The 57,671-nt window shown below is 71.0% G+C and carries 39 protein-coding genes and 1 riboswitch (2 of these 40 only partly in view); of the genes, 24 read left to right on the top strand and 15 right to left on the bottom strand.

Features of this window, described 5'->3' with window-relative positions; translation table 11 throughout:
- From LXT21_RS37110 to LXT21_RS37135, 6 genes are all read left to right on the top strand, one after another.
- A protein-coding gene (locus tag LXT21_RS37110; protein ID WP_254043004.1) for a PrkA family serine protein kinase crosses the window boundary here: on the top strand, nt 1–1,854 show its 3' portion. The gene continues 396 nt to the left of window position 1, outside the view; the window shows 1,854 of its 2,250 coding nt (coding positions 397–2,250); its start codon lies beyond the left edge, outside the window; its stop codon occupies nt 1,852–1,854.
- A gap of 124 nt (nt 1,855–1,978) precedes the next feature.
- Nucleotides 1,979–2,854, top strand: coding sequence for a S1 family peptidase (locus LXT21_RS37115; protein WP_254042965.1), 876 nt, complete (start codon nt 1,979–1,981; stop codon nt 2,852–2,854).
- Nucleotides 2,855–2,931: 77 nt separating this feature from the next.
- The gene (locus tag LXT21_RS37120; RefSeq protein WP_046713582.1) at nt 2,932–3,384 is read left to right on the top strand and encodes a deoxycytidylate deaminase; all 453 of its coding nucleotides are present in this window, start codon (nt 2,932–2,934) and stop codon (nt 3,382–3,384) included.
- Between the two features lie 246 nt (nt 3,385–3,630).
- On the top strand, nt 3,631–4,281 hold the full coding sequence (locus LXT21_RS37125) for a sensor histidine kinase (RefSeq protein WP_254042966.1): 651 nt from the start codon (nt 3,631–3,633) through the stop codon (nt 4,279–4,281).
- Between the two features lie 78 nt (nt 4,282–4,359).
- Nucleotides 4,360–5,796 carry an enhancer binding protein Nla6 gene (gene nla6 / locus LXT21_RS37130; RefSeq protein WP_254042967.1) on the top strand — a complete coding sequence of 479 codons (1,437 nt, stop codon included), beginning with the start codon at nt 4,360–4,362 and terminating at the stop codon, nt 5,794–5,796.
- 288 nt (nt 5,797–6,084) lie between these two features.
- Complete coding sequence (locus LXT21_RS37135; RefSeq protein ID WP_254042968.1) at nt 6,085–8,052, top strand: ArsA family ATPase; 1,968 nt, start codon at nt 6,085–6,087, stop codon at nt 8,050–8,052.
- 27 nt (nt 8,053–8,079) lie between these two features.
- Here LXT21_RS37135 and LXT21_RS37140 read toward each other — a convergent pair whose 3' ends face one another.
- Complete coding sequence (locus LXT21_RS37140) at nt 8,080–8,766, bottom strand: hypothetical protein (protein WP_407667085.1); 687 nt, start codon at nt 8,764–8,766, stop codon at nt 8,080–8,082.
- 100 nt (nt 8,767–8,866) lie between these two features.
- On the opposite strand from LXT21_RS37140, the gene LXT21_RS37145 reads away from it, so the two are divergent.
- Genes LXT21_RS37145 through cmk form a run of 3 tightly spaced genes read left to right on the top strand, consistent with a single transcriptional unit; the run spans nt 8,867 to nt 11,661 of the window.
- Nucleotides 8,867–9,835: an acetyl-CoA carboxylase carboxyltransferase subunit alpha gene (locus tag LXT21_RS37145; RefSeq protein ID WP_254042969.1), complete on the top strand. Its 969-nt coding sequence runs from the start codon at nt 8,867–8,869 to the stop codon at nt 9,833–9,835.
- A gap of 42 nt (nt 9,836–9,877) precedes the next feature.
- Nucleotides 9,878–10,969, top strand: coding sequence for a histidinol-phosphate transaminase (gene hisC / locus LXT21_RS37150; RefSeq protein ID WP_254042970.1), 1,092 nt, complete (start codon nt 9,878–9,880; stop codon nt 10,967–10,969).
- Nucleotides 10,966–11,661, top strand: a complete 696-nt coding sequence (gene cmk / locus LXT21_RS37155; protein ID WP_254042971.1) for a (d)CMP kinase — start codon at nt 10,966–10,968, stop codon at nt 11,659–11,661. The genes hisC and cmk overlap by 4 nt, the downstream gene beginning before the upstream one ends.
- A gap of 42 nt (nt 11,662–11,703) precedes the next feature.
- On the opposite strand, the gene LXT21_RS37160 is transcribed toward cmk, so the two are convergent.
- Complete coding sequence (locus LXT21_RS37160) at nt 11,704–13,842, bottom strand: lytic transglycosylase domain-containing protein (RefSeq protein WP_254042972.1); 2,139 nt, start codon at nt 13,840–13,842, stop codon at nt 11,704–11,706.
- Nucleotides 13,843–14,195: 353 nt separating this feature from the next.
- Between LXT21_RS37160 and LXT21_RS37165 the strand changes: the two genes are divergently transcribed.
- Complete coding sequence (locus LXT21_RS37165) at nt 14,196–14,429, top strand: hypothetical protein (protein ID WP_046713590.1); 234 nt, start codon at nt 14,196–14,198, stop codon at nt 14,427–14,429.
- Nucleotides 14,430–14,510: 81 nt separating this feature from the next.
- On the opposite strand, the gene LXT21_RS37170 is transcribed toward LXT21_RS37165, so the two are convergent.
- On the bottom strand, nt 14,511–16,094 hold the full coding sequence (locus tag LXT21_RS37170; protein ID WP_254042973.1) for a CAP domain-containing protein: 1,584 nt from the start codon (nt 16,092–16,094) through the stop codon (nt 14,511–14,513).
- Nucleotides 16,091–16,435, bottom strand: coding sequence for a DUF721 domain-containing protein (locus tag LXT21_RS37175; protein WP_323395492.1), 345 nt, complete (start codon nt 16,433–16,435; stop codon nt 16,091–16,093). Before LXT21_RS37175 ends, LXT21_RS37170 begins: the two co-directional genes overlap by 4 nt.
- 134 nt (nt 16,436–16,569) lie before the next feature.
- Between LXT21_RS37175 and LXT21_RS37180 the strand changes: the two genes are divergently transcribed.
- Nucleotides 16,570–19,188, top strand: a complete 2,619-nt coding sequence (locus LXT21_RS37180; protein ID WP_254042975.1) for a carboxypeptidase regulatory-like domain-containing protein — start codon at nt 16,570–16,572, stop codon at nt 19,186–19,188.
- Between the two features lie 96 nt (nt 19,189–19,284).
- Nucleotides 19,285–20,160, top strand: coding sequence for a diguanylate cyclase (locus LXT21_RS37185; RefSeq protein WP_254042976.1), 876 nt, complete (start codon nt 19,285–19,287; stop codon nt 20,158–20,160).
- Between the two features lie 54 nt (nt 20,161–20,214).
- Here LXT21_RS37185 and LXT21_RS37190 read toward each other — a convergent pair whose 3' ends face one another.
- Both LXT21_RS37190 and LXT21_RS37195 read right to left on the bottom strand, forming a co-directional pair.
- A complete protein-coding gene (locus tag LXT21_RS37190) occupies nt 20,215–21,846 on the bottom strand; it encodes a lysophospholipid acyltransferase family protein (RefSeq protein WP_254042977.1) in 1,632 nt (543 codons plus the stop codon).
- A gap of 1,076 nt (nt 21,847–22,922) precedes the next feature.
- The gene (locus tag LXT21_RS37195; RefSeq protein WP_254042978.1) at nt 22,923–23,888 is read right to left on the bottom strand and encodes an SDR family oxidoreductase; all 966 of its coding nucleotides are present in this window, start codon (nt 23,886–23,888) and stop codon (nt 22,923–22,925) included.
- A 101-nt stretch (nt 23,889–23,989) separates the two neighbouring features.
- Between LXT21_RS37195 and mutL the strand changes: the two genes are divergently transcribed.
- The 5 genes from mutL to LXT21_RS37220 all read left to right on the top strand — a co-directional run bounded on the left by mutL (nt 23,990) and on the right by LXT21_RS37220 (nt 28,616).
- Nucleotides 23,990–25,855, top strand: coding sequence for a DNA mismatch repair endonuclease MutL (mutL, locus tag LXT21_RS37200; RefSeq protein WP_254042979.1), 1,866 nt, complete (start codon nt 23,990–23,992; stop codon nt 25,853–25,855).
- A 129-nt stretch (nt 25,856–25,984) separates the two neighbouring features.
- Nucleotides 25,985–26,143: a hypothetical protein gene (locus LXT21_RS37205; protein ID WP_170300476.1), complete on the top strand. Its 159-nt coding sequence runs from the start codon at nt 25,985–25,987 to the stop codon at nt 26,141–26,143.
- Between the two features lie 18 nt (nt 26,144–26,161).
- Nucleotides 26,162–26,890 carry an outer membrane protein gene (locus LXT21_RS37210; protein ID WP_254042980.1) on the top strand — a complete coding sequence of 243 codons (729 nt, stop codon included), beginning with the start codon at nt 26,162–26,164 and terminating at the stop codon, nt 26,888–26,890.
- A gap of 109 nt (nt 26,891–26,999) precedes the next feature.
- Nucleotides 27,000–28,013 (top strand): tetratricopeptide repeat protein, encoded by a 1,014-nt coding sequence (locus LXT21_RS37215; RefSeq protein WP_254042981.1) that lies wholly within the window; start codon nt 27,000–27,002, stop codon nt 28,011–28,013.
- An 87-nt stretch (nt 28,014–28,100) separates the two neighbouring features.
- Complete coding sequence (locus LXT21_RS37220) at nt 28,101–28,616, top strand: hypothetical protein (RefSeq protein ID WP_174816760.1); 516 nt, start codon at nt 28,101–28,103, stop codon at nt 28,614–28,616.
- A 5-nt stretch (nt 28,617–28,621) separates the two neighbouring features.
- Here the strand turns inward: LXT21_RS37220 and LXT21_RS37225 are convergent, their stop codons facing one another.
- The 7 genes from LXT21_RS37225 to LXT21_RS37255 form a co-directional block, all read right to left on the bottom strand.
- A complete protein-coding gene (locus LXT21_RS37225) occupies nt 28,622–30,253 on the bottom strand; it encodes a carboxypeptidase regulatory-like domain-containing protein (RefSeq protein WP_254042982.1) in 1,632 nt (543 codons plus the stop codon).
- The gene (locus LXT21_RS37230) at nt 30,250–30,783 is read right to left on the bottom strand and encodes a hypothetical protein (RefSeq protein ID WP_254043005.1); all 534 of its coding nucleotides are present in this window, start codon (nt 30,781–30,783) and stop codon (nt 30,250–30,252) included. The genes LXT21_RS37225 and LXT21_RS37230 overlap by 4 nt, the downstream gene beginning before the upstream one ends.
- Before the next feature lie 79 nt (nt 30,784–30,862).
- Nucleotides 30,863–32,761, bottom strand: a complete 1,899-nt coding sequence (locus LXT21_RS37235) for a sigma 54-interacting transcriptional regulator (RefSeq protein ID WP_254042983.1) — start codon at nt 32,759–32,761, stop codon at nt 30,863–30,865.
- 30 nt (nt 32,762–32,791) lie between these two features.
- Nucleotides 32,792–33,805, bottom strand: coding sequence for a tetratricopeptide repeat protein (locus tag LXT21_RS37240; RefSeq protein ID WP_254042984.1), 1,014 nt, complete (start codon nt 33,803–33,805; stop codon nt 32,792–32,794).
- A complete protein-coding gene (locus tag LXT21_RS37245; protein WP_254042985.1) occupies nt 33,802–35,832 on the bottom strand; it encodes a serine/threonine-protein kinase in 2,031 nt (676 codons plus the stop codon). Before LXT21_RS37245 ends, LXT21_RS37240 begins: the two co-directional genes overlap by 4 nt.
- 33 nt (nt 35,833–35,865) lie before the next feature.
- Nucleotides 35,866–36,963: a 6-phosphofructokinase gene (locus LXT21_RS37250; protein WP_254042986.1), complete on the bottom strand. Its 1,098-nt coding sequence runs from the start codon at nt 36,961–36,963 to the stop codon at nt 35,866–35,868.
- Nucleotides 36,964–37,104: 141 nt separating this feature from the next.
- Nucleotides 37,105–37,587 carry a hypothetical protein gene (locus LXT21_RS37255; protein ID WP_254042987.1) on the bottom strand — a complete coding sequence of 161 codons (483 nt, stop codon included), beginning with the start codon at nt 37,585–37,587 and terminating at the stop codon, nt 37,105–37,107.
- 172 nt (nt 37,588–37,759) lie between these two features.
- Here LXT21_RS37255 and LXT21_RS37260 point away from each other — a divergent pair, with 172 nt between their 5' ends.
- Nucleotides 37,760–38,446 (top strand): hypothetical protein, encoded by a 687-nt coding sequence (locus tag LXT21_RS37260; RefSeq protein WP_256572300.1) that lies wholly within the window; start codon nt 37,760–37,762, stop codon nt 38,444–38,446.
- Between the two features lie 177 nt (nt 38,447–38,623).
- Here the strand turns inward: LXT21_RS37260 and LXT21_RS37265 are convergent, their stop codons facing one another.
- A complete protein-coding gene (locus LXT21_RS37265) occupies nt 38,624–39,043 on the bottom strand; it encodes an acyl-CoA thioesterase (RefSeq protein WP_254042989.1) in 420 nt (139 codons plus the stop codon).
- A 126-nt stretch (nt 39,044–39,169) separates the two neighbouring features.
- Nucleotides 39,170–39,409: riboswitch (cobalamin riboswitch) on the bottom strand.
- 119 nt (nt 39,410–39,528) lie between these two features.
- On the opposite strand from LXT21_RS37265, the gene LXT21_RS37270 reads away from it, so the two are divergent.
- The 4 genes from LXT21_RS37270 (at nt 39,529) to LXT21_RS37285 (ending at nt 43,987) form a co-directional block, all read left to right on the top strand.
- Entirely contained in the window at nt 39,529–40,869 is a 1,341-nt protein-coding gene (locus tag LXT21_RS37270; protein ID WP_254042990.1) for a S1C family serine protease, read from the top strand.
- Complete coding sequence (locus LXT21_RS37275; RefSeq protein WP_254042991.1) at nt 40,857–41,825, top strand: FHA domain-containing protein; 969 nt, start codon at nt 40,857–40,859, stop codon at nt 41,823–41,825. Before LXT21_RS37270 ends, LXT21_RS37275 begins: the two co-directional genes overlap by 13 nt.
- Nucleotides 41,826–41,913: 88 nt before the next feature.
- Nucleotides 41,914–43,017, top strand: a complete 1,104-nt coding sequence (locus LXT21_RS37280; protein ID WP_254042992.1) for a DUF4130 domain-containing protein — start codon at nt 41,914–41,916, stop codon at nt 43,015–43,017.
- 163 nt (nt 43,018–43,180) lie between these two features.
- On the top strand, nt 43,181–43,987 hold the full coding sequence (locus LXT21_RS37285) for a hypothetical protein (RefSeq protein ID WP_254042993.1): 807 nt from the start codon (nt 43,181–43,183) through the stop codon (nt 43,985–43,987).
- A 13-nt stretch (nt 43,988–44,000) separates the two neighbouring features.
- Here the strand turns inward: LXT21_RS37285 and LXT21_RS37290 are convergent, their stop codons facing one another.
- Nucleotides 44,001–44,981 carry an aldo/keto reductase gene (locus tag LXT21_RS37290; RefSeq protein WP_254042994.1) on the bottom strand — a complete coding sequence of 327 codons (981 nt, stop codon included), beginning with the start codon at nt 44,979–44,981 and terminating at the stop codon, nt 44,001–44,003.
- A gap of 317 nt (nt 44,982–45,298) precedes the next feature.
- Between LXT21_RS37290 and LXT21_RS37295 the strand changes: the two genes are divergently transcribed.
- Nucleotides 45,299–50,566, top strand: coding sequence for a non-ribosomal peptide synthetase (locus LXT21_RS37295; RefSeq protein WP_254042995.1), 5,268 nt, complete (start codon nt 45,299–45,301; stop codon nt 50,564–50,566).
- Nucleotides 50,559–57,671, top strand: the 5' portion of a protein-coding gene (locus LXT21_RS37300; RefSeq protein WP_254042996.1) for a type I polyketide synthase. The gene runs 4,245 nt beyond the window's last position; only the first 7,113 of its 11,358 coding nucleotides appear in the window; it begins with the start codon at nt 50,559–50,561; its stop codon lies beyond the right edge, outside the window. Before LXT21_RS37295 ends, LXT21_RS37300 begins: the two co-directional genes overlap by 8 nt.

The raw sequence follows: 57,671 nt of genomic DNA on the forward strand, positions 1-57,671 counted from the left end.
ATGGAGACGTACTCGCGCCTGCCGCAGGGGGCGCTGTACCGCATCGCCTGGGTGTTCCCCTCGGAGAAGCTCATCAAGGGCTCCATCGGCTTCGGGGAGCGGGCCACCACGGGGGAGGGGGAGCTGACGACCTTCGCGCACCTGGACGCGGAGTCCATCGACCTGCGCATGCCCTGCGAGCTCAGGGACCACCCGCTCTTCGCCATGCCCGCGGTGGACCGGCGCAAGGTGCTGGAGACGGCGCTCAAGAAGAAGGGGCTGGGCAACGGTGACGGGGAGACGGGGGACTTCATCCTCTCCGACTACGTGCGCGACGGGGAGCTGTGCTCCAAGTGCCGGCGCATCTACACGGCGCTGCTCAACTCGTACAACGGCGACTGGCTGAAGGTGATGCGCCACGTCCAGGTGGAGCGCTTCTACGTGTCGCGGCGCTACCAGGTGGCCACGGTGACGGTGGAGCCGCAGATGAGCGTGGACGCGGTCGTGCAGCAGCTCACCGCGGACCGCACCCAGCTCAACGTCCCCGCGCCCCTGCACAGCACCGTCCTCTTCGAGCCCCACGGGCCCCTGGTGCACGCCAACCGCGGGCTCATCGAGTACGCGGACCTGCTCAAGCGGCCGCTCGAGGCCTTCAAGTACCTGCTGGGCTTCAGCGAGACGAGCGAGGTGCCGCTCGAGCCGTTCGTGCTCCAGCTGGACGAGGTGCTCATCGCGTCCTCCAACGAGAAGCACCTGGGCGCGTTCAAGGAGCTGCCGGACTTCGCGTCGTTCAAGGGGAGAATCGAGCTGGTGCGCGTGCCATACCTGCGCCGCTACCGCACCGAGCAGCAGATCTACGACATGCAGGTGTCCGCGACGACGGTGGGCAAGCACGTGGCGCCGCACGCGACGGCGGTGGCCGCGATGTGGGCGGTGCTCACGCGCCTCAAGAAGCCGATTCCGGACCGCTACCCCAGCGACGTGAAGGAGCTCATCGACCACGTCACGCCGGTGGAGAAGCTGCACCTGTACGAGGAGGGCGCGCCGCCGGACCGGCTCAGCCTGGCCAACACCAAGGAGCTGCGCAAGCTGCGCGAGGAGCTCTTCACCGAGTCGGACGCGTACCCCAACTACGAGGGGCGCATGGGCGCGAGCGCGCGGGAGATCAAGACGGCGCTGTTCAACGCCGCGCAGAACCCCGACTACAAGTGCCTCAACGCGCTCGCGGTGCTGGAGGAGCTGGAGGCCATCTGCAAGGACAAGAGCGTCTACGAGTTCCTGCTGCAGGAGGTGGTGGACGGCTACCATGACCACGAGGCCTTCGTGCGCGTGGCGGAGACCGAGTACCTGGACCGCGTGGACACCGAGGTGCGCGAGTCCATGGGCCTGGTGTCCGAGGGCCAGTACCGCGAGCTGGTGGAGCGCTACATCCAGAGCGTGAGCCACTGGGTGCGCGGCGAGAAGATGCGCAACCGCGTCACCGGCGAGATGGAGAAGCCGGACGAGCAGCGCATGCAGGAGGTGGAGGCCATCGTCATGCCCCGGGGCGAGGAGGCGGCGGACTTCCGTCGGGGGCTCATCGCCTCCATCGGCGCCCACCGGCTGGACAACCCGGACGTGGTGATGGACTACGCGCGCGTCTTCCCGGACATGTTCAAGCGCTTGAGGGACCACTACTTCGAGGAGCGCAAGCGCGTGCTGCGCAAGAACAAGGAGAACGTCCTCAAGTACCTCTCCGAGGACCGGGCGCAGCTGACGTCGCGCGAGCAGACGCAGGTGCAGAGCACGCTCAAGGCGATGGCGGAGCGCTACGGCTACTGCGAGCACTGCGCGAAGGACGCCATCCTGTTCCTGATGAAGAAGCGCTACGCATGAGGAGCGGGCGAGCGGGCTGACGGGCCTGCTCGGGCGCCTGCTTTCCATTGGTAAGCAGGCTCGGGAAGATGAGGGCGTCGAGCGAGTTCGCAGTTCTACGCGCATCCATCATCCCGGAGAGTCGATGACCCGCTTCCTCCTGGGCGCCCCCGTCGCCCTGCTCGCCCTCGCGTCGTGTGTCGGCGCCTCGTCCCCCCACGCGAGCGCTCCCGCGCCCAAGCCCGCCGCCGAGGTGGTGCGCGTGGTGGCGATGCCCGAGCCCGCGAGGCCGACCCGCAAGGAGATGGTGCGCCGCATCCTCCCGCACAACGTGCGGCTGCAGATCGCCGAGGGGGAGAGCGTGCGTCGCACGGCGTCCGGCGTGGTGGTGGGCTCGGAGCGCGGCGAGGACGGCGTGGTGGCGTGGGTGGTGACCAACGCGCACGCGGTGGTGATGGAGGACTTGAACGCCCCGGAGTTGCGCGTGCTGGTGGACCGGCGCGGGGACGTGGAGACACACGTGGGGCAGGTGGTGGCGCGCGGCAAGGTGCCGGAGATGGACCTGGCGCTGGTGCGCGTGCCGGGGCTCGGGCTGCCCGCGGTGGAGCTGGCGGAGGAGGCGGAGCTGGAGCCAGGCGAGGACGTCGTCGTGGCGGCGTCTCCGTTCGGCCGCGCGTTGTCGTTGTCCGGCGGCATGCTGTCCCAGGTGGAGTGGGACCGGGAGTCGCGGCGGCCGAAGCTGGTGAAGACGGACGCGCCCATCGGCTACGGCGCGTCGGGTGGCGGCATCTTCAGCCTGGAGACGGGCCGGCTGCTCGCCATCGTCGAGGGTTATCGCACCGCGCAGGTGGACTTCGCCGTGCAGCAGGAGAGCTTCAGCTTCGATGTGCCCATGCCTGGCGAGACGTTCGCCGCGCCCAGCACCAAGGTGCGCCAGTTCCTCAAGGCCCAGGGCTTCGGCCGGCTGCTCGAGCGCAGCCTGCCCGGTGAGGGAGGCGTCGCCCACGCCGCGGGTCGCTGACCCGCCTTTTTGTCGACAGGCGCCCCGTCCGCGCTACATCCGTCCCGCTCTTTTTCGTGTCACCCAGAGGCGAGCGCATGTCCGGACGGGTTTCGTGGGATCAGTACTTCATGGACATCGCGAAGCAGGTGGCCACCCGCGCCACGTGTGATCGCAAGCACGTGGGCGCCGTCATCGTCCGCGGCCGCACCATCCTGTCCACCGGCTACAACGGCTCCATCCGCGGGCTGCCCCACTGCGACGACGTGGGCCACATGATGGAGAACGGACACTGCGTGGCCACGGTGCACGCGGAGGCCAACGCCATCATCCAGGCGGCCACCAACGGCGTGGGCATCGACGGGGCGACCATCTACACCACCGCCAGTCCCTGCTGGCCGTGCTTCAAGTTGATCGCCAACGCGGGGCTGGTGCGCATCGTCTTCGGGGAGTTCTACCGGGATCCGCGCATCTTCGAGGTCGCCACCCGGCTCAACCTGGAACTGGTGGGCCTGGGCGAGGCCTCGCGCCCGCCCGCGTCATCGACCTGAGCGGGAAGCCCCCGGGCACACGCTCCGGAAGCGCCACGGGAAACGTCACCCGGACAACACTCGGGAGCCTGCGCAAGTAGGCGTCCCTGCTCGGGAATTTGCCGGTTCCGGCAAGAATTACCGACCCAGGGTTGACGTTGTGGAACGCGCTCCCTAACTCTTGGCCGCGGTGGGGTGGCGGCGGGGGAGGGAGACGAAAAACCCGAGGAGTTTCCGTTGGTTAGCTCGACGGCTGTGTCCAGCAGCATGGTGCGTGTCCAGGAGTCGACGGATCCGGTGGTGGGCGCTGCCCGCTACGGCGCCGTGCAGACGCTGATGGACAGCCTGCTGCACGACGTCCGCAACCCGCTCAACGCGATGGCCATCCATCTGGAGGTGCTGTCGGAGAAGCTGAAGGCAGAGACGGGGCAGGTGCCCCCGTCGCAGGAGAAGAACCTCAAGGCGCTGCGCGAGCAGATCCAGCGCGTGGACGGCATCCTGCGGCAGTTCTCCGACTTCATCGTGGCCAAGGGCGGCCCGGCGGGTGAGGTGGACCTGTCGGACGCGACGACGCGGGCGCTGGGCGTGGTGGCGCACGAGGGCCGCAAGCGTCGCGCCACGATGCAAGTGGCCGTGGAGGCGGGGGTGCGGGTGTGCCTCTCGGATACCTCGGAGCTCGGCTTCTTCGTCATCCAGGCGCTGCTGCGGGGAGTCCGGCGGGCGGAAGGTGGGGGTTCGGTGCGCGTGATGGTGCGCGCGGACGGCCCGGTGGCGGTGCTGGAGGTCGAGGACACGGGAGGGGACGGCGCGCCGGAGCTGGCGGACGCCGTGGCCGCGCTGGGGCTGCGCTGCTCGCAGCTGGGTGTGGACCTCCATGTCCGCGGTGGTTCCTGCCGTCTCATCTTTCCTCGCGCTTGAGGGCTGTACCGAGCAGCGGGCTTCTCCTTCAGAGTCATCCCCAATCCGCGTCACGACGCAGTACCGGAGGTCTTCATCTTGGGTAGCGCACGAATCCTGGCCGTGGACGACGAACGCGACACGTGCGAGGCGCTGGCAGAGATGCTCAGCACCTGGGGGCACAAGGTCGAGACGGCCTTCGACGGGCACGATGCCCTGCGCAAGGCCGGCGAGTTCCGCCCGGACGTCGTCCTGTCGGACCTGGCGATGCCCGAGACGGATGGACTGTGGTTGCTGCGCAACCTCAAGGAGGAGCTGCCGGACTGCCCGGTGGTGTTCCTCACGGGGCGCGGCACCATCGACGCGGCGGTGGAGGCCATCCGCGAGGGCGCGTATGACTTCATCGTCAAGCCGCTCGACACCGCCCGCCTGAAGGTCTGCATCGACCGGGCGCTGGAGAAGAAGGAGACCCTGCGCGAGGTGCAGACGCTGCGCCGGCGGCTCAAGCAGCTGGGCTCCTCGGACCTCATCGCCCAGTCGGCGGGCATGCGCAAGGTCATCGAGCTGGTGGAGAAGGTGGCCCCGTCCAAGGCCAGCGTGTCCATCAGCGGCGAGTCCGGCACGGGCAAGGAGGTGGTGGCGCGCGCCGTCCACAACCTGTCCCTGCGCCGCGACAAGCCCTTCATCGCCATCAACTGCGCGTCGATCCCGGCCACGCTGATCGAATCGGAGATCTTCGGCCACGAGCGCGGCGCCTTCACCGGCGCGGATCAGCGCCGTCCGGGCGTGTTCGAGCTGGCCCACGGCGGCACGCTGTTCCTGGACGAACTGGGAGAGATCCCCATCGACCTGCAGGCCAAGCTCCTGCGCGTGCTGGAGGAGGGCCGCCTGCGCCGGCTGGGTGGCAAGGTGGAGATCGAAGTGGACGTGCGCGTGCTGTGCGCCACGAACCGCGACCTGAAGCAGGAGATCAAGAACCAGCGCTTCCGCGAGGACCTCTACTTCCGCCTCAACGTGTTCCAGATCCACCTGCCGCCCCTGCGCGAGCGGCGCGAGGACGTGCCCATCCTGGTCCAGCACTTCGTGGACAAGTTCCGGGGGGACTCGGCCAAGCGCGTGTCCGGCGTGCACCCGGAGGCCATGGAGGTCCTGAAGAACTACGAATGGCCGGGCAACATCCGCGAGCTGCGCAACGCCGTGGAGCGCGCGGTGATCCTCTGCGACGGGGAACTCATCACCCGCGAGCACCTGCCGCCGGACATGGCGGGCAAGGGCCCGGAGCGGCATACCTTCCGGTTGCCATTCGGGTTGAGCCTGGACGCGGTGGAGCGTGAGTACATCCTGGGAAGCCTCCAGCGCAATGGCAACAACAAGGCGCGCACGGCGGAGGTGCTCGGGGTGAGCGAGAAGACGCTCTACAACAAGCTCAACCGCTACGCGGCGGAGGCGCGCACCCAGCAGTCCGGTCCCGGGGGACCGATGGGCGGGCAGGGAAGCGATGGTCCGCTGAGCGCCAGCAACCTGCTGGCTCGCTGACCTGATGGGTAGGAAATCCCCTCCGGATTCCGCGCTGTTGGAGCGGCTCGGAGACGGTGCGACAGGGGCCTCGGCAGGAGGGGTCGGCAGGGGCCGACCCTCCGCGAAACCCCGCGTCAATTCTTGACTTTTGACCTCTGGACAAGGGATTCTGCGGTCGCCTCCCACCCACAGGGAGGGCCCGGCCGTACAGGTCGACGCTCCGGGCGACTCCGAAGCCTTCAACTCGGCAAATCAGGAGTGTGCATCAGGGTGCCGCCGGGGGGGCACAAGGAAGGCCACAACGCAATGAGCGACGCGCGAGTTCTTCACTTCTTCGGCGGCAAGGGCGGGGTCGGCAAGACCACGCTCGCGGCGGCGTACGCGTTGCGGTTGTCGGAGGAGGCCCCGAAGGAACGGGTGTTGCTCGTCTCGCTGGACCCCGTGCGCTCCCTGTCGGATCTGCTCAAGAAGAAGCTCGGCGCGAAGCCGACGAAGCTCGTCGCCGGCAAGGGCGAGGGCGGCGTCTGGGGCCTGGAGCTGGAGCCGGCCGCGCTGCTCAAGCCCTTCCTCGCGGACTACCTGCCCGCGCTGAAGAAGGCCGCGGTCAAGGGCACGCACTTCACCGAGGAGGAGCTGGGCTCGCTGTACCAGCAGGCCATCCCGGGGCTGGAGGAGCTGGTGGCGCTCTTCCACGTGGTGGCGCTGCTCGACGGTGAGGATTTCGACCGGATCATCGTGGACGCCTCGCCCACCAGCCACACCCTGCGGCTGTTCGATCTGCCGGTGGGGCTGCGCAAGTTCCTGGGCCTGGTGCGCGCCGGTGAGAAGCCCACCGCGGCGACGGGCAAGGGCAAGAAGGCGCAGGAGGCGGCGGCCGCGGAGCCGGGCTTCCTGGAGGCGCTGGGACAGAAGGCGGAGAAGCTGCTGGCGCTGCTGAAGGATCCCGCGCGCACGGCCTTCCACCTGACGGCGCTGGCGGAGCCGGTCCCCGAGGCGCAGACGCGCATGCTCTTCCTGCAGCTGCGCGAGCGCGGGCTGCCGGTGACGGAGATCGTCGTCAACCAGGTGGAGGACCGCGAGGGTTGCCCCGCGTGTCAGGGGCGCCGGGGCCTGCAGGCGCCGCACGTGCGCAAGTTCCAGGCGCTGGACAAGACGGTGCCGGTCCACCTGCTGGGTCGCCGCGAGGTGGCGCCGCGCGGGCTGGACGGCGTGGGCCTGTTCGCCAAGGCGTGGGCGGGTGGCAAGGAGACGAAGGCGCTGGAGTTCGCCGCCGCGGAGGGCCCTCCGGCCCTGGTGCGCGCGCCGTCCATGCCGCCCATCGCCGCGCCGCCGCTGCCGCCCACGCGGCTCATCTTCTTCGTGGGGCAGGGGGGCGTGGGCAAGAGCTCCTGCGCGGCCGCCGCCGCCGTCACGCTGACGGAGAAGGAGGGGCCGGTGCTCCTCATCTCCACGGACCCCGCGCACTCGCTGTCGGACGTGCTGCAGAGCCGGCTGACGGACACCGAGACGCAGGTGAAGGGCACCAAGGGCCTGTACGCCCGCGAGCTGGACATGGCGGGTTGGTTCAACGCCCTGCGCAAGCGGCTCAAGGAGAAGGCGGAGAAGGCCTTCGAGGGCGCTCCCAAGGCGGGCAGCGAGGTGCCTGCGGATCTGCTGTACCTGCGCAACCTCCTGGAGTGCGCGCCGCCGGGCATCGACGAGCTGGCGGCGATGAGCGTGCTGACGGACGCGCTGGTGCAGGAGCGGTTCAAGCGCATCGTGGTGGACTCGTCGCCGGTGGTGAACTCGGTGCGGGTGGTGGAGCTGGCGGAGACGGCCAAGACGTGGCTGGGCGCGCTGCACACCGTGCTCAACAAGCACCGCGCCAAGGGCCTGGGCGAGCTGGCGGACGACATCGCCGGGATGATCAAGCACGCCAAGCGCTTCGAGGAGGCCCTGGCGTCTCCGACGGAGGCGCGCTTCGTGGTGGTGACGCGCGGCGAGGACCTGGCCGCGGCGCGCACCGAGCGCGTGGTGGAGTACCTGAAGGAGAAGAAGCTCCCGGTGGAGCGCATCCTCGTCAACCGCGTGGGCCCCAAGTCCACGTGTGAGAAGTGCGAGAACCGCCGCAAGCTGGAGCTCAACGCCGCCAAGGCCATCGAGAAGAAGCTGGGCCTGCCCGTCACCATGGCGCCGGCGCTCGGTCGTCACCCGGCCGGACTGCGCGAGCTGAAGGCGTTCCGCACCGCGTGGTACGCGCTGTCGCCGCCGGCCGCGAAGATCAAGGCTGCCTGAAGTCCCGCCAGGGCGGCCGGGTCCGCCTCAGGCGTCGCACTCGGACGGCGCGTCGGTGAAGGTTCCCCAGACGGGGAACGCCAGCGCGCCGGCCTCGGACAGCGTGCCCGTCACGGGCGCCTCTCCGCGCAGCCGCAGCTCCACCTGACGCCCCTTCACCGAGTAGGTGCCGGAGAGCTCGGAGCGGTGGGGCTTGCCCTCCGCGTCCACGTCGCGATTCCAGAGCGTCACGCGGCCCCGGGTGAGGAAGCGCAGGCCCCGGGTGGTGCCGTAGACGCCCACGCCCGGGCCGTACCAGCTCACATGGCGCAGGAGGAAGGGGACGTCGGCCTCCTTCTCCGGGACGCGGCCCTGCAGGCGCTGCCAGCCCAGCGTGTCCCGGATGCCGTCGAAGTCCGCGTCCTGTCGGGCGCGCGTCAGCCGGCGGGCGTCCAGCTTCACGGCCTGGGTGAGGTGCTCGACGATGACGTCCCGGTGGGCGCCGTACTCGCACACCTGGCCCTGCTTGCGGAGCACGCCCAGGGTGGCGGCGGCGTTGTAGCGGGGCAGGGCGAAGGCCGGGTCCTCCCGGACGGCGGCCTGGAACTTCTCCAGGGCCTCTGGATACTGGCCGGCCTGGTACAGGCGGAAGCCCTCGGTGTTGAGGGTCCGTGCGGGGGCCGGGGTGGGGGCGGCGCTCAGCGCGAGGACGAGCAGCGGCAGGGCATGAAGCATGGCGTCCGGAGGGGCGTGGGGTGTCCTGCACCGTGACACGGTGCGGTGCGTAAGTGCTTGCGCGTTGAAAGGTGCCATACCCTGGTGCTAGTTCCGCGCCATGGCAACCGGCATCAGTTACGCGCTCGACTTCGAGCGCCCGCTCATCGAGCTGGAGAAGAAGATCGATGAGCTCAAGGCGTTGTCCACGGGTGGATCCGCGGACTTCACCTCGGAGATTTCGAAGCTCGAGAAGAAGGCGAAGAAGCTCCAGACGGAGATCTTCAGTGACCTGACGCGGTGGCAGGTGGTGCAGATGTCCCGCCACCCCGCGCGGCCCTACTTCCTGGATTACGTCCGCTTCCTCTTCACGGACTTCGTGGAGCTGTGCGGAGACCGGCACTTCGGAGAGGACCCGTCCATCGTCGGCGGCTTCGCGCGCTTCGACGGCAAGCCGGTGATGGTGATGGGGCACCAGAAGGGCCGCAACACCAAGGAGAACATGGCGCGCAACTTCGGCATGCCGCGCCCGGAGGGCTACCGCAAGGCGCGCCGGCTGATGGAGCTGGCGGAGCGCTTCGAGAAGCCCATCCTCACCTTCGTCGACACGCCGGGCGCCTACCCGGGCATCGGCGCGGAGGAGCGCGGACAGGCCGAGGCCATCGCGGTGAACCTGGAGGTGATGAGCCGGCTGCGCGTGCCCATCATCTCCACGGTGGTGGGGGAGGGCGGCTCGGGTGGCGCGCTGGCCGTCGGCGTGGGCAACCGCGTGCTGATGCTCCAGAACAGCGTGTACTCGGTCATCTCGCCGGAGGGCTGCGCCTCCATCCTCTTCCGCGACGCCAGCAAGGCGGACAAGGCGGCGGACGCGATGAAGCTGACGGCGAGCGACCTGCTCCAGATGAAGATTGTCGACGAGGTGGTGCCCGAGCCCGCGGGCGGCGCGCACCGTGACCCGGCGAAGATGGCGGAGGCGCTGGGCAAGACGCTGCGCAAGCACCTGACCCAGCTGGCCGAGCTGTCGCCGGACGGCCTGGTCAAGGACCGCTACGCGAAGTTCCGCGCGCTCGGTGTGTTCTCCGGGCGTTGACCCACCGCTCGTTCGAGCCACCACTTCCAGGGCCTGTCTCCCATGCGACCCCTCGTTCCTTCCTACGTCGAGACGCTCAAGCCGTACGTCCCGGGCAAGCCCATCGAGGAGACCGAGCGCGAGTTCGGGCTCTCGGGCGTCATCAAGCTGGCCTCCAACGAGAACCCGCTGGGGCCCTCTCCGCGGGCGCTCGAGGCGATGCGGCACGCGTCGTCCCAGGTGCACCTGTATCCGGATGCCACGTCCTTCCACCTGGTGCGCCGGCTGGCCGCGTCCCTGGGCGTGCAGCCTCAAGAGGTCGTGCTGGGCAGCGGCTCCAACGAACTCATCGAGCTGCTCATCCGCACCTTCACCACGCCGGAGGATGAGATCCTCCTGTGCAAGAACTCGTTCTCCGCGTACCGCATCTCCGCGCAGGCCCATGGGCGGCCCTTCGTGGAGGTGCCGATGCGCGAGGGCTACCAGTACGACTTGGAGGCCATGGCGCGCGCGGTGACGCCGCGCACGCGGCTCATCTTCCTGGCCAACCCGGACAACCCCACGGGCACGGCGTTCGGCCGCGAGGCGCTGGAGAAGTTCCTGGCGGCGGTGCCTCCCGAGGTGCTGGTGGCGTACGACGAGGCCTACTTCGAGTTCGTCGACTGGCCCGAGTACGTGAGCGGGGTGGAGATGTTCCGCCGCCATCCGAACCTCGTCGCGCTGCGCACGTTCAGCAAGATTCACGGGCTGGCGGGCATCCGGCTGGGCTACGGGGTGATGGACGCGAAGCTCGCGACGTACGTGCAGCGCACGCGCATGCCCTTCAACCTCACGGTGGTGGCGCAGGCGGCGGGGCTCGCGGCGCTCGAGGACACCGAGCACGTGAAGCGGACGCGCGAGAACAACCGCGAGGGATTGCGCTACTTCGAGGCGGAGCTGCCCAAGCTCGGAATCACGCTCACCCGGAGCCACGCCAACTTCGTGTTCGCGGACTTCCGCCGCTCGTCCACGGAGCTGTACGAGCTGCTCCTGCGCAAGGGCATCATCGTCCGGCCGTTCGCGAACGGAGGCTTCCCCACCTGTCTGCGCATCTCGGTGGGCACGGCGTCGGAGAACGAGCGCTGTGTGCGCGCGCTGAAGGAGGTGCTCGCGTGACGAGCGCTCGCTGCTTCATCGTCGCCATCGACGGCCCCGCGGGCGCGGGCAAGTCCAGCGTGTCCAAGCTGCTGGCGCGAAGGCTCGGCTTCAGCCTGGTGGACACCGGCGCCATCTATCGCTGTGTGGCATTGCTCGCGCGGCGTGAGCGCATCGCCTACGACGACGACGCGAGCCTGGGGGAGCTGCTGGGCCGCGTGCACATCCACTTCCAGGTGGTGGGCGAGGAGAACCGCGTGTTCCTCGGCGGCGAGGATGTGTCTGGCGAGATTCGCTCGCCGGAGATCTCCATGGCCGCCTCGCAGGTGTCGGGCCGTCCGGTGGTGCGCGCGGGGCTCCTGCAGCTCCAGCGGCGGCTGGCGCTCGAGTCGACCAAGGGCTCCATCCTCGAGGGACGTGACATCGGCACGGTGGTGTTCCCGGACGCGGACGCCAAGTTCTTCCTGGAGGCCAGCCCCGAGGTGCGCGCGCGTCGCCGCTTCGAGGAGCTGTTCCAGAAGGGCGTGGAGAGCAGCATCGACGACGTGCTCGCGGACCAGACCAAGCGAGACAAGGATGACTCCGCGCGCGCGGTGGCCCCGTTGAAGGCCGCGGATGACGCCGTCCGCGTGGACTCCAGCAGCCTCCCGTTGTCGGAGGTGGTCCACAACATGGAGGCGGAGATCCTCCGCCGCATGGCCGCGCGAGGGTAGGGGACGGGCGGGCCGCTGAAGCAGGCCCGCCGCCGCCCACCCTCAGAAGGTGACGCCCTCCTTCGAGGGGGCGGGCACCACGAGCGACAGCCGGGGCTGCTGGGTGCCCTGGGCGTCGTAGAAGCCGTGGTAGAGGAACAGGTCCGCGACCACCTGCTTCACGTAGCCGCGCGTCTCGCGGAACGGGATGGACTCCACGAAGAGGTCCAACGGCAGATCGCCGCGCTCCTGGGCCCACTTCGCCGCGGCGGTGGGCCCCGCGTTGTAGGCGGCGGCCGCGAGCACCGGATGCGCGAAGCGCTCCATCAGCCGTGACAGGTACCAGGCGCCGTAGCGGATGTTCCGCTCGGGCGAGAAGAGGTCCGCCGGCGCGGGGGCGGGCTCGGCGAGCTTCAGCGCAATCTCCGTCGCCGTCTTCGGGATGATCTGCATCAACCCGCGCGCGTCCGCGGCGCTCATCACCTCGGGCTTGAAGGCGCTCTCGCGGCGCATGATGGCCCAGACGAGGAACGGGTCCACCTTGTGCGCGGTCGCCGCCTGCTCCACCGCATTGGAGAAGGCGCGCGGGTAGAAGGCCGCCAGCGCATCCGGCTCGCGAGAGCCGAAGGCCCGGCCCCACAGGTGCCGCGCCGCCACGGTGTGCGCGTGGCCGAACTCACCCAGGCTCAGGAGCGCGTGCGCGAACGGCAACGCCTGGTCCGCCGAGCGCAGCCTCGCCACGTGGGACTCCACTTCATCCGCCGCGTCCCGGAAGAGTCCCGCGCGCGTCAGCTCCACCGCGAGCGCGAGCTCGGGAGGACGCGGCAGCTCCAGCGCCAGGGGCGGCTTGGGGAATCGCGCCGGCGCAGGTCGTCCCAACTCCTGAAGCCGCTCGGCGGCGAGCAGCGCGTAGAACGACGCCGGTGACGAGGCGATGAGCCGCTCGTACTCGGGCCCCACCACCTCCGCGGTGGCGCCGCCCAACTCGCGGCTGCGCGCAATCCAGTAGCGCGCCTGGGGAGCGAGGCTGCCCCGGGGATATGCCGTCACCAGCGCGTCGAGCGCCTCGCGCGCCTGGGTGTAGTCCGCGAGCCGCAGGTACGCGAGCGCGCGGAACCACATGCCCTCGTCCCGACGACGCGAGCGCGTGTAGCGGTCCGCGTGCGCGGTGAAGGACTTCGCGGCCTCCTCGAAGCGGCCCGCCTGCAAATCCAACCAGCCCGCGAAGAAGGCGCCTTCCTCGCCCGCCGACTGCGCCGCGTACTTCTTGGCCAGGCCCGCCATCAGCTCGCGAGCCTTCTCGTTGTCATCCGCCCGTAGGGCCCGCCGCGCGACGACGAGCTCCGCCTCCGCGGCCGTCTCCGCCGAGCCCTTTCGCGCGAGCTCCAGCTCCTTGTGCGCCTCCGCGTCGCGCTTCTGCGCGAACAGGCCCTTGGCCCTCAGGAGCGACACCTTCGCGGACTGTTCCTTGCCGAGCTTCTCACCCGTGAGCGCGTCCAGCTCCGTCAGCGCGCGCTGCGAGGCACCGCCCCCGAGGAAGCCCTCGGCCCGTCGCGTGCGCTCGGCGAACCCCAGGCGCACCGCGGGGCGACGCTCGGCGAGCGCCTTCAGTGCGTCATCGGCATAGGGATGCGTGGGGAAGCGCAGCGCGACCTCCAGCAGGTCCGCCTGCTGTCCCGCGCGGTTGCCCGCCTCGCCCCGCGCCTGCGCCCGCTGGAACAGCAGCTCCGGCGTGGGCGTGGCCTTCACCGCCGACTCGAGCACTCCCACCGCCTGCTTCGCCTTGCCGGCCTTGAGCAGGGATTCGCCCAGCCGGGCTCGCGCCCGCGTCACCAGGTCCAGCGGGGCCCCCGGGAACTCCAGCACGCGGGCGAAGTCGAGCGCGGCGCCCGGCGCGTCCCCGGCGTAGAAGCGCGCCTGGCCCAGGTAGAAGGCGCGGTAGGGCTCCAGCAGGGCGGGGGCGGGGTTGGCCGCCAGCATGTCGCGGGCCTCGGCCGCGCGTCCCTCGGAGAGGGCCAGTGTGCCCGCCAGGAGGCCCAGCCGTCCGGCGTCGGCGCAGCGCTTCGCCGCGCACTCCGTCCACTCCCGCTCCGCCAGGGACGTCGCGTCCGCCTGGTGCAGCCGCACGGCCTCCAGGGTTGTCGGGGATTGTCCGAGGGAAACCCCCAGTGCACACCCCGCGACCATCCCCATCCAGCTCATGTGGTTCTTCCTTTCACGACGCGGCTTTGCGACCTGCCAACGAGATGCATCCGTCAAGCATTCCCCTCTCACACCCGGGGGGTGGTTTGACAGCCGGCCCGACAAGTCCTAAATCCGCGCGCCATCGGGCTGGTCCGAACTGTTCTTCATCCGCAGCATTCGCTGAAAGCGTTCAGGCGATTACGTGCTCTTGGGTCCGTCGAGTGGACCCGTTGCGTCACCCGGGGTGCATCACTACGTTGCGCGGCCGTCGCACGCTACCCCGGTCCGTCCGAAGCCAGGCGGGACCTGTCGTCCGGTAACACAGCTCGTTCACAGCGCTCGGGGGGGAAACAGCACAGAGGGAGGGCTCCATGAAGCCGTGTCCAGCCGATCTGCCGCAAACCATCAATCCCGAGGCCGGGCCGAAGCGTGCCGGCGTCGAGACGCATCGCAATCTGAATTGCCATCAGTACGACAACTGCCTGGATGAGGCGGTACGTCGTGGATGGCAGTCCTTCACCTGCATGAAGTGCCCGATGTACCAGCACGTCGCGCCCCCTCAAATGGGGCTCGAGGCGTACGCCACCCAGCGTCGCCCCGTCTGATGCCGCACCGGAGTCGCTTCACCGTGTGAGGGGATGCCCCGTTACGGAGAGGGGCGCCCCACACGGAGGTGCCGCCCGTCGTCACTGGACGGCGGCGTAGATGACGGCCACCCAGTATTGCTTCGCGCCGAAGCGCTTCGAATCCCCGCGCACCACCCCGACGCCCACCCGATTGTTGGTGGCCTCGGCGACGCTGCGGGACTCGGGCAGCGCGGCCGGGTCCGACACCACGAAGAAGTCCACCGACGCCGTGCCCGCGTCGGGCAGCACCTGGAACACACGCTCGTGCAACGGCGCCTCGCCCGGCTGCGCGGCGGGTTGATCCGTCTCCAGCGCGTGCCGGGCGTGTGCCTGCGCGAGCGACTCCAGCACCTCGCTACGAGCCATGGGGGGCAGCTTCTTCGCCGTGCGGTGGCGGGCCAGCGCGTCGTAGGCGTCCTGTCTCGGATTCTCGGGGTCCGCGGACGCGGGTGACGCGGCGGTGAAGACCTCGGTGACGATGGCCTCGTTGCGTCCGCCGACCTTCTGGAAGGTGACACCCACGCCCATGAACCGGAAGCCCGGGTCCAACAGGTTGCGGCGGTGGCCGGGGCTGTGCTCGATGCCGAAGTGCGCCGCGAGCGGCCCGGCGGCCTGGCCCAGGTTCTCACCCGCCCGCACGTAGCGCGTCCCCGGCGGAAGTCGACGGGTGAGGGTGCTGCCGTCCGGGGCGACGTGCGCGAAGAAGCCCTCGGTGGACATGCGCTGGCTGTACGCCTGCGCCACGCGCTCGAGCAGCGGATCCGGTGTCAGCTCCACCAATCCATGCGCGCGCCGCAAGGCGTTGATGCGCTCATGGAGGGCCACGCGCGAGGCCTCCACGGTGGTGGGCTCCACGTTGCTCTCGCGCAGCCCGCGTCGGCGCACCTCGCCAATCTGGGTGAGGAACAGCGAGGTGACCTCCGGCCCCGCTTCGCCTCGCGCCACCACCTCCACCGTGTAGGTGCCGGGGGTGAGGAAATCCAGGCGCGAGCAGAAGTCGGAGCCCTGGGTGCCTCGCCGCGTGAGCGGGACGATGATGACCTCGCCATCGGGACGGGTGACGTAGATCTCCGGCTGGCTCAGGGAGGGGCCGAGCCGTCCGCAGAGCGTCTGGACCGCGCGCTCGCCGGGCATGACGCGGGGGAAGGGCTTCAGCTCCGCCTTGCGGTCCGACAGCAGCGTCACCAGCGCGGCGCGCTTGTCGACGAACGCCACGCCCACGCCGAAGTGGGTGGCCCGCTCCGTGTTCAGGTCCGGCCGGGCTCGCAGGGACTCGAGCGCGTGCTGGTGGGCCCATGCGCGGATGACGAGCGCCCGGGGCGCGGGGTCCGCGGCGCCCGCGTCGCTGATGGCCTCGGTGAGCGTGAAGAGGTCCGGCGCGCCGGTGAAGGCCCCGCTGAGCGCCTCGCGCGCCAGCCGTCGGGCGGCCTCGACGAGCGTGGCGTCCTCGGCGGGGGCGCGGCGTCCCACGCGCTCGAACTCGCGCACCACGTGCTGCGCGGCTTGCTGCTCCATGACCTCGGTGGGCGTCTGCGGCACCTTCGGCTTGGGAGGCGGCGCGGGGGCTTGCTGGGGCGCCGGGGCCGGCGGACGCGGCGCGGGCGAGGCGGTGAGCAGCACGGCGAGGGCGAGCACGGCGATCATCGTCCCTCCCAACGGAAGGCGAGCGCCTTCACCGTGTCCGCGCCCAGCCGCTCGTTCAAGCGGGCGCAGAGCGAGGCGGCCTCGGGCTCCAGCGTGCGCGCCCACTCGGGGCTCGTCACCGACACGAGCAGGGTGCCCCCCTCTATCGCGCGTGGAGTCGCATGGCGGGCAATGTGCGCACCCACCACCGAGGCCCACACCGGTGCCAGGGGATGCCCACGCCCGGACTCACCGGCGAGGCGACCCAGGACTCGGGGGAGAAGGCTTTCAAGTGACTTCGGCTCGCCACGGGCCATCGCGCGCGATGATGATTCGTGAGACTCTGAAAGCCAACCTTCCATTGCGTGATGGAAGGGCGAGCGGGCGGCCGGGTCCGACGAAGTCCAGTGGAGGTAGGTCGAGCCTCCACGACGTCGCGCGTCGGTCGTCGTACCTGTAAGGTCGAGGGTGTTCCGCCCCCCGGGAGCCGCATCGCATGAGTCGCTCGCTTCATCCCTTCCTGCTGTCGGCCCTCGTGTGTGTGTTGGGGATGCTGGCGGGCTGTGGTGGGGCCTTCGACTCCTCCCCAGGCATCCCCGCGGAGCCCAAGCCCAAGCCGGGGGCCTGCGCGGTGGACCAGGACTGTCCGGACCCCGCGCTCTTCTTCTGCAACACCGCGCAGTCCCGCTGTGAGCCCGCGTGTCGCACGCGCGCCGACTGCGGCTCGAGCCGGCGTCAGGAGTACGCGCTGCTCATGTGCGACACCCCGATGGGGTGCGAGTGCGACATGAACCGGTGCGTGACGGCGCTGTGCGCCGCGGATGCGGACTGCGAGGTGGACGAGGTCTGTCGCGACGGCGCCTGCGTCTCACCGCCGGCGCCCGTGCTCGCGGCCTCGTGTCAGGTGACGCCGGACGTCGTCATCGGACGGCCGGGCACGGCCATCGTCTTCAGCGTGTGGGCGCGCGACGCCGCGGGCAAGCCCGTGGTCCCTCGCGAAGGAATCTCGTGGGAGGCGCGCGCGCCGATGGTGAAGGGGGGCGGGTCGGGGGCCCGGGTCGCGCTGTCCCTGGGAGCGCCCGGCGTGGACCGCGAGGCCGTCACCGTCCGGGTCGGCTCGGCTGTCTGCTCCGCGAATGTCACCGTGCTGAGCCCGGAGGTCCCCGCCGGCGGGGTCCGCGTGCTGGTGGTGGACGAGCTGACGGGACGCTCCCTGCCGCTGACCACCATCGCCATCTCCAATGAGAAGGGCGAGGTGCTGAACACCGTGCTGACGGGGCTGGATGGCGCCGCCTGGGTGCCGGCGTCGGGGACGGTCGGCGTGACGGCCTTCCATGCGGACTTCGGCTACCTCACCCTGGCCCGCCATGACCTCGAGGAGGGCCGCGACCTGCGCCTCGCGCTGCGGCGCAATCCGTTGGACCTCTCCGGTGGACTCCAGGTCGACTTCGTCGAGCCACGCGTGGTCACGCCGCCGCCGTTGACGACGCAGGCGCGGCTGCGGTTGGGATTGACGGGCCTGTCGGTGCCGGGACTCTTCTCCGAGGTGTCGACGGAGACGTTGCTGGGCTTCGAGCGCGAGGTGGAGGTGGACGCGGGCGGCGCGCGCAGGCTGTCGCTGCCGTCGGGCACGGCGCTGTGGGTGGAAGGTGGCGTCGCACCCCGGGCGTCCGCTCCGGGTGTGGCGGGTGTGTGTGATCTGTCGTTGTCGGGCGTGTTGGAGCCGGAGGTGTCCATCGCGATGGGCGCGTGCGGCACCCGCTCGGCGTGGGCCGTGACGGGAGGCCTGCCGGTGGCGGAGCTGCCCCTCAACGCGTTCGACATGGGGATGGATCCGCTGCTGACGCTGGGGCGGCTGCTGGTGCTGTCGCCCGACTTCCACTCGTCGGTCGTGCGGGACGCGTCCTTCCGCCTGGTCCCCACGCCGGGTCTCGTCGAGGGTGCGCCCCGGCCGGACGCGGTGACGTATCCGGAGGCCGTGTCGCTCGACTTCGAGGGGGTGCGACTGGCGTTCCCCTTCGCCGTGCGCGTCCCGGCGCTGCCTCGCTACCGGGGTGCGTATCTGGACCGGGCGTATGTGCTGAGCACCGTGGCCGCGCCAGGACGAGGACTCGTGCCGCTCGGCCTGGGCGCCGCCGCCAATGTCGCGCCGGCGGATCCGAACACGGACGCGGACTCGCGGCTGGGGCAGCCCGGGTTGATGTCCGTCCGCATGGCCCCCGCGCACCACGGTCTGGAGGGACAGCCCTACCGTCTGCTCCTGGGCGCCTCGTCCCGCGCGGCGCGGGATGATGCCTCGGCCGGCGTGGCGACGAGCCTGGTGGTGGCGGACCTGGCGGGGCCGCTGTTCGACCCCGCGGGCGAGCACCCGGTGCAGACCTCCGCGGGCTTCCTGCCCATCCCGGAGCGGGTCCACTACAACTTCGATGGCGCGGTGGAGGCCCAGGCGCTGGGGCCCCGTGAGCTGCGCGGCGTGGTGGACGGGCCCGCGACGCTGATCCGCGTCGTCTTCACCAACCGCGTCGGGCGCAGGTGGACGGTGCTCGTCTCTCCCGATGATCTCGAGAACGGTGTCCGGGTTCCCCGGGCGCCCATGGGCATCGAGGACCGGACCTTCTTCGGGGACCACCAGGGCTCGCGCTCGCTCTTGCGCACGGAGGTGTTGCAGGTGACGGGGCGGGACTCGCGGGATGGGCTGGGGCCCTCGCGGCTGGCCTTGGCCGACGGGCCGGGATTGGACCATGTGGGAGACCTGACCCGGGCGGCGTCGGCACTGGACGTGGGACGCCCCGAGATTGCCTGGCTCTATCCAGAGCTGGAGGGGCAGCGGCTGACCCGGGGCAGCGCGGTGCGGGTGCGCGTCACCGGTTTCCGCCCGGGGACCAGCGCGGAGGCGGACGGCCGCGTGCGCATCATGGTAAGGGGCGGCGCCAAGGGGTGCGAGGAGGTCCTCGTGAGTGACACGGCCACATCTCCCACCTCGGGCGAAGTGGAGCTCCGGCTGCCAGCGAGCTGCTCCGGCCTGGGGGTGTCGCTCATCGCTTCACTGGAGGACCCCCAGGGTCGCCTGCTCCGGCCAGCGGTCTCGGCCCTACGAGGCGTGGACATTCCCTAGATCAGGCGCGGATTCCCTACCCGGAGTCGCGTGCTCTGACTCGCTTTCTTGTTTTGCAGGGTGGTAGCGTTCCGAGGGTCGTTCGCTGGAGGAGTGGTGCAGAACGAGACGGTCGTCACGGTCATCTCCAAGATTTCCGACCGGCCGGTCAACCTCGACGCGGCGCTGGTGGTGATCTACGGATTGGACCTGGGTCGGAAGCACGATTTGACGCGCGAGGAGACCCTGATTGGTCGCTCGTCGAAGTCGGACATCCAGATCGACCAGGAGTCGGTGAGTCGCAACCACGCGGCCATCTCCAATACCCGGGAGGGTGTGCGGATCCGCGACGCGGGCTCCACCAACGGCACGTTCATCAACGACGAGGTGGTGGAGGGCGTTCGCGAGCTGCGCAACGGCGACCTGGTGAAGATCGGCCGCACCATCTTCAAGTACATCGCCGGTGGCAACATCGAGGCGGCGTACCACGATGAGATCTACCGGCTGACCACGATGGACGGCCTGACGCAGATCTACAACCGGCGCTACTTCGACGAGCAGCTGGACCGGGAGCTCTCCCGCAGCCGGCGCTACGAGCGAGGGCTGTCGCTGGTGCTGATCGACATCGACCACTTCAAGAAGGTGAACGACAAGTTCGGCCACCTCGCGGGGGACTCGGTGCTCAAGCAGCTGGCGTCCACGGTGCGCACGCGCATCCGACGTGAGGATGTCTTCGCCCGCTATGGCGGCGAGGAGTTCGCCGTCCTGTTGCCCGAGGTCGCGCTGACCGGCGCGCGCCAGCTCGCAGAGAAGGTGCGTCGGCTGGTGGAGAAGCAGCGCTTCGAGTTCGACCGTCAGGCCATCCCCGTCACCATCTCCCTGGGGGTGGCGGTGCTGGATCCTCGCCACCGCGAGCCTGGAGACCTGGTGCGCGCGGCGGACGAGAAGCTCTTCGAGGCGAAGACGACGGGCCGCAACCGCGTCGTCGGCTGAGGCCTCGTTCGGGGCCGCGCGGAGGATTCGCGCGAGCCGGTGGTGACTTCAGCCTCAGCCCGCGAAGACGGAGCGACGCTCGCGCAGCAGGGAGTGGAGCATGCCCTGAATGGCTTCGCGGGTGCGCTCGGTGAGCCGTCCCACTTCGCCCAGGTCGTCCGCGGCCTCGGGGGGCAGCCCATCCATGGCGATGGGCTCGCCGAAGCGGATGCTCCACTTGGCGGGCAGGGGCAGTGGGCCCGGCATCAGCGGCAGGTAGGGCAGGCCGAGGAAGCTCGCGGGGATGCGGCCGAGCATCGGCGACGTCTCCTCCGCGCCGACGATGGCCACCGGGACGATGGGCGCGCCGGTGCGCAGCGCGAGCTTCACGAAGCCGCCGCGGCCGAAGCGCTTGAGCCGATAGCGCTCACCGAAGGGCTTGCTGAGTCCCTGGTAGCCCTCGGGGAAGACGACGAGGGGGCGCTGCTCGTCGAGCAATCGCAGCGCGTTCTCCGGGCACGCGCGCACCGCGCCCAGGCGGTTGAAGAGCGTGCCGAGGACGGGCGCATGGAAGACCTGGTCCTCCACGAGCCAGCGCGGCTCGCGCAGGTCCGGCCGCTCGCGACCGAGCGTGAGCGACATCACGAGGCCGTCGTAGGGCAGGGCGCCCGAGTGGTTCGCGACGAGGATGACGGCGCCGCCGGGGATGTGGTCCGTGCCCTGCGCGGAGACCCGCCAGTACTGGCCGTAGAGGAACTCGAGCACCGGCTCCAGTCGTTCGACGAGGGACGGGTCCTTGCCGTACTCGTCCAGGTTCGCGCCGCCGCCTGTTCCCAGGCCCGCGCGCACCGCGTCCAGCATTCCGTTCATCGCGCCCCACGCGCGCCCGAGTCCCTCGCTGGCCAGCGCCTGTCCGGCGATCTCCCGGGCCAGGGCCAGCATGCCGCTGGCGCGTTGGGCGAGGGGACGGGCGGACCCGGTGTCGCGCGACGGCTCGGAGGAGACGCCGTGGGGGAAGGCCTCGTCTCGCGTGGGAGGCACCAGGGACAGGGGGCCTCTGCGGCCCGGGGGGAACTCGTCGCGCGTCGTGTCTGGCATTTCCACCTCGGGCGCCTGGAAGGAGCTGTCCACCACGGGCCTGGAGATGGTCCGCTCCCAGCCGTCCTCGACCTCCTCGGGTGTCTCGTCGAGGTCCTCGAGCTCCAGCACGGCGCCGGCCATGGCCAGGTCCTCGCGCAGCTCCGGCTCCGAGGCTTCTTCGTCTTCGTCCAGCTCATCGAGGAAGCCCACCGTGGCGCGCTCCTCGAACGATTCGGTGAAGGGGGCCTCGGCGGAGCGGTGGACCATCACCTCGGCGACGGCGAGCTCGGCGGCGCTCTCGGCGACCTGCGCGGCGACGGTGGCGGCGAGCTCGCGCTCGTGCTCCGGCTTGCGCGTGACGGGGCTGTGGTCGAGGACCTCCTCCACGGCGGCCTCCGCCAGTCCGGTGGCCATCTCCGTGGCGAGCAGCCGATCCATGGACTCCTCGCGGCCTGCGCGTCGGTCCATGGCTTCGTCGACGGCGTGCTTCGCGGTGACCTCGGCCACCTCGGCGGCCAGGGCTTCCGCGAGCGCGTGGTCCACGCCGCGCTGCTGGGGCGTTCGCTCTGTCGTGCGGTCCTCGAGCACCGCCGGGGCGCGGGAAGGAGGGGGCGCGCGTGGCGTCATCGGGGCCGCGGGCTCGCGCAGCGGCTCGACCTCGTTCTCCGTGGAGGCGAGCGGGCCCGTGTCGGGCGTGCCGGAATCGCGTGAGGCGTGGCTGGACGCGACCGGAGGCCGAGAACTGGCCGCGTGAGATGGGTGGATGGCAGGGGTGAGCGGAGGCGTCGATGTTCCCCTGAGGGTGTCAGTCGCGGACGCGGCTCCTCCACGGGGCGTACTTGCGCCCGTGGTTCTGTCTGCGTGGGGCGCACTCTGGCTCTCACCGAGGGCGCTCTTGTTGGCTTCGGAGGGCGTGCCGCGCGCCGTGGTGAAGGGCCGCTTCAGGCCATCCCTTGCGCCAGGATTGCTTCCCGAGGGTGAGCCATGCACGGAGGCAGGGGGCTGCTTCGCACCCGTCGAGGCATCGCGTGCGGCCCTGTTGTTCCGTGACGTCGAGTCGGGCTTCGTCGTGGCGGAGCGCTTCTCTCCATTCGCTCCACCCCGCGCGCCCTTGCCGTTCCGAGCAGGCGAGTCGTGCCGTGCGGAGAAGGACTTCGCTCCACCCCGCGCGCCCTTGTCGTTCCGATCAGACGAGTCGTGCCGTGCGGAGAAGGACTTCGCTCCACCCCGCGCGCCCTTGTTGTTCCGAGCGGTCGGGTCGTGCCGTGCGGTGAAGGGCTTCGCTCCGTCGGAGGCACCCTGTGCGCCCTTGTTGGTCCGAGTCGCGTCGTGCTCCGAAGAAGCGTGCTTTGCTCCCTCCGCTGCCCCCCGCGCGGGCTTGCTGTTCCGGTTGTCGGTGTCACGCCCGGGAGGCGCGGACCTCTTCGCGTCCTTCGACAGGGTGCGTCCGTTCATTCCGCTCGCGCCCCGAGCCTCGGGGCCACGGCCCTTCGACTTCCCCGGTGCGGGCTTGCCACCACGCGCGGGCTGCTTCTTCGCCTCGGTCCCGTTCTTCGCGGGCGCCGCGCCGTGCTTCTTCTCCGCGCCCTCGCGCTCGGAGGGCGAGCGATCCCGCGGAGGGGTGCCGGGTTTCGTGCGCTCGCCTTCGCGGGAAGCGGCGCCGCGCTGGAAAGGATCGTTCCCGAGGACACCCTTGGCCATCTCTAGCTCCTCTTGAGCGCCGCCGCGGCGTCCCTGACGTGGTGGAAGGGGATGAAGCCGAGGGCAGTCTCCGCGCGTTCGCCGTCGGCCACCCACGAGTAATGGATGTAGTCGAGAAGGGCTACGGGCAACGTGTCCGCTCCAACCACATCCAGCGCGTGGAGTGCGCCACGGAACAATGGGCCGGGCAGGGGGAGCGGCCGGGCACCCGCCTGTCGGATGAGGCCGGACAGCGGGAGTACGCCTCGGCCAACGATGTTGAACTCCCCGGAGGCCTCCGCCCGCAGCGCCAGGTGCAGCGCCCGCCCCGCGTCCTCCTCGTGCAGCCCCTGCCACAGCGGGTCGAACCCCAACAGTGTGGGAACCACGGAGGTGCGCGTCAGCAGCCGCGTGACGGGGCTCTCGAACGCGCCCCCCAACACCGGCGCGAAGCGCAGCACGAGCACCTTCATCTCGGGGTGCCGCTCACGGAACGCCCGGACCTGTCCCTCCACCTCCACCTTGTCGGTGACGAAGCGGCTGTGCGGACAGCCCTGCAGCGGCGAGTCCTCGCGCAAGAGCGCCGGGTTGCTGCCCCGCGCGCCGTACACGGCCGTCATCGACGGCACCACCAACCGGGGAATGCGCGCGCGCCCCGCCGCGGTCAGCACGTTCATCGTGCCGATGACCTCCAGCTCGTGCGCCAGCGAGCCGTTGCGGATGGGACCGAAGAGGAACGCCAGGTGGTAGAGCGCGTCCACGGGGCGCTCGGTCAGCGCGTCGGTGAGCTCGCTCTCGGCGTCGTGCCGTGTGAGGTCCACCCGGTGGAACTCCACCTTGGCGCCGTCGGGACGGTTCACGTCCAACACGACGATGCTCTCCACCTCCGGGTCGCGCTCGAGCCGGGGCAGCAGCAGCTTCCCGTACTCGCCGCTGGCTCCCGTCACCGCGACACGCAGCCGTCCCTTGCCTGGTCGTGACTCGTCCATACGCGAGGTCTCCTGTTAGCCCAGCCGCTCTCGAATGTCAGCCTGCACGGCTCTGTCTTGCTGGACAACGTCCTCCGGGTGGCGGAGGGTGGACGATTGCCATGGCTCGCATCGCGCGTCTCAGTGACGTCCTCATCAACAAGATCGCCGCCGGTGAGGTGGTGGAGCGGCCCGCGTCCGTCGTGAAGGAGCTGGTGGAGAACTCGCTCGATGCCGGGGCGAGCACCGTGCGCGTGGACCTGGCGGGTGGGGGCGTGGACCGCATCATCGTGTCGGACGATGGACACGGCATGGGCCGGCAGGACGCCACGCTCTGCCTGGACCGTCACGCCACCAGCAAGCTGCGCGAGCTGGACGACCTGTTCCACATCGACTCCATGGGGTTCCGTGGTGAGGCGGTGCCCGCCATCGCCTCCGTGTCCCGCTTCAGCCTGCACACCGCCGAGGTCGGCGCGGACGTGGGCACGCGGGTGACGCTGGAGGGTGGGGTGGACGTGGTGGTGGAGGACGCCCCTCCGCGCACCGGCACCCTCATCACCGTGGAGGACCTGTTCTTCAACGTGCCCGCGCGCCGCAAGTTCCTGCGCCGGGGCGACACCGAGCTCAAGCACGCCGAGGAGGCCGTGGTCCGCCTGGCCCTGGCCAACCCGGACGTGGGCTTCTTCGCCACCCACGAGGGCAACGAGCTGTTCTCCAGCGCGGCCTGTCCCGAGGACCCGCGCGAGCGCATCGCCGCGGCCCTGGGGCCCGCCTGCCATCCGCACCTGTTCCCCGTCGAGGAGCGCCGGCTGGGCGTCAGCGTCACCGGCTACGCGGCCTCGCCCGAGTTCACCTTCCCCAACGCGCGCGGCCTCTACACCTTCGTCAACCGCCGCTTCGTGAGGGACCGAGGCCTCATCGGCACCATCCAGCGCGCGTACCAGGACTTCCTCGCCGCGGGTCGCCAGCCGGTGGTGGTGCTGAACATCGACGTGGACCCCGTCGCCGTGGACGTCAACGTCCACCCGCAGAAGCTGGAGGTCCGCTTCTCCGATGCCCGGGGTGTGTACGAGGCCATCAGCGCCGCGCTCAACCGCATGCTGCGCGCGGCCCCCTGGCTGGGCACCGGCCCCGACGCCCAGGCCGCCATGGGCAACACCCCGCGAGACGCCGCGCACTACGCGCACGCCGTGGAGCGCTTCCTCACCCGCGCGCAGGAGGCGTCGTGGGGTGGCCCGCTGCCCACCACGCTGGACGCCGCCGCGCCCGGTGGAGGCCCCGCGCCCCTGTCCGGTGCCCCGAGCCCCATGGCCGGGATTCCCGCGCCGTTGCCCTTCGCCCACTCGGGGATGCGCCCGCCCGCGTTCGGCGAGGCCCAGCCCCAGCTCAACGAGGCCCCGCCGCCGGGCTACTTCGCCGCGCTCAGGCCCATGGGCATGCTGGGGGGCCGCTTCCACATCTGCGAGGGACCGGGCGGCACGCTCGTGGTCCTGGACCCTCACGCGGCGCTGGAGCGGGTCCGGTTGACGACGTACCTGCGCGCGCTCGAGGACGAGAAGGGCCCTCCGGCGCCGTCGCTGTTCGGCACCACGCTGGAGTTCCCCGTCGCGGTGGCCAAGTCGCTCGTCGAGGGCCGCGAGGCGCTCTCACGACTGGGCGTCGACGTGGAGCCCTTCGGTGGCACCACCGTGGCGCTCAAGACGGTGCCGCCGGGACTCGAGGGCGCCGATGCCCGCTCGCTCCTGGAGGCCCTGGCGCGCGCGCTGCCTCCGCGGGGCGCCACGTTGGACTCCGTGACCTTGGCCGAGGCGGTGCGGGTGCTGGCCTGTCACGCCGCGCGCAAGGCCACCTCGGTGCCGCTGACGGACGCGCAGCTGCGCGCGCTCCTGGGCGAGCTGGACCGGGCGGACTTCCATCCCCCCTGCAGCCACGGCACGGTGGTGGTGCTGGAGATGCCGCTGTTGGAGCTGGAGCGCCGCGCCCGTTGACCCGGCCGGAAAGTTGACCCGTGGGAGGTCGCTGCTACGGTGGGCCACACGCCTGTAGCACCCGGGCGTTCCCCGGCACGGACGTCCAGGACGAGCACCCCTCACGGCAACGCACACGGGAGCGGCCACATGCGCGGTGTCATCACCCTGCGAGACGTGGTGTCCAACCTGGGCGTGGTGCTCCGCGAGTTCGGGGCCCTGTGTGTCGTCCGCTGCGTGGTCGCGTCGCTGTGTCGTCAGCGGACGACCTTCCTGGAAATCGCCGTGCGCTGCTCCAAGCGCACCTGACCTTCGCCTCCGAGTCCGATGCTCCGTCGCCTCCTGCCGCCCCTCGTCCTGCTCTTCGCCACTCCCGCCGTCGCCCAGGACGGGGAGGACCCCATCCCCGCGTCGCTGGACGGCGTGGGGCGCATCACCGTGCAGGGGGGCTGGCGCGTCACCTCCAACGAGACGCTCTACAAGACCTGGTACTCCGTCGAGGCGAACAAGGGCCTGGCCCGGGCACGTGAGACGGACGGCGGTCCGCTCGGCGTGGCGACCTTCGCCTACTCCATCTCGGACCTGGTGGAGGTGGGCATCGACCTCTTCTTCACCGGCTCCAAGCTCTACCTCACCAGCCCCGGCCTGGAGGGCGGCGCGCCCATGGAGCGCAGCCTGGAGACGCTGGGCTACGGGGCGCTGGTGGGCGTGCGCTTCCAGACGGTGCTCCCGGAGATCGGCCCGTATGGGCTGGTGCCCTTCGCGGGGCTCGCCACGGGGCCGGCCATCTCCAGCTCCAAGCTGTCCGGAGAGAAGCTGCAGGACAAGACCACCCAGGCCTGGGCGGGCTCGCTGGGGGCGACCTGGCGGCTGTCTCCCCGGTGGGGGCTTTCCGCCGAGTACCGTTTCATGTTCCTTCGTGGGCCGGTGGGACCCGCGCTGAACGACAGCGACAAGCGCATCGCCTCGTTCAGCCTGGGCGGCAGCTGGATGTCCCTGGGCGTGACGTACACTTTTCCGCCCGAGCCATCCCGCTCGTTCCCCGGCGGCCTGTAGCCCGAGCAGGCATGCGCCGAGCAGGTTGAACGCTTCCGGAAATGCGGCGGAACTCTTGCGGTGTTCCGCTGCGGAAATTGTCGCCGTATGACCGGGAGAACTCCTTACGATGCGTGAGTCGGCCGAGATCGTTACCGGGCCCAGGAAGATGTCCATGCCAGAGCAGGCGAAGACCGAGATTGATAAGGAATTGGCGGACCTCCGCCGAGAAGTCGTCGAGGCCCGCAACCTCGTCATCAAGAGTGACAACCTGCTGAAGAACCTCCACGCGGAGGTCAAGGCGGTAGGCAAGCGTCACGAGGACTTCCAGAAGCGTCAGTGGATTTCTTCCGCGGCGGCGTATGTGCTGTTCGCCGTCATCGCGGTGGGCGCGGCGGTGATGATCACCAGCGCCCGCTCCTCCAGCGCCACCAATGAGCGCGAGCGACTGGAGAAGATGGTGGCGGACCTGACGGGCCAGCTGGAGAAGCAGCGCGCGGACACGTCCTCGCACCAGACGGCCCAGCGGGGCGCCGCGGAGGTCTACAAGATGATGACCTCGCTGCCCGGCGACGAGCGGCTCAAGGGCATCGACGCGCTGATGAAGCTGGACACCTCGCGGCTGAGCTCGCTGGAGCGTCAGGCGCTGAACGACCGGGCCACGTCCCTGCGTCGTGAGACGGGCGACGCCGCCTTCGAGCGCGGGAAGATCGCCTTCCGCAAGAACGAGATGGACCAGGTCGTCTCGGAGATGGAGCGCTTCCTGGCCATGAACCCTCCGAACGAGCAGGCGCTGGACGCGTCGTTCTTCCTGGGCACGGCCTACAACCAGCTGCGCAAGCACGACAAGGCCGTCCCGCTGCTGGCGCGCTTCGTGGAGGGAGATCGCACCTCCAAGACGCGCGACTACGCCATGCTGCTGCTGGCCCAGTCGTACCAGGAGGTCGGGCAGATGGAGAAGGCGCTGGAGACGGCGCGTGACGCCGCGGGCAGCTACCTCAACAGCCAGTACCAGCAGCAGTTCCGCAGCCGCATCGCCATGGTGAAGCGCGCCATGAGCGGCAACACGGAGGCCGCCGGTCCGCCTCCGGCCGCCCCCGCCGCGGCGCCCGCCCAGCAGGTGGCGAGCCCCGCCGGTCAGTAGTCCAGGCCGTCCCCCCGCCCGCCCGCCGGGTGGGGAAACCACGGAAGCGTTGCCACGCGGGGTCCACGGTCGTAAGACCTGGACCCCGTGTCCGCTCCCGACCCCCGCAAAGACCCTCGCTTCCGCCGCTACCGTGGTGCCGCGTATGGGCTCTACATCGCGCTCACGTCGCTGTTCTCGGTGTGGATCATCGTGAACGTGAGCCGCTCGGTGGCGGCCATGACGCCGGAGAAGCTGCCGCCCGCCTCCGTGACGCTCGGCTTCCCGGAGTGTCTGGCCGGTGCCCGCGCGCTGTGGGACGAGCTGGAGCTGGGCCGCGAGAAGCTGGTGCGCGTGTCCCCCGCGCGCGACGTGGACCAGGAATGGATGCGCTTTCGCACCGAGTGGCTGACGCGGCTGCGGGAGCGTGAGTCCCAGTGTGACTTGCAGACGCGCGAGCGCGCCCCGCTGCGCACCGTGTACCGCCGGCTGGAGGCGGTGCTGGACCTCTACACCACGCACGCGGTGCAGTACGCGGACGAGGTGGGCGGCACGGTGGACTCGTTCCACGCGGCCTTCAAGGCGGCGAGCGCCAGCCCGGCGGCGAAGCCCTCGGCGCCCTGAGCGCTTCAGCGGATGGGCAAGAGGGCCGTGTAGCGGCCCAGCGTGTCCGTCACGGACTGGGCCAGCAGCACGGAGGAGGGGCGGCCCTCCACGTTCACCACCCGATAGAAGCGGATGGACGCGAAGGCCAGCCCCGGGGGCACGCCGGGCTCACGCGCGAAGGACAGCGCGCGTCCGCGCAGCGTGCGCCCGCGCTGGAGGGAGAAGGTGGGCACCGCCTGCGCGACGCCGTCGATTCCGGGCACCACCGAGACGAAGCGGCTGATGCGCGGCAGGTTCTCGCCGGGCACCGCGTCCAGCCGGTACAGCGCCGGGTCCAACCTGAGCGTGTATTCGCCGTTGCCGTCGGTGATCGTCTCCGTGGCCAGGTCGGGCGGCAGGCGCCGCCCCGGGACGGTGTCCACGGGCTCCACCACCAAGCGCACGCCGGCCGCGGGCGTCGCGTCGTCGGGCAGCCGCAGCAGGCCGCGCACCACGCGTCGCTCGGCGCAGACCACGTCCGGCAGCACCGTGTCCGTGCGCGGCACCACCGCGTTGGTGAGGGTGAGCCCGGCGGCGGAGCCGGGCGGCGGCACCACCACCAGCTCCAGCGGCGTCTCGGCGGGGCTGGGCAGTGAGCGCAGCTCGAAGCGGCCCTCCAGGTCCGTGGTGGCGAGGGGGCTCGCGAAGGTGCCGCCCCCGCTCACGCGCCCCTGGAGCGACACCGTGGCGGAGGCGACGGGGCGGCCATCGAGCGCCACCACGCGGCCCGTCACGAGTACCGGCGCGCCGAAGTCTCCCAGCTCCAGCTCCACCGGGGCCGTCAGGTCCACGGGGAAGGTCTGCTGGGGGATGAGCGCGTCGTCGTGGAGGGCCGTCACCCGGAGGAGCACGGTGCTGGCGGTCGCGGCCTCGGGGGCCAGCGCCAGCGAGAACGCGCCCGTGGCGGCCGTCACGGGGATGCGCTGGGAGAGCGGACGCAGCTGGGCGTCCAGGGCCTCCACCGCGAGCCCGGAGGGCACGGCGGCGCCGTCATGGAGCGTCACCTGGCCCTGCACCCGCACGACGGCGGCGGGGGCGGGGAGCAGCCACTGCATCGCGAGCGTCTCGCCCGGGGACACGGTGCCGGTGCTCGTCGCCGGCGGGACGTCCGGGTCCTCGGCCACCAGCGTCACCGCGTACTGGCCGCTGGCGACGGGGAGCGCCCACTGGCCGTTGTCGGGCACGATCAACGCCTGGTGGTAGCGGGCCACGCCCGGGATGAGGGCGCTGGTGCCGATGGCGCGCACGAAGAGCGGATCCGAATAGGGGCGGGTGGCGGTGCTGGACGGCGTGGGCGGCGTCACCGTGGAGCGCGTCACCAGGCCCCGCACGGACGCCTCGCCGAAGAGCTGCAGGTTCTGCTCGGCGCGAAGGCGCCCCACCGGGAAGTCCTGGGCGTACAGGCCCAGCGCCGGGTTGGGCGTCACCTCCACCACGATGTCCTGGCCCGGGTCTCCACAGCCGTCGACGAAGCAGGTCTCGTTGGCGGAGCAGTCCGCGTCGGAGGTGCAGACCAGGAGCGAGTCCGCGGGGGGCTCCTCCAACAGGGCGCAGCGGGTGTTGCCGGCCAGCAGCACCAGCGCGGCCAGGAGCCGTCGGGCGGGAGCGCCGCTCATCGGCAGTCTCCCTGCACCGTGTTCACCACCCAGGTGTAGCTGATGACGAAGCCCGGGTCGATGATGGTGCCGCCGTCGGGCAGGTTCACCACGCGCGACTCGGGCTGTCGGTCCGTCAGCTCCGCGTCGCTCACCAGGGCCTCCACCAGGTGCTGGCCCGGCGCGCTCAGCTCCGAGTTCGCGGACGCCAGGTTGATGCGCAGCGTGCCGCGGTCCGGCCGGCGCGCCTCGCCGTTGTTGGTGAGGGCGATCTCCCGGTAGGGCCCGCGCGGGTCCTGCGGGTTGTAGTCGATGAACCAGTGCACCTTGATGCGGTCATCGACGTCCGGGTCCTCGACGGCGACCTCGAACGTCAGCTCGCAGCGCGTGGCGCCGAAGTCCCGGATGATGCGCTCCTGGGGCAGCACCAGCGTCTCGATGATGCGCGGCGAGCGGTTCATGAACCGCGGCACGTCGTCGAGCAGGGTGTCGTCCTGGGGCAACAGACAGCCGACGAGCAGCAGGCCCAGGGCCGAGGCCAGGACACACATCGCCCGTCCCTGTCCGGGAGGCCTGTCCCTGGGTGCTCGCGCCGTCGTCGAATCCATCAGCCGTGTGTCCGGGGCCGCCTCAGAGCAGCTCGTCGCTTTCGTCGGGAGGCAGCGGCCGGCCGGTCTTTTCCGCCTCCAGCTTCTCCAGGTGTCGGAAGATGGTGCGAGGGTCCACGCCCAAATCCTTGGCCGTCTTGGTCCGGTTGCCGTTGTTCCGCGCGAGCACTTCGTTGATGTAACGCTTCTGGAACTCTTCCTTGGCCTGGAGCAGCGGCATGATGGGCTCCAGGTTCTCCGGCTTGAGGTCCAGGTCGTCCGGGCCCAGCAGCGGCTTGTCGGACAGCACGACGGCCTTCTTGATGCGGTTCTCCAGCTCGCGGATGTTGCCCGGCCAGCCGTACTTCTTCATCGACACCGCGGAGGACGGGGTGAAGCCCTTCGCCCGGGAGCTGAACTCGCGCGAGTACTTCTGGAGGAAGAACCGGCCCAGCACCACCACGTCCTCGCCGCGCTCGCGCAGCGGGGGCAGCTTCAGGGTGACGACGTTGAGGCGGTAGTAGAGGTCCTCGCGGAAGGTGTTCCGCTTCACCTCCTCCTCGAGGATCTTGTTCGTCGCGGCGACGACGCGGATGTCCACCGGCTCCCCGCGGTTGTCGCCGACCTTGTAGACGATCTTCTCCTGCAGCGCGCGCAGCAGCTTCACCTGGAGCTGCAGCGGCATCTCGCCAATCTCGTCCAGGAAGAGCGTGCCGCCGATGGCCGCCTGGAACTTGCCCGCCTTGGTGGCCACCGCGCCGGTGAAGGCGCCCTTCACGTGGCCGAACAGCTCGCTCTCCAGGAGGTTCTCGGGGATGGCGCCGCAGTTGATGGTGATGAACGGGCCCTTCAGGCGCGGCGAGCGCCGGTGGATCTCGCGGGCGATGAGCTCCTTGCCCGTGCCCGTCTCGCCGGTGATGAGCACGGAGATGTCCGTGGGGGCGATCTTGTCGATGCGCTTGTAGACGTCCCGCATGCCCTGACATGCGCCCACGATGTCGCCGTAGCGCTGGTCCTCCAGCTTGCGGCGCAGCTCCGTGTTGTCCAGCTTGAGGTCATTGACCAGCATCGCGTTCTGCAGGACGAGCGACGCCTGCGCCGCGAAGATGGTGAGCATGTCCGCGCTCTTGGGCTCGAACCGGTTCACCAGCCGGTCGTTGCCCACGTAGATGACGCCGAACAGGTCGCCCTTGTGCATCAGCGGCACGCACATGACCGAGTGCACGCGCAGGTTGACCACGGACTCGCTGGCCTTGAACTCGGGCGCGTCCACCGCGTCCGCGACGATGAGGGGCCGCTGGTCCTTGACCACCTTGGCGATGATGGAGTCGGACAGCTTCTCCACCGCGTCCTCGATGTTCTCCCGCGCCACGTTGCGCGCCACCTTCACGCGCGGGTCTCCGCTCTCCATCAGGATGAGGAAGCCCTTGTCGGCGCGCGTCACCTCGATGGCCTCGTCCATCAGGCTCTCGAGGATGCGCTCCACGTCGTAGAGCGCCAGCAGCCGCTCGCTGAAGGCGGTGAGCCGGCGCAGCATGGCCAGCTCGCGGCCGGGCACCCCGGGCAGCTCCGTGGTGTGCGAGTCCGACGTGTCCTGTCTCGCCGTCGCCTCGCGGTGCGTCGTCGGGGTGAGCGCGGAGGGCGGGGGCGCGCGCGGGGCATCCTCGCGGGAGAACTTCAGCTCGGTGCCGCCCACGCGCAGCACGTCGCCGGTGGCGAGCGCGTGCGTGTCGCGCTTCTTGCCGTTGACCTGCACGGTGGCGCCCAGCGTGCCCACCTCGTAGCGCGTGCCGTCGAAGGTGACGTGCAGGGCGCTGTCGGGGACACCGGGGTCGTCGAGCGCGATGTCGTTGTCCGCGCTGCGGCCGATGCTGGTGATGCGCTTGTGCAGGGCGATCTCGCGGACCTTGCCATCAGGACTGCGGACGGTGAGGCTGGCCATAGGGCTTCACATACCTGGAGGTTGAGGGGCTCAGAAGGTGAGGGAGAGGGCGACGCCGCCGCCCCCGGAGGTGGGGTACACGCCCACGCGCGCGGTGGTGCGCGGCGACGTGGCGCGGGGAGTCAGGACCTCGGAGCGCGGCGTGTTCCGCGCCGGCAGCTCGCGCGTCTCCACGGTGGTGCGCACCACCTGGTCCTCGTGGTGGTACAGCGCGTCCACCACGCCCAGCGCGTAGATGGTGTAGAAGCCCGCGGCCGAGGCCAGCTTGAGCAGCTGCCAGGTGTCGCGCTGGCGCTCGCGGCTGGTGGGGATGAAGCGGATGGTGATGGAGGCCCGACCATCGTCGTCGAGCACGTTGTCCAGCTCCAGCGTGCGCTCCTCGAAGAGCGACTCGTAGGCGAAGTAGGAGATGATGCTCGTCACCGCGAGCACACCCTCGGTGGCGGCGAAGACGATGCCCAGGCTGTTGCGGCCCTGTTGGAACTGGCCCGCGCCGAACGGGACGAAGTTGACCAGGAAGTTGCGCTTCTCCACGGTGCGCACGTTGACCTGGCTGGCCAGCTCCTCGGCGCGGCGGCGCAGCACCTCGGCCTCCACGCGCTCGCGCTCCCGGCGCTCGGTCTCCGCCTTCTCGCGCTCCTGGCGCAGCCGGCGCTCCTGACGCAGGAACTCCAGCTCGTTGGTCATGTCGTCCTTGATGCCCTCCAGGAAGGCCACCGCGGGGGGCGGGACGACGAACGGGTCCAGGCTGAAGTCGGGGTCCAACCGGAGCAGGGCGCGCAGGTGGCGCGAGGCCTCCTCGGTGCGGCCCAGGTTGAACGCGGCCAAGCCCGCGAGCTTGTGCAGCTCCACCAGCTCGTCCTCGCCCAGCCCGCCCCGGTCGATGCGCGCGCCGGCGCGGTCCACGACCTCGGCGTACTTGCCGTACTCGAAGCTGGCGCGCAGGGCCGTCACCTCCGGGTCGCCGGTGTCCTCCTGCGCGAGCGAGGCGACTGGCGTCCACAGCACCAGCCAGAGCGAGATGAGCGCGAGCCCACGGTTCATTCGGGGGACAGGCTCCCGGCCACGAGCGTCGGCTCTCCCGGGCGCAGTTGCACGACGCGGCGCTCCGTCTTGTAGCCGGGGTGGGAGATCTCCACCGCGACGGTGTGGAGGAACCCCGCGGGGCCGCGCGGCGCGCGAATCTCGAACGGGTGCTGGATGCTGTCTCGCGCGGTGCGCACCTGGTCGCCCACGCGCACGGTGGCCTCGGCGGGCGTGTACTCGAGCGAGAGCGGTGACGGCTTGGGCTGGGCGCCCAGGTGGAAGCGGTTCTCGCCTTCGGACAGGACCTCGATGTCCTCCTTCACGTCCAGGCAGTAGTCGCAGGAGATGGTGACGGTGTGGCGCCCCGGAGGCAGCTCCACGTCGTGCTTCGACAGGGCCTGGGCGCTCGGCGAGCCGTCGCCCACGCGGATGATGCCGAAGGGGCGCACGAGGATGGTGGCGACGACCTTCTTCGACCCGGGCTGCCGTCCGGCGACGCGCTCCTCACCGGGGCCGCCCACCGCGCGCGCGTCGTCCACGGCGCGGGTGCCGCCCACCGCGCGAGGGCCTCCCGTACGTGGGGAGGGGCCACCGGGCGCCGGAGACAAGGGGGCGACGCGGGAGCCCGAGGGCTCGGTGAGCTGGGTCTTCGACGCAACACCGCGCGAGTTCTCGGGTCGGCCTGTCAGCGGCTCGACCCGCGGGCCGGGGTTCAGGCTCGAGTCTGGCGGCGTGGCCCTCGAACCGGACACGTCAGTGGAGGAGAGCGCCTTGCCGCCCTGTCCGCCGAGCATGTTCGAGAGCAGGGAGCCGCTCTGCTCGTTGCCTCCAGACGTCATGGAGGGGAGCGTGGAGGGGGTGCTCGCCTCGGGCGGATGGGACGCGGCGTCGGCGGGTGCGTGGTAGAGCTTGTAGCCGCCGATGCTCACGGCCGTGAGGGACGCGAGCCCCACCGCGAGCCGGATGCCGCGCCGTCGCCACTTCCGCGCGCGCTGCGCCCGCTGGATGCCCTTGAGCAGCCCGAGCGCCCGCGCGTTCTGCGCGTCCAGCGCCAGCACCTGGTTGAGGCAGCCGAGCGCGCGCGGCGTGCGCTTCTCCGCGAGCAGCCGCTCACCGCGCTCCAGCAGCGACGCGACGATGCGCTGGCGCGCGAGCTTCCGGTACGACGGCGGGTCGGCGAAGAACGACACCAGCTCCTCGCCCACGCGCGCGAAGCCCAGGCCCGCCAGATAATCCGCGAGCGCGTCGCGCAGCTTGCCGGCGTCCGGGTAGCGCTGCTGGGGATCTCTCTGCAGACAGCGCGCGCAGATGTCCGCCAGCTCATCCGACAGACAGGGGACGCGGCGGCGCGGGTCCTCGTAGTCGCCGTCGAGGATGCGCTTGAGCGTGGCGGTGGTGTTGGGCGCGGAGAAGGGCAGCCGGCCCGTCATGGCCGCGTAGAACATGATGCCCACGCTGAAGACGTCCGCCTCGGGGCCGGCCTCCAGCCCCTCGATGATCTCGGGGGACATGTGCGCGGGCGAGCCCACGAGCGTGCCCGTCACCGTCATCCGCTCCTCGATGTCGAGCAGCCGGGCGATGCCGAAGTCCATGAGCTTGAGGATGCCGTCCTCGCGCACCATGACGTTCTCGGGCTTCAAGTCGCGGTGGATGACGCCCGCCTCGTGGGCATGCGCGAGCGCCGCGGCCAGCTCGTGGATGACCATGGCCGCCAGCTCCGGCGGATCCAACGGCCCCTCGTCGAGCACCGTCTTGAGCGTCTGGCCGCGGATGTACTCGGTGACGATGAACGCGTCCTGCGCGTCCGCGGCGGAGAAGTCGAACACCTCGAGGATGTTGGGGTGGTGCAGCTTGGCCACCGCGCGAGCCTCGCGCGCGAGCCTCCGCCGCGACTCGTCCTTGCCCGCCAGATGGGGGTGCAGCACCTTCACGGCCACTTCACGATCCAGGGCGGTGTCGAGCCCTTTGTACACGACGCTCATGCCCCCCGAGCCGAGCTGCTCGAGGATGCGATAGCGACCGATATGGCGGCCGACGAGCGTCATGACGTGTGCGGCGAAAAGTGCCTTCCCCCTCCCTCAGTCCCCGAAGCTGATGCCCATGCTCTTCGCGAAGCGCACCAGCTCGCCGGAAGCATCCACCCGGCGCTCCTTGCGCGACTCGCTCAGCGGTACCGCGACGATTTCACCCGCGCGCAGGGCCACCATGTGGTCCCACTGTCCATCGCGCACCAGGTCCAGCACCTTGCAACCATAGCGCGTCGCGAGCACGCGGTCCGCCGCGCTCGGGCTGCCCCCGCGCTGCAGGTGGCCCAGCACATTCACGCGAATCTCCGCGTCCAGGTGCTGCGCCAGCAGGTCCGCGCACACCTTGCCGGAGCCGCCCAGCCGCACCACGCCGCGCCCGGGCAGGTCCTCGGCCTTGTCCAGCACCGCCAGCGTGCCGCCCACGGGGAAGGCGCCCTCGGAGATGGCGATGATGGAGAAGCTGCGGCGGCGCGTGGCCCTGCGGCGCAGCTTCTCCACGATGGACTCCACCCGGTAGGGAATCTCCGGGATGAGGATGACGTCCGCTCCGCCAGCAAGCCCGCTCTCGAGCGTGAGGAAGCCCGCGTGCCGGCCCATGATCTCCACCAGCATCACCCGGTCATGCGCCTCCGCCGTGGAGTGCAGCCGGTCCAACGCCTCCGTCACGATGAGTCGCGCGGTGTCGAAGCCGAACGTCTGGTCCGTGCCGCTCAAGTCGTTGTCGATGGTCTTCGGACAGCCCACCACCTTGAGGCCCTTCTCACTGAGCCGGTGGCCGATGGACAGCGTGCCGTCGCCGCCCACCGCGATGACGCCGTCGAGCTTCAGCGCCTCGCAGCGGCGCAGCACGTCGTCGGACACATCGCGCTCCACCCACCGTCCACCCTCCTTGAAGGCGTAGAGGAACGGGTTGGCGCGGTTGGACGTGCCCAGGATGGTGCCGCCCTTGGGGAGGATGCCGCGCGTGTCCTCCTCCGTGAGGGGACGCGTCAGGTCGGGCTCCACCAGGCCCATGTAGCCGTTCTCGATGCCGACGAACTCGTGGCCGAACTCGTGCGTGCCCCGCTTGACGAGGCCGCGGATGAGCGCGTTGAGCCCGGGGCAGTCTCCGCCACCGGTGAGGACTCCGAGTCTCAGTGAACGGGCCATAGGGGTCGGACGCGGGTGTCAGAGGCAGGAGTGCCCACCATGACAGGGACGTCGGACCTGATGATAGGAGGCCCCCGCGCCGGGGTGCAACGCGCGAATCACCTCATGGATCGGATTTCCGAGTGGAAACGCGAGCTTCCATCAGTCCCGCTTGAGGCGGCGACGAGAGGCGACCCGGTCCAACAGGGCCTGCAGCCGGGGCTGGGGCGCCTTGGGCAGCGCCTTGTCTGTCGGAGACTGTAGGGGCATCTCCTTCGCCATCCGGTAGACCTCGATCAACCGCTCCTTGAAGAGCTCGTTGTCGGGGCGCTCCTGGAGGGCGCGGCGGTAGGCGGCGGCGGCTCCGACGTAGTCCCCCAGGGCGAACAGGCGCTCACCCTCCTGGGCGGGTGAGGAGGGACCGAGCGGGAGCTCCGGCTCCTCGGGCGGTCGGGAGGCTTCCAGCTTCTGGAGCTCCAGGGGTTGGAGGGACTCGCGGAGGTTGGCGAGCTTGTCCGCGAGCGAGCTGTCATCCGGGAAGGCCAGGATGAGCGCCTCGTAGAGGTCGAGCGCCTCGACGAGCTCTCCACGGCGCAGCGCTCGGTCGGCGCGAGCCTCCATCTCCACCCGGGCTGCAGGATTCATCTCGGCGCGAGGTTACCCGCGCCCGACGGGGATGTCACAACGAAGGCGTGCGAGCGCTGACTTCGTGGTGCGCCGGGACGGTGGGCCTTGGGCCTGTGAAGCCGTGTCTTCTGGGTATCCATGGGTTCGTGCGGTGCGCGCGAGGTGGCCGCGTCGGGGGCGCGGGGGGCCTATGCTGCGCGGTGTGAGTCTCTCGTGGGTGGCCGCAGGAGGGTGGTTGTTGCTGTCGGGCGCGCTCGGCACCGAGCTGCGGCGCGACGGCTACGTGCTGCGTCCGCCCGAGGGGTTCCACATGGTGCGGTGGGAGCCCTACACGGGCTCGGTGGCGGGGGCGGTGACGTTGGATGCGGAGACGCCGAGGTCCCTGTCCGCGGCGCTCGCCGATGGTGAAGGGCCGGAGGCGGCGACGATGTTGGTGTCGGTGGTGGAGCGGAGCTTCTCCGCGAGCCCCTCCGAGCGTGACGACTTCGCGTCGGCGGTGATGCAGCACTTCCAGCGGGAGCTGGGGGTGGTGCTGTCGCCGGAGCGGGTGGACCGGATTGGCGGGGATGCGCCGCGCGTGGAGGTGCTGGGGACGCTGCGGGACGCGGGGCAGACGCGCACGGTGCTGGTGGCGGGGCTCGCGTCCGAGGGGCGGCACGCGGTGGTGGTGGTGAGCGCGCCCGCGGTGCGCTGGGAGCGGCTGGCCCCGGGGGTCCGCGCCTCACTGGAGACCTTCCGCCTGGAGCCGACGACGACGCCCGGCGCGGTTCCCCGGCGCGTGCTGGGCGCGCTCGCGGGAGCCCTGGCCGGTGCGCTGGTGGCGTCGTACGCGGCGTGGCGCCGAGGGCGCGCGGGTCGGATGGCCTCCGAGTCGTGACCGCCGCGCGGACCGAGCATCGGTGAGTCGACCGGATGGCGCCCTGTGTGGCGCCGCGAGCGGGCCGCATCGGAGGCGAGGCGACTCCACGCGTGCCTCGCGTGACGCCACCTCCTGAGATCCGCGCCGGAGCCCGGGGAATCGGCCCCGGCGCGTCTTCATACTCCGTGCTTCACCTCACCCCGCGCTCGGCTCGGGCGCGAGCGGAGGCACGGCCGTGGGCTTGCGGTGCTCGTCCAGCGCGACGAGCACGAAGCGCCCCCGGGTGCACAGCTCCCGCGCGCCGGTGAGCAGGTCCTCGGCGAACATCTCCACGTCCACGGTGACGGAGGTGCGGCCGGTGGCCGTCACGCGGCTGACCAGCTCCACGAGCTGCCCTTGCTGCACCGGCATGTGGAAGTCCACGCGCTCGCTGGAGGCGGTGACGACGGTGCGGCGCGTGTAGCGGCTGGCGGTGATGAACGCGGACATGTCCATCCACCGGAGGGCCTGACCTCCGAAGAGGGTGCCGTAGTGGTTGGTCTGATCCGGGAACACCATGTCCACCATCCGGGTCTCGGTGGCGGAGGAGGGGAGGGAGGGCTGCATCGGACTCATGGATGGACTCCTGGCCCACGGGCCGCCCCGGACGTGAAGACCTCCGACGGCGGCGGTGGGCCGCGATGGATGGCCTGACCTTCCCGCGAAGGTCGGGGGCGAAGCGCCACCCGGGGCGCTGTCCGCGTCCCAGGAGGGCTCGAGGCAGGTTTTCGGGCTCCGTGGGCTTGCTCCACCACCCGCCACGCATCGCGGCGCATGCTGGCGTCCTAGGCGCCGTCCCTTCCCAGCCCTCGTCAGTCGAGGACCAGTGTGTTCGACGGCGTTCGTTCCCACTGACCGCTGCGGGGCAGCTCCGGATTCGCACCGGATTCCCTTGCTAAACCCCATGGACCCCCATGAGGCACCTCGGGCGGGGCGGACCCTACCCGCTGCCCGGCGCGTCGCCAACAGGGCAGGTGGGTCGACGAGCGCACCGGAGCCCTCATGCCCTCTCCACTCGGTACCCACGCGCGCGCGGCGCTGGGATAGCGTGCGCCGCATCCATGTTCGTCTTCCTCCTCGTCGCCGTGCTGGGGCAGGCGCCGGCCGTCGCCCCATCGGAACCGGGCGCGCCCTCCACCGTCCGAAGCCAACCCGACGCCGTGCCCGCTCCCGCGCCCGAGCCTCCTCCGGCGGGCTTGCCTCCGGCCACCCACGAGCTCTTCCAGCGCATCCAGAACCGCGTCGCCCAGGTGCGCATCATCGAGCGTCGCTCGGGCACGCGCTCCTCCATCGGCTCCGCCTTCTTCGTCTCCGCCGACGGGTACGCCATCACCAACTACCACGTGGTCTCCGACGTGGTGCTCCATCCGGAGGACTACACCGCGCAGCTCGTGCTGCGCACCGGCGGGGAGCCCGTGCCCGCGCGCCTGGTCGACGTGGATGTGGTCCACGACCTGGCCGTCATCCGGATGGACGAGCCGGTGAAGGACTTCTTCGTCCTGGAGGACCGCGAGCCGCCGCAGGGCGCGCGCCTGTTCGCCATGGGCAACCCCCATGACCTGGGCACCACCATCGTCGAGGGCACCTACAACGGCTTCATCCAGGACTCCCTCTACGAGCGCCTGCACTTCAGCGGCGCCATCAACCCCGGCATGAGCGGAGGCCCCACGCTGACGGGGCAGGGCACCGTGGTGGGCGTCAACGTGGCCACCATGGGCAACCAGCTGGGCTTCCTGGTCCCGGTGCACCGCGCGAGGACGCTGCTCGGCCGGGCGCTGAAGATGGCGCCGGACGCGACGCCCGCGCTGCTGGAGACGGTGCGCGCGCAGCTCATCGACAACCAGCAGCGGCTCACCGAGCAGATGCTCGCGGCCTCGCTGCCGAAGCAGACCCTGGGCAGCTACCACGTCCCGGGCCGGTGGATTCCGTTCCTCAAGTGCTGGGGCGACACGCCGCACGACCCGGAGGTGCCGTACACCGTGACGAACTACCAGTGCTCGTCCGAGGAGGACATCTACCTGTCCTCGCGGCACCGCACCGGCGTGGTGGCCTTCCTGCATCAGCAGGCCTCCAGCCAGGAGCTGGGCGCGCTGCGCTTCTCCGCGCTCTACACCGCGCTGTCCTCGCAGGACCCGGACACGGTGGAGGCCTCGCGCGAGGACGTCACCAACTTCCGGTGCAGCTCCGAGTTCGTGGACGTGGGGGGCCTGCCCGTGCGCGCCGCCATGTGCCTGCGCGCGTACAAGCGCTTCCCGGGGCTCTATGACCTGGTGCTGCGCGCCGCCGCGCTCAACGCCAGCACCAGCGGGGTGGACACCAGCCTCACGCTGGGCGGCTTCACGGCGGACAACGCGCGCAAGCTGGCGCGCCGCTACCTGGAGGGGCTGTCGTGGACGAAGTGATCTTCCTCGAGGTGTTGGAGGGTGACTCCGTCCACACGCGTCACCGGCTGGAGCGCTTCCCGGCCACGGTGGGCCGCGCCTACTCGAACGACGTCATCCTGGACGACCCGAAGGTCTCCGCCGAGCACCTGCGCATCGACCGCCGCGAGGACGGCGCGCTCGTGCTGCGCGACGTGGGCAGCGACAACGGGACCTGGCGCGTGCAGCCCTGGGCGCAGCTGGCGGAGCTGGAGCTGGCGCCGGACACCCGCGTGGCCGTGGGGGACACGGTGCTGCGCTTCCGGGCCCGCGACCACGTGGTGCCGCCCACGGTGGTGAGCACCGTGTCCGCCGAGCCCCGCGAGCGCGTGTTCGAGCACCCGCGCGCCTTCCCCGTGGCGATGCTGTCCCTGCTGCTGTTCAGCGCGCTGGCGTCCTACCTGGGCAACTACGCGCGCACGGACTGGGGCGAGCTGACGGTGGCCCTGGTGATGCCCATGACGCTCACGCTGTTGTGGGCCGGAGGCTGGGCCGTGGCCAGCCGCATCTCCCGTCGCCACTTCCACTACCGCGCGCACGCGACCATCGGCGCGCTGGTGCTCCTGGGCGCCGTGGCGCTGCCGCTGCTGGTGGCCGCGCTGGGCTTCAGCCTGGGCCTGGGCGCCAGCCTCTCCTGGGTGTACCACGCGACGTTCCTCGGCCTGATGGGCTGGGGGCTCTTCTGGCACCTGCGCTACGTGGCGCGGTGGGAGCCGGCGCGGCTGGTGCGGGTGCTCGTCGTCGTGACGCTGGCCTTCGGCGCCGTGTCGCGCGCGAACGATTTGCTGGGCAACGAGCCCTTCAGCACGTCGCTGGACTTCTCCCGCACGCTGCTGCCGCCCGTCTTCCGCGTCGCCCGCGCCCAGCCGGTGGAGTCCTTCTTCGAGGACCTGGACGGGCTGCAGAAGCAGGTGGACGCCCTCGCCAAGGAGGAGTAGCGCCCGACGACGCCACGGGTGGGATGGTGATGTCAGACCTGGAAGGTAGCCTGCATCGCTTGGGTGGCTGAGCGACCAGGAGGTCCAGGTGCGAGTGAGCGTGGCGCCGGAGCTGTCGTCGTTCCGGGAGGTGGCGCGTGGGTTGTTGGTGCGCGGCATGCCTCCGGACCGGGTGGAGTTCGAACCGGGGCAGGAGTCGTGGGCGGAGTGGGTGGATCCGCTCCTGGCCGGTGGTGGCGCCCGGGCTGCCCCGGTGCTGCCCGCGGACTTCCTGTCCCTGGCGGAGAAGGTGGTGTGTCACCGGGACGCGGAGCGCTTCGCGTTGCTGTACCGCGTGCTCTGGCGGCTGACGCACGGTGAGCGGCGACTCCTGGAGAAGGACGCGGACCGGGACGTCCAGCGGCTGCGGCGCATGGAGCGCGCGGTGCGGCGGGACGTGCGGGAGCTGGTGATTCGCGTCCGGTTCCGTCGCGCCGCCTCGGATGGAGAGGCGCGCCATGTCGCGTGGTACCGGCCGGAGCACCTCGTCGTCCGGCTGGCCGCGCCCTTCCTCGTGGGGCGCTTCCCCTCGCTCCACTGGAGCCTCTTCACGCCGGACGCCAGCGCGCATTGGGACAGGGCACGGCTGTCCTTCGGTGCGGGGCTCGCGTTCTCGGAGTCCGGGGCGTCCCCCGCGCCTGTCGCCTCTCCGGAACCCGGCTGCGCGCGGCCGCGCGTGTTGCTGCTGGGGGACGTGCCCGGCACGCGCGAGGAAGGAGACGCGGCGTGCTTCGTGGGACCCTCGGGCCGGCTGTTGGAGCTGGTGCTCTCGCGCGCGGGGCTGCGGACCTCGGACCTGCGGGTGTCGCGGGCCCGGTGGCCGGGACGTCGCTCGGGGGCGCTCGCCTGGCCGGAGGCCCGGGCCCTGAGGGAGGAGCTGGCCTCGGAGGCGGCCCAGGTCCGTCCCCGGCTGCTGCTCGCGTTGGGCAGCGCCGCGGGGCAGGTGCTGCTGGGGCCGGGCTTCCGGCTGGACGTGGGGCGGGGGCGGCTGGTGCCCTCCGAGTGGGCCCCCGGCGCGCTGGCCACCTTCGCGCCGTGGGACGTGCTGCGGCGGCAGGACCCTCGGGAGCGCGCGGAGGCCCGCATCCACTTCGAGGCGGACGTCCGCGCGGCGGCGCAGTGGCTGAAGAGCCCGGCGTCGCTGGGCTCCTGAGCGGACACACGCGCCCCCCACGGGCGGCCTCGACAACGCGCGAAGCCGCCCTTCATATCGCCAGGGCCCCTGGATGGTTGCGCTCCGTGGGGCGCTGGCGGTGGGTGTGTCAGCGGGGTGGTAGTCTCGATGGGGCCCAGGTGCGCTTCTTGGAGAGGATGCCATGCGCCGTTCAGCCCTGACCCTGTTGTTGCTGTTGTGTGCCGCGTGCGCGCGGACTTCATCGGTGGTGCCGCGCCGCGGACCTCCCGTCACCGTGGTTCCACCGGAGCTGGCGCTCGAGTCGGGTGACTCACCCTGGGCCATCTCCATGCCCTTCGGCCTCGCGCAGGATGGCAGCGCCCTGGTGTTGCGCTTCCTGGAGCGGGCGGAGGCGTCGGGCGCGCGCTTCCTCAGCAACGTGCAGGTGGTGTTCGTCGCGGACGACGCGGGCACGTCCATGGAGTGCCGGACCCGTCTGATGCCGGAGGGCACCATCCCGCCGTGGAAGCCGCTGATTCGCACCGCGATGGCCGCGGGCGAGTACGCGCCCCTGAAGCTGGTCAGCCGCCCCGTGCCGGACGTGGTGGTGAGCTGCCAGGAGACGTGGGCCGTCACCATGGTCCCCCAGGCCATGCGCGTGTCCTCCATGGACCGCGCGCGCCCGGGGGAACTCCTCATCGGCGGCAACATGGTGCGCCGCCCGGAGGTGCGCTGCGGGCCGGTGGCCACCATGAGGCTGCTCACGCGCTACGCCTTCGAGGACGCCGTCAACTACGTGCCTCCGCGCATCGAGCGGATGGGCGAGCACCGCCCGGAGTTGAAGCTGCAGGAGACGGAGGCGGAGTGCTACCCGAGAGACCCTGCCGCCCCCGGCGTCAACCGCATCGAGGCGATGGCCTACGGCGGCGCGGGGCCTCGCGCCGCGCTCCTGGACGGCTCCATGCCTTTGATGGAGGCGCCCAGGTCCGGGCCCCAGATGGACCTCTGACGCCGCGCACGGCTCACATGCCGCGCAGCGCGTGGGGCAGGTAGGGCGCCTCGAGCTGTTGAAGCTCCTCCGCCGTGAGCTTGAGGTCCACGGCGCGCGCGGCGTCCTCCAGGTGCTCCATCTTCGTGGCGCCGATGATGGGCGCCGTCACCACCGGCCGCGACAGGAGCCACGCCAGGGCCACCTGCGCGGGCGGCACGTTGCGCGCCTCGGCCACCTTCCGGTTGGCCTCCGCCACCTCCCAGTCCCCCGGCTGGTCATACAGCACGGTCGCGTACGCATCCGTCTTCGCGCGCGTCGTGGAGGTCCGGTCCGTGAGTGACTTGCGCGAGCCCGCGAGCAGCCCGCGCGCCAGGGGAGACCAGGGGATGACGCCGATGCCCTCCGCCTCGCACAGGGGCAGCATCTCCCGCTCCTCCTCCCGGTACACCAGGTTGTAGTGGTCCTGCATGGACACGAAGCGCGACCAGCCGTGCAGGTCCGCCACGCCCAGCGCCCGGGCGAACTGCCACGCATACGTGGACGACGCGCCCAGGTAGCGCACCTTGCCCTGGTTCACGAGCTGCTCCAGCGCGGCCAGCGTCTCCTCCAGCGGCGTGTGCGGGTCCATCCGGTGGATTTGATACAGGTCGATGGTCTCCACCCCCAGGCGCTTGAGGCTCGCCTCGCACGCCTGGACGATGTGCTTGCGAGACAGGCCCCGCATGTTGGGCCCGTCCCCCATGGGGAAGTAGACCTTGGTGGCGAGCACCACCTCCTCCATGCGCGCATACCGTCGCAGCGCACGACCCGTCACCTCCTCGCTGACGCCCAGCGAGTACATGTCGGCGGTGTCGAAGAAGTTGATGCCCAGCTCCACCGCGCGGCGGAAGAAGGGCTGGGAGGACTCCTCGTTCAGGACCCAGGGCCGCCACGAAGGCGTGCCGTAGCTCATGCAGCCCAGGCAGAGGCGGGAGACGCGCAGGCCGGTGCGGCCCAGCTGTGTGAACTTCATGCGGGTGCTCCTCTCGTCGATGACGCGGGCCGTGAATATGCAACCTGCAAGCGCCGATGTGCTGGGTCATTCGTGATGACACGCCTTTTCTGGATGCCCCGAATCCATTAAAAGATAGGCGCATCCAGGGGACGCCAGTCGGTGCAGCGGAGACAACGCCCCCGGGTCGCTGGGACGCGTGTGTGCCGAGCTGAAACGGCTGGTGTCCTCTAGAAAAATCCCCCTCCGGGACACTCGACATGTATCTGCCGACCCGCGCTGCCCCCGCCTCCGCGTTCGTCCGTCCAGATTCCGCCACGCTCGTGGATGTCTGTCGCATGCGAGCGTTCGATCAGCCCACGGACCCCATCTACACCTTCGTCGACGAGGAGGGAGAGCACACCGTCACCTACGCGCAGCTGGATGCGCAGGTGCGGGCCGTGGCGGCTCGGCTCCAGCGGGAGATGGCGCCGGGAGATCGCGCGCTCCTCATGTATCCACCCGGACGTGAGTACGTGGTGGGCTTCCTCGCGTGCCTGTATGCGGGCGTGGTGGCGGTGCCCGCGTATCCGCCGGACGTGATGCGGTTGGGCCGCACGCTGCCTCGACTGCAGGCGCTGGTGGCGGATTGCGGCGCGAAGCTGGCGCTCACCACGTCGGGCATCTCCCAGTTGGTGGGGCCGCTCACCGAGGGCCTGGACGACCTTCGCGCGCTGCGCTGGCTGTCGACGGACGAGGTGCCACGCTCGGAGGCGGACCGCTGGCGCGCGCCGGTGCTGAGCGACGCGACGGTGGCCTTCCTCCAGTACACGTCCGGCTCCACGGGCACGCCGAAGGGCGTGGTGCTGGCGCATCGTCAGCTGATGCACAACAGCGAGATCATCGCGCACGGCTTCGACGCGAGCCCGTATCCGCGAGTCGTCTCGTGGCTGCCGCCGTATCACGACATGGGGCTCATCGGCGGCATCCTCCAGCCGCTGTATCGGGACATGCATGTGTCGTTGATGTCACCGATGTTCTTCCTGCAGCGGCCCATGCGGTGGTTGGAGACCATCTCCCGCCATGGCGCGACGGTGAGCGGTGGGCCGAACTTCGCGTTCGACCTCTGCGTGCGAAAGAGCACGCCCGAGGAGCGGGCCGCGTTGGACCTGAGCCGCTGGGAGGTGGCGTTCTGCGGCGCGGAGCCGGTGCGCGCGGAGACGATGGAGCGCTTCGTCCAGGCCTTCGCGCCCTCGGGCTTCCGGCGTGAGGCGCTCTATGCCTGCTATGGCCTGGCGGAGGGGACGCTCATCGTCACGGGGCGCAAGCGGGTCGCGGCCCGTCCGGTGGACCTGGTGGTGCGCGACTTCTCGCGCGAGGCGCTGGAGCAAGGTGAGGCGCGCCGCCCGGAGTCGGGCTCCGAGCAGGTGACGCTGGTGGGCAGCGGTGAGGTGCTGGGCACGCAGGTGCTGCGCGTGGTGGACCCGGTGACGGGGGAGGCGAAGGCACCGGGGCAGGTGGGCGAGCTGTGGTTGCAGGGCCCGAGCGTCGCGGAGGGCTACTGGCAGCGCCCCGAGGAGACGGAGCGGACCTTCCACGCGCGAATCACCGGCACGGGTGAGGGACCGTTCCTGCGCACGGGAGATCTGGGCGTCGTCGATGGTGGCGAGGTCTTCGTCACGGGGCGACTCAAGGACGTGCTCATCCTGCGCGGCCGCAACCTCTATCCACAGGACGTGGAGTTGACGGTGGAGCGCAGCCACCCGGGCCTGCGTCCGGGCTGTGGTGTCGCGTTCTCGGTGGACGTGAAGGGCGAGGAGCGGCTCGTCATCGTCCAGGAGGTCTCTGGCAAGGCGGTGGAGGCGGGGACCGTCGACGAGGCGGTGGCGCGCATCCAGGCCGCGGTGGCGGAGGAGCATGGCGTGGCGGCGCACGCGGTGGTGCTCATCACCGCGGGCAGCCTGCCGAAGACCTCAAGTGGAAAGGTACAGCGGCGCGTCACCCGACAGACGTTCCTGGAGGACGGCCTGGAGGTGGTGCACGTCTGGCGTGAGGGGAGGGTGGAAGCCTCCACTCTGGACGCCGCGCCGCGCGAGCCCGTGTCGACGCAGGAGGGAGACGTGCTCGCGTGGCTCAGGGAGGAGCTGTCGCGCAGCCTCGGTGTCGCGCCGGGGGGACTGGACGCCGACGAGCCGCTCACGCGCTATGGCCTCGACTCGCTGCGCGGGTTGGATGTGACGCACGCCGTGCAGCAGGCGTGGCAGGTGTCGCTTCCGCCCACGTTGTTGCTCCAGGGCCCCAGCCTGCGCGAGGTGTCCGCGTGGGTGGAGCGCATGCGAGGCACGGCGGAGTCCTCGTCCGCGATGGTGGGGACGGAGGACTCGACGCCGCATGTGTCGGATGGCCAGCGGGCGCTGTGGTTCCTCCAGCGACTGGCTCCCGGCGCCACCGCGTACCACATCACGCGGGCCGTGCGCCTCTCGCCGCAGGTGGACCTGGCCGTCCTGGAGCGTGCGTTCACCGCGCTCGTCGCCCGTCACCCGGTGCTCGCGTGCGCGTTCCCCGAGGAGAAGGGCGAGCCCGTGTGTCGAGCCGCGACGGCCCCGGCGTTGGAGCAGGAGTCCGCGCGAGGCTGGACGGAGCAGACCCTTCACGAGCGCCTGGTGTCGGAGTCGCATCGGCCGTTCGACCTGGAGCATGGACCGCTGCTGAGGCTGCGTGTCTTCACGGACGTGGAAGGAGGGCCGGTGCTGTTGATCGTCCTCCACCACCTGGTCACCGACTTCTGGTCGCTCGAGGTGTTGGCCGAGGAGCTGGGCGTGCTCTACACGGCGGGGAAACGAGGTGTGCCCCCGCTGCTCCCCGCGCCTGCTCCCGCGGTGGGCCCCATCCTCCGCGCGGAGGAGTCCCGGTACACGGGCGCTCGGGGCGAGGTGCTCCAGTCCTGGTGGCGTGAGCGGCTGAGCGGAGAGCTGCCCGTGTTGGAGCTGCCCACCTCGCGTCCTCGGCCCCGGCTCCAGTCGTTCCGGGGTGGGACGGTGTCCTTCCGCGTGGAGGCGGAGACGGCGTCGCGACTCGCGTCGTTGGGACAGGCGAAAGGCGCCACGCCGTTCATGGTGCTGCTGGCGGGCTACCTCGCGTTCCTGCGTCGCTACACGGGGCAGGAGGACCTGGTGGTGGGCACACCCACGGCGGGCAGGTCTCGCGCGGACCTGGCGCGACAGGTGGGGTACTTCGTCAACCCGGTGCCCCTACGGGCCCGGGTGGCTCGCGGGGTGTCCTTCTCCGGTTTGCTCGCGGAGGTGCGAGGCACGGTGCTGGAGGCGCTGGAGCACCAGGAGCTGCCCTTCGCGCGCCTCGTCGAGCGGCTCCAGCCTCGACGGGATGCGTCCCGTCCGCCCGTCTTCCAGACGATGTTCGTGCTGCACTCGGGACGTCCGGGACGCGAGGCGCTCGCGCCGTTCGCGCTCGGTGGCGCGGGGGCTCGCGTGAGCCTCGGTGAGCTGGAGCTGGAGTCAGTGCCGCTGCGCAATCAAGCCTCGGCCTTCGACCTCACGCTGTCGATGGCCGAGTCGGGCGATGGCTTCGAGGCCAGCCTGGAGTACTGCACCGACCTCTTCGACACCGACCTCGCGGAGCGCATGGCCCGCCACCTTCGCGGGATGTTGGACGCGGTGTCACGAGCGCCGGAGACGCCGGTGTTGGACCTGCCGCTGCTCGAAGAGGAGGAGCGACGCGCCACGCTCGCGCTGGGGCGGAGGCCCACGGCGACCCGGGCCCCCGAGCCTCGAGGACTGCACGAGGTCTTCGAGGCCTGGGCCGTGAAGACCCCCGAGGCCACGGCGCTGGTCGCGGGCGCCACGAACTGGACGTACCGCGAGGTGAACGAATGGGCGGACCGGCTCGCGAGTCGGTTGCGTCGTCAAGGCGTCGGGCCCGAGGCGCGCGTCGCGACGTTGTTCGAGCGCGGCGGGCCCGAGGCGGTCATCGCATTTCTCGCGGTGCTGAAGGCGGGCGGCGTGGTGATGCCGTGCGAGCCCTCGCATCCTCCCGAGCGCATCTCCTGGTTGTTGCAGGACGCGGGGGCGCGCTGGTTGCTCTCGCAGGAGCGACTCATGAGGAGGCTCGAGGTCCCCTCCGGGGTGACGTCGCTGCGCTGGGAGGAGTTCGGCTCGCGTGAAGCGGAGACCGAGCCCTCCGCCGAGATGAACCCGTCCGTGCCGACGCTGGAGGCCGTGGCGTACCTCATCTACACGTCGGGGAGCACGGGGCGTCCCAAGGGTGTGTTGGTGCCGCATCGCGGAGCCCTGCACCTCACGGAGGCGATGGGAGCGCGCTTCAACCTGGGGCCTGGCGCGCGCGTGCTCCAGTTCGCCTCACCGGTCTTCGACGCCTCCGTGTCGGAGTACCTCCAGGCGCTCATGACGGGCTCGGCGCTGCACCTGCCGCCGTCGGGCGAGGTGCTGGCGGGAGAGGCCCTGCACCGAATCCTCCGTGAGCAACGAATCACGCATGCGACGCTGCCCCCGTCGGCCTGCGCGCTGTTGCCGGACACGCCGCTGCCGGATTTGCGGCTGCTCATCTCCGCGGGAGAGCCGTGTCCCGAGGACCTGGTGACACGCTTCGCGCCGGGTCGGGAGATGGTCAACGCATACGGTCCCACCGAGGCCACGGTGTGCTCCACCTGGGCCACGTGCCGGGCCGGGGAGGGGACGCCGGACATCGGTCGGCCCGTGCCCCATGTCGACGCGTATGTCCTCGACGAAGCCCTGCGGCCGGTTCCCCCGGGTGTCGCGGGAGAGCTGTACGTGGGCGGGCCCATGGTGACGCGCGGCTATCTGGGGCGCCCGGAGCTGACGGCCGAGCGCTTCGTTCCGGACCCCTACGCGGATGAACCCGGGGCGCGGCTGTATCGCACGGGAGACGTGGCGCGCTGGCGTGCCTCCGGCCACCTGGAGCTGCTCGGCCGCGTGGATGCGCAGGTGAAGCTGCGAGGGTTCCGCATCGAGCCGGGCGAGGTGGAGTCCGCCCTGCGCGAGCTCGCGGGCATGCGCCAGTCGCACGTGCGCGTGTGGAGCCCGCCATCGGGAGGCGAGCCTCGACTGGTGGCGTACGTGGTGGCCCCGGAGGCGGGGATGCCGCCGCCGGGCGAGGTGCGCGCGAGCTTGAGGGCGCGCCTGCCGGAGTACCTGGTCCCCGCGGACTTCGTCGTCCTGGAGTCGCTGCCCGTGCTGTCCAGCGGCAAGGTGGACACACGCGCCCTGCCGCCGCCGACGCGCGCGACGCCACAGGAGGGCGCGCCGCGCACGCCGCTGGAGGAGACGCTGGCCAAGGCCTGGGCGGAGACGCTCGGCTTCCCGGCGGTCAGCATCCACGCGCACTTCTTCGACGACCTGGGCGGCAGCTCGCTGTCGGCGGTGCGCGCGTGCGCCCGGCTTCGCGAGGCGCTCGGTCGTGATGTCCCCATCACCCACTTCTTCGAACACCCCACGGTCCAGGCCCTGGCTCGGAGGCTGTCCTCCGAGTCGGAGCCCGGGACCCAGGCCGTGAAGCACCAGGAGCGCGCGGAGGCCCGTCGTCAGGCCCTCCAGCGTCGCGGCGGAAGGAACAACCGAGATCATGGCTGACCAGGACCAGACGGGCGGTAGCGGCAACGACATCGCGATCATCGGCATGGCGGGACGGTTCCCCGGCGCCGCGAACGTACGGGACTTCTGGCGCAACCTCCTCGACGGCGTGGAGTCCATCTCCCTGCTGAAGCCCGAGGAGCTGGAGGTCTCTCCGCTGGTGCCGGAGTCCCTGCGGCGTCATCCGGACTTCGTGCCGATGGCCAGCGTGCTGGAGGACGCGGACGCGTTCGACGCGGGCTTCTTCGACGTGCCTCCTCGGGAGGCGCTGTGGATGGACCCTCAGCAGCGCGTGTTCCTCGAGTGCGCCCACGCGGCCCTCGAGGACGCGGCCTATGACCCCGCGCGCTACACCGGGAAGATCTCCCTGTACGCGGGCGCGGGCCCGTCGCTGCACACGATGGGGATGTTGGGGCAGGGGCAACTGGACCCGGCCTCGCTCTATGAGGTGATGGGCACCTCGGGCGAGAACCTGGCCACCAAGGCCTCGTTCAAGCTGCGGCTGCGCGGTGAGAGCCTCGCGGTCTACACGGCGTGCTCCACGGGCCTCGTGGCCGTCCACATGGCGTGCCAGAGCCTGCTCTTGCGTCAGTCGGACATCGCGCTCGCGGGCGCGGTGCGGGTCTCGCTGCCGCAGCGCACGGGCTACCTCTTCCAGGAGGGGATGATCCTCTCTCCGGACGGACACTGCCGTGCGTTCGACGCGAAGGCCGCGGGCACGGTGCCGGGCAACGGCGCGGCGGCGGTGGTGCTCAAGCCCCTGGAGGACGCGCTCCGGGATGGGGACCACGTCTATGCCGTCATCCGAGGCTCCGCGCTGAACAACGACGGTGGCCTGAAGGTCGGCTACACGGCGCCCAGCGTCGAGGGACAGGCGGACGCGATTGGTGAAGCGCTCGCCTACGCGGGGCTCACGGCGGACGACATCGGCTACGTCGAGGCGCACGGCACCGGCACGGCGCTGGGAGACCCCATCGAGGTGGCGGCGCTCACCCGCGCGTTCCGTCGCGACACGGACCGCAAGGGCTACTGCGGCCTGGGCTCGGTGAAGACGAACGTCGGCCACCTGGACACGGCGGCGGGGCTCGTGGGCCTCATCAAGACGGCGCTCGTGTTGTCGGAGGAGGAGCTGCCGCCCACGCTCCACTTCACGACGCCCAACCCCTCCATCGACTTCGCGAACAGCCCGTTCACCGTCGTCGCCGAGCGCAAGCGCTGGCCCCGGGGCGAGGTGCCTCGGCGCGCGGGCGTGAGCTCGTTCGGCATCGGCGGCACCAACGCGCACGCGGTGCTGGAGGAGGCGCCTCCGCGCGAGGCCTCCGTCGCGAGCACCCGTCCCTCTCAGGTCGTCACCCTGTCCGCCCGGGGCGAGCAGGCGCTCTCCGCCTCCGTGCGCGAACTGGCGGACTGGTTGGAGACCGCGTCGCCGGATGTGTCCCTCGCGGACGTGGCCTTCACGCGCAATCGGGGGCGTGGGTCCTTCGAACACCGGCTCTCGGTGGTGGCGACGGACCGTGCGGAGCTCATCAAGAAGCTGCGCGGCAAGAACACCCCGCGCGTCCTGGAGGACGTGGCCGCGGCCCGCGAGCGTCGCGTGGCCTTCCTGTTGCCGGGGCAGGGCGCTCAGTCGCTGGGCATGGGACGGGAGCTGTACGGCGCGGAGCCGCGCTTCCGCGAGACGGTGGATGCGTGCCTGAAGGAGCTGGGGCCTTCGCTCGAGAAGGAGCTGCGGGGCGTGCTGCTGCCGGGCGCGGGAGAGGAGGCCGCCGCGCGTGAGGCCCTGAAGGACCCCCGCCTGTCGCTGCCCGCGTTGTTCTGCGTGGAGTACGCGCTGGCGAAGCTTTGGGAGTCGTGGGGCGTTCAGGCACACGCGCTGTTGGGACACAGCTTCGGTGAGTACACGGCGGCGTGCCTCGCGGGTGTCCTGCCGTTGGAGGACGCGCTGACGCTGGTGGTGACGCGCGGGAAGCTGATGGCCCGGATGCCTCCGGGCAGCATGACGGCGGTGGGGTGCGCGGAGGAGGTCGTCCGTCCGCTCATCACGGGGACGCTGTCCCTGGCCGCGGTGAACGCGGCGGAGCGCTGCGTCGTCTCGGGCCCGACGGCGGAGGTGGAGGCCCTGGAGCAGGAGTTGCTCGCGCGCGGCATCGCCGTGATGCGGCTGCCCGCGGGCCACGCGTTCCACTCCGTGGCCGTCGAGCCGCTGATGGACGAGCTGAAGAAGGTCGTGTCGGGCCTCCGGCTCGCCGCGCCCCGGTTGCCCTATGTGTCCAGCGTGACGGGCACGTGGATTCGCCCGGAGGAGGCGACGGACCCGGCCTATTGGGCTCGCCAGATGCGCGCGCCGGTGCGCTTCGCCGACGGCATGGAGACGCTGAAGCAGGACGGCGTGGCCGTGTTCCTCGAGGTGGGGCCGGACCAGGCGCTCACCGCGCTGGCGCGGATGGCGCTCACGGGCCACCCGGGGCGCGTGGTGCCTTCGCTGCCGCGCTTGAACCTGAAGCTGTCCGAGCACGGTGTGCTCATGGCGGCCGTGGGCGCGCTGTGGGAGTCCGGGCTGGCGCTGGACTGGAAGCAGTTCTACGCGCACGAGCGGCGCCGCCGCGTGTCCTTGCCGACGTACCCCTTCCAGCGGCAGCGCTTCGCCCTGGAGGCGCCCACGCTCCCCGTGGCCACCGTCGCCACGCAGCCCGTCGCGCCCGTACCCGTCGCCGAGCCCCTGCGCGTCGAGCCCCCTCGGGACGACGTCGCGGTCCCCGGTGACAAGGTCGGGCCTCGCACCGAGGTGGAGCGCGGCGTGCTCGCCATCTGGCGCGAGCGATTGGGCCGTGCCGACTTCGGCATCCACGATGACTTCCTGGAGCTGGGTGGCAACTCGCTGATGGCGGCGCAGATGCTCACGCGGCTGCGCGAGGCATTCCCCGTCCAGCTCCCGCTGAGTGATCTGTTCGAGGCGCCCACGGTCGCGGGCGTGGCCGCGCGCATCCAGGCGCGGATGGGGACGGAGCGCGTGGCGGGGAAGGCGGGCGTGCTTCCGCCGCTCGTCCCGATTCCTCGCGACGGAGAGCTGCCGCTGTCCGTGGTGCAGGAGCGCGTCTGCGCGCTGGAGCAGGCGCTCCCTGGCAACCCCGCGCTGAACATGTCGGCGACGCTGCGGCTGTCCGGTGTGCTCGACGTGGAGCTGTTGAAGCGCTCCCTGGAGGCCATCGCCCGTCGGCACGAAGCGCTGCGCACGACGTATCCCATCATCGGCGGGCGCACGGTGCAGCGCGTCTCCGTCGAGCCCCGGGTTCCTCTCGTCGTCGACTCGTTGAAGGCGCTCTCCCCGGAGGCGCGTGAGGCGCGGTGGCGCGAACGGGTCTACGAGGAGATGGCCCGGCCGTTCGACCTCGCCCAGGGCCCGGTGGTGCGCGCCCGGCTGCTCGAGCTGGAAGAGCGCGAGTACGTCCTGGTCGTCTCGGTCCACCACGTGGTGTGTGACACGTGGTCCCTGGTGGTGATTGGCGGCGAGCTGGGGGCCTTCTACGGCGCCTTCCAGCGGGGCGAGCCCGCGCCGCTCCCCGCGCTGTCCATCCAGTACATCGACTACGCGGCCTGGCAGCAGAAGGCGCTGCTGTCGGGGGCCTTCGCGGAGCAGACGCAGGCGTGGCGGGAGCGATTGGTGGAGCTGCCCGGGCCGCTGGACCTGCCCGTGGACCTGCCCCCCACCGAGGGACCCGCGCTGAGTGGTCGGCGCAGGAACGTCGGCTTCCCCGAGGCGCTGACGGGCGCGGTGCATGCGCTGGCGAAGCGTGAGGGCGTCACCCCGTTCATGGTGCTGCTCGCCTCGTGGAAGGGGTTGCTGGCCCGCTGGGCGGGGCGCGACGACATCGTGGTGGGGACGCCCATCGGCAATCGGAGTCGCCCGGAGCTCGAGCCGCTCATCGGCTACGTGGCGCACGCGGTGCCGCTGCGCACGGACCTGTCGGGAGACCCGACGTTCCGCGAGCTGATCGGCCGGGTGCGGGACGTGGTGGTGGAGGCGTACTCCCAGCCGGACGTGCCCTACGAGCACCTCATCCGCGAGGTGGAGCCTTCACGCAACCCGGGGCGTGAGCGCGTCTTCGACACGCTCTTCATCCTGCACCCCCGCTTCGACGCGAACCTGGAGCTGCCCGGTCTTCGGATGCGCATCGTCGAGGTGGAGGATGGGCCGGCGCAGTTCGGCAACGTGTTGTCGCCGCTCTCGGTGTCGATGGGCGAGGACGCGGGCGGCTTCACCGGCACGCTCGACTATGCGTCGGAGCGCTTCGCGCCGGAGACGATGGCGCGGCTCGTCTCGCACTGGACGTCGCTGCTGACGGCGGCGGTGGAGGACCCCGAGCAGCGGCTCTCCTCGCTCCCGCTGGAGCACGTGGCGCCGAAGGCCCTGGTGCGCACGCACGAGGAGCCGCGGACACTCGCCGCGCTGTTGGATGCCCGGTCCTCGGAGGCGCTCGACCGCGTGGCGCTGTCGGTGGAGGGCGGCGCGGACGTCACGTGGCGGGAGCTGCGCTCGGAGGCGAAGCGCCTGGCGTCGGAGTTGCGCGCGAAGGGCGTGAAGCCCGAGGTGCTGGTCGCCGTCTGCCTGGAGCCGTCGGTGGAGCGCGTGGTGGCGCTCTGGGCGGTGATGGAGGCGGGAGGCGCGTACGTGCTCCTCGGTGTGCCGCAGCTCAAGGAGTTGTCCGCGCTGGCGCCCGAGGGGAGCCCACCGCCGGTGCTGCTGACGCACGAGCGGTTGCAGACGAGCCTCCCGTTGGACCCGAACCGCGTCATCCAGGTCCGGATGTCCTCGCAGCTCGACATGCCGCGTGCCTTCAAGCTCTTTCCGGTGCTGCCGTCGCAGATGCCCCCGGAGACGATGGTCTGCCTGGAGACGCTCGTCGCGCCCTCGGGCGAACGGCTGCGCGCCGTGCACACGGTGCGGACGGTGGATGGGCTGTTCCGACGTCTCGATGGGGACGGCGTGGCCGGGGAGGGGACGTGGCTCGCCGCGGAGGAGGCGGGCACACCGGGCACGGGCCTGGAGCTGTTGTGGGCGCTGACGCGAGGCCTGCGCGTGGTGCTGCCGTCGGAGCGGGCGAGACTGGTGTTCTCGTCGGCGAGGCCCGCGGGTGAGCGGCCCGGTCCGGACTTCAGCCTGTCCTTCTTCGCCAACGATGAGGACTCACTGGGAGGCCGCAAGTACCGGCTGTTGCTGGAGGGCGCGAAGTACGCGGACACGCATGGCTTCTCCGCGATGTGGACGCCGGAGCGGCACTTCCACTCCTTCGGAGGGCTGTACCCGAGACCCGCGGTGGTGGGCGCGGGCGTGGCCACGGTGACGGAGCGACTGGGCATCCGCGCCGGCAGCGTGGTGTTGCCGCTGCATGACCCCGTCCTCGTCGCCGAGGAGTGGTCCGTCCTGGACAACCTGTCCAACGGCCGCGTGGGTGTGTCCTTCGCCTCGGGCTGGCACGCGAACGACTTCGTCTTCGCGCCGGACCGCTACGCGAAGCGCAAGGAGGTCATGTTCAAGGGCATCGAGGAGGTGCGCACGCTGTGGCGTGGCGGCTCGGTGCTCCGGCGCAACGGCGCGGGGGACGAGGTGGAGGTGTCCCTGCGCCCGCGTCCCGTGCAGAAGGAGCTGCCCTTCTGGCTCACGGCGGCGGGGAGTCCGGACACGTTCCGCATGGCGGGCGAGCTGGGGGCCTACGTCCTCACGAACCTGATGGGGCAGAACCTGGAGGACCTGGCCTCGAAGGTGGCGCTCTACCGCGAGGCCTGGCGGCAGCACGGCCACCCGGGCCGGGGCCACGTCAGCCTCATGATGCACGCGTACCTGGGGACGGACGAGGCCGAGGTCCGTCGTCGCGTGCGCAAGCCGTTGCTCGATTACTTCCGCAGCTCGGTGGACATCCTCCAGGCCTTCGCGTCCAGCCTCGGGATGAAGGGGGACATGCGCACGCTGACGAACGCGGACGTGGATGCCCTGCTGGAGCACGGGCTCACGCGCTACGTGGAGGAGGGCGGCCTGTTCGGCACCCCCGACACGTGTGGCCCGGTGGTGGAGCGGGTGAGGAAGCTCGACGTGGACGAGGTGGCCTGCCTCGTGGACTTCGGCGTCGAGGTGGAGGCGACCCTCGAGGGGCTCGTGCACCTGAACACGCTGCGGCGTCGGTATTCACCGAGGCCCTCGGCGGCGATTCCGGGCGTGGCCATCCAGGAGGGCCCGGGGGCCGCCGTGTCGCTGCTCGCGTTGGTGAGGCAGACGAAGGCGACGCACCTGCATGTCACGGCGTCGCTGGCGCGCGCGCTGGCGGAGCTGCCGGACGCCTCCGAGGCCCTGAGCCCGGTCCGTCACGTCCTGGTCGAGGAGGCGAAGGAGGACGTCACCGCCGCGTTGGCGAACCTGCTCTCCGCCGAGGTGTCCCGGCGTGACCCGCTGTTCGGTGTGGGCGCCTGGATTCGCTCGGGAGCGACGGAGGACTCTGGCTGGGAGGTGCTCGATACGGAGGGCCGTCCGGTGCCGGTGGGGGTCGTGGGCGAGCTGGTCGTCACGGGTGATCGTGCGCCTCGGGGGCTCTGGAACGCACCCACCACCTCCTCGCTGCGGGTGCTCTCCGGAGCCGTCACGGGCTTCTCGCTGGGCCGCAGGGCGCGTCGTCGCCTGGATGGAACGGTGGAGCTGCTGGCGCCTGTTCGGGCGCCGTCGCGTCGACCGAAGCCTCCCCGTGTCGCCGCGCAGTCCGCGGCACCGGCGAAGCGCGAGGGGCCGCCGCCCATCCCGCGCATCTCGCGCGAGCAGCCGCTGGCGCTCTCGTTCGCGCAGCAGCGCCTCTGGTACCTGGACCGCCTGGAGCCGGGGAACGTCGCGTACAACAACTCGGTGATGCTGTCGCTGAGTGGGCCGGTCGACGCTGGCGCGCTCCATCGAGCCCTGGAGGAAGTCGTGCGGCGCCACGAGGCGCTCCGGACCACCTTCTCCATGTCCGAATCGGGCGCGGTGCAGCACATCGTCGCGCCGGGGCCGCTGCCTCTCCCGCTCTCCACGCGTGAAGAGGGTGTGTCGGTGGAGTCCTGGGCCAGGACCGAGGCGCGCAAGCCG

It is taken from the genome of Myxococcus guangdongensis (assembly GCF_024198255.1).
Classification (GTDB): Bacteria; Myxococcota; Myxococcia; order Myxococcales; family Myxococcaceae; genus Myxococcus; species Myxococcus guangdongensis.

Bases quoted from the DNA above. Each gene is read 5' to 3' on its own strand.
- LXT21_RS37295 (WP_254042995.1), top strand. From the start codon at position 45,299: ATGCGAGCGTTCGATCAGCCCACGGACCCCATCTACACCTTCGTCGAC.
- LXT21_RS37145 (WP_254042969.1), top strand. From the start codon at position 8,867: ATGGCAACCGGCATCAGTTACGCGCTCGACTTCGAGCGCCCGCTCATC.
- LXT21_RS37230 (WP_254043005.1), bottom strand. From the start codon at position 30,783: ATGTGTGTCCTGGCCTCGGCCCTGGGCCTGCTGCTCGTCGGCTGTCTG.
- LXT21_RS37205 (WP_170300476.1), top strand. From the start codon at position 25,985: ATGCGCGGTGTCATCACCCTGCGAGACGTGGTGTCCAACCTGGGCGTG.
- LXT21_RS37120 (WP_046713582.1), top strand. From the start codon at position 2,932: ATGTCCGGACGGGTTTCGTGGGATCAGTACTTCATGGACATCGCGAAG.
- LXT21_RS37255 (WP_254042987.1), bottom strand. From the start codon at position 37,587: ATGAATCCTGCAGCCCGGGTGGAGATGGAGGCTCGCGCCGACCGAGCG.
- LXT21_RS37135 (WP_254042968.1), top strand. From the start codon at position 6,085: ATGAGCGACGCGCGAGTTCTTCACTTCTTCGGCGGCAAGGGCGGGGTC.
- mutL (WP_254042979.1), top strand. From the start codon at position 23,990: ATGGCTCGCATCGCGCGTCTCAGTGACGTCCTCATCAACAAGATCGCC.
- LXT21_RS37160 (WP_254042972.1), bottom strand. From the start codon at position 13,842: ATGAGCTGGATGGGGATGGTCGCGGGGTGTGCACTGGGGGTTTCCCTC.
- LXT21_RS37210 (WP_254042980.1), top strand. From the start codon at position 26,162: ATGCTCCGTCGCCTCCTGCCGCCCCTCGTCCTGCTCTTCGCCACTCCC.
- LXT21_RS37190 (WP_254042977.1), bottom strand. From the start codon at position 21,846: ATGACGCCACGCGCGCCCCCTCCTTCCCGCGCCCCGGCGGTGCTCGAG.
- LXT21_RS37225 (WP_254042982.1), bottom strand. From the start codon at position 30,253: ATGAGCGGCGCTCCCGCCCGACGGCTCCTGGCCGCGCTGGTGCTGCTG.
- LXT21_RS37285 (WP_254042993.1), top strand. From the start codon at position 43,181: ATGCGCCGTTCAGCCCTGACCCTGTTGTTGCTGTTGTGTGCCGCGTGC.
- LXT21_RS37125 (WP_254042966.1), top strand. From the start codon at position 3,631: ATGGTGCGTGTCCAGGAGTCGACGGATCCGGTGGTGGGCGCTGCCCGC.
- LXT21_RS37245 (WP_254042985.1), bottom strand. From the start codon at position 35,832: ATGACGCTCGTCGGCCGCCATATCGGTCGCTATCGCATCCTCGAGCAG.
- LXT21_RS37165 (WP_046713590.1), top strand. From the start codon at position 14,196: ATGAAGCCGTGTCCAGCCGATCTGCCGCAAACCATCAATCCCGAGGCC.
- LXT21_RS37250 (WP_254042986.1), bottom strand. From the start codon at position 36,963: ATGGCCCGTTCACTGAGACTCGGAGTCCTCACCGGTGGCGGAGACTGC.
- hisC (WP_254042970.1), top strand. From the start codon at position 9,878: ATGCGACCCCTCGTTCCTTCCTACGTCGAGACGCTCAAGCCGTACGTC.
- LXT21_RS37180 (WP_254042975.1), top strand. From the start codon at position 16,570: ATGAGTCGCTCGCTTCATCCCTTCCTGCTGTCGGCCCTCGTGTGTGTG.
- LXT21_RS37195 (WP_254042978.1), bottom strand. From the start codon at position 23,888: ATGGACGAGTCACGACCAGGCAAGGGACGGCTGCGTGTCGCGGTGACG.
- LXT21_RS37170 (WP_254042973.1), bottom strand. From the start codon at position 16,094: ATGATCGCCGTGCTCGCCCTCGCCGTGCTGCTCACCGCCTCGCCCGCG.
- LXT21_RS37260 (WP_256572300.1), top strand. From the start codon at position 37,760: ATGCTGCGCGGTGTGAGTCTCTCGTGGGTGGCCGCAGGAGGGTGGTTG.
- LXT21_RS37215 (WP_254042981.1), top strand. From the start codon at position 27,000: ATGCGTGAGTCGGCCGAGATCGTTACCGGGCCCAGGAAGATGTCCATG.
- LXT21_RS37265 (WP_254042989.1), bottom strand. From the start codon at position 39,043: ATGAGTCCGATGCAGCCCTCCCTCCCCTCCTCCGCCACCGAGACCCGG.
- LXT21_RS37240 (WP_254042984.1), bottom strand. From the start codon at position 33,805: ATGAACCGTGGGCTCGCGCTCATCTCGCTCTGGCTGGTGCTGTGGACG.
- LXT21_RS37140 (WP_407667085.1), bottom strand. From the start codon at position 8,766: ATGCTTCATGCCCTGCCGCTGCTCGTCCTCGCGCTGAGCGCCGCCCCC.
- LXT21_RS37235 (WP_254042983.1), bottom strand. From the start codon at position 32,761: ATGGCCAGCCTCACCGTCCGCAGTCCTGATGGCAAGGTCCGCGAGATC.
- LXT21_RS37270 (WP_254042990.1), top strand. From the start codon at position 39,529: ATGTTCGTCTTCCTCCTCGTCGCCGTGCTGGGGCAGGCGCCGGCCGTC.
- LXT21_RS37115 (WP_254042965.1), top strand. From the start codon at position 1,979: ATGACCCGCTTCCTCCTGGGCGCCCCCGTCGCCCTGCTCGCCCTCGCG.
- LXT21_RS37290 (WP_254042994.1), bottom strand. From the start codon at position 44,981: ATGAAGTTCACACAGCTGGGCCGCACCGGCCTGCGCGTCTCCCGCCTC.
- LXT21_RS37175 (WP_323395492.1), bottom strand. From the start codon at position 16,435: ATGGAAGGTTGGCTTTCAGAGTCTCACGAATCATCATCGCGCGCGATG.